Genomic DNA, 53,821 nt, shown 5'->3' with positions numbered 1-53,821 from the left:
CAGCAAACGCTGAGTGAGTATCCTGAAAAACCTCTGCAGTTTCCCTCTGGCTTCACACGCACTCTTTTCCTGTTTAATCTGCCCCATTGATTCATCATCCTGACTTAAGCGATCCGAAACGCCTGTTTCCCGCATCAACGCCTTCTGTTTTGCTGCCCATGCCCGTCCGCCGCCGCTTGTCTGCCAGAAGAATGTTAAAAAAACGCTGGAATTTCGTACGTTTATCGCTGGTCGTGCACGATCACCTTTATCTGAAAACAAAAATTGTTAATGCTTTCAAAGCATTTGCTGTTCATCCCCCCTGGCGACAACCTGTCCACATTAGGCTAAAGTAATGTCTCATTTGATGAATGTCCGGAGTGACAATGTACGATCAATATGACGCCCTGATTTTCGATATGGACGGCACGATTCTTGATACTGAGCCGACACATCGAAAAGCGTGGCGTCAGGTTCTCCAGCGTTATGGATTAACGCTGGATGAAGCACGTATTATCGACTTCAATGGCGCACCAACCTGGCGGCTGTCGCAGTTCATCATTGAATCCAATCAGTCGTCACTCGACCCTCATCTTCTTGCCGCAGAAAAAACCGCTGCCGTGAAAGCGATGCTGCTGGAAAACGTGAAGCCACTGCCTTTAATGGAGGTGGTGAAAGCGTATCACGGGCGTCGTCCGATGGCGGTCGGTACCGGAAGCGAACACAGCATGGCAGAGGCGTTACTGACGCAGCTGGGCGTACGTGAGCTCTTTTCGGCCGTCGTCGGTGCTGACGACGTACAGCGTCATAAACCTGAGCCAGAAACCTTCTTACGCTGCGCTGAGCTGATGGGTGTGACGCCGGCACGTTGTGTGGTGTTTGAGGATGCGGACTTTGGTATTCAGGCAGCGAAGGCGGCAGGTATGGCTGTGGTGGATGTCCGCTTACTGTGAGTGACGTTCTTACCTATGCCTCGATGTTCGGCAGCAGCTTTTTAAGTGCAACGCTCCTGCCGGGAAGTTCTGAAGCACTGCTGATAGCACTATTGATAGCAAAAAAGACATCAGTTTACGGGTTGCTTTTGGCCGCATCACTGGGAAACACCTTGGGCGGCTTAACCAACATTCTTATTGGTCGCTTGCTGCCGTTAAAACGTCAGGGGCGATGGCATGACACAGCAATGACGTGGTTGCACCGACTGGGACCTGCAGCACTGTTATTCAGCTGGCTGCCAGTGATAGGTGATCTGCTCTGCGTTCTGGCAGGCTGGTTACGTTTCGCCTGGCTACCCGCGATGCTGTTTCTCGCTGTCGGCAAAACACTGCGTTATATCGTTATCGCGACTGCCACATTACAGGGTATGCAATGGTGGCATTGATTCGCACAGATTCGAGGCTACGGTTAACATTATGCTGAACAAAAATAAATTATTATCACAGCGGGGGGGTAATGTGATCCCGGACGTATCTAAAGCGCTCTCCTGGCTGGAAGCGCATCCCAATGCCCTTAAAGGTATTGGCCGTGGCATCGAGCGTGAAACGCTGCGTGTACAGGCAAATGGCGAGCTGGCAAAAAGCGGCCACCCGGAATCTCTGGGGTCGGCGCTGAAACATGACTGGATCACCACTGACTTTGCCGAAACGTTGCTGGAATTTATTACGCCAGTGGATCACAGCATTGATCATATGCTGGCATTCCTGCGCGATATCCATCGTCACGTTGCCCGTGAACTGGGTGATGAACGCATGTGGCCATTTAGTATGCCGTGCGTGATTGACGATGCGGACAATATTGAGCTGGCGCAATATGGCACGTCCAATATTGGTCAGATGAAGACGCTCTACCGCGAAGGGCTGAAAAACCGCTACGGCGCGTTGATGCAGACCATCTCCGGCATTCACTATAACTTCTCACTGCCACTCTCATTCTGGCAGGAGTGGGCTGACGTGAAAGATAAGGAAAGCGGAAAAGAGACCATCTCGGCGGGCTATCTGCGGCTGATCCGCAACTATTATCGCTTCGGCTGGGTCATCCCCTATCTGTTTGGCGCATCGCCTGCTATCAGCTCCAGCTTCCTGCAGGGCCGTGAGAGCGCGCTGCCGTTCGAAACCAACGACAAAGACACGATGTGGCTGCCGTACGCCACCTCACTGCGTCTGAGCGATTTAGGCTACACCAATAAATCGCAGAGCTCTCTGGGCATCACGTTTAACTCACTGGAAGGCTATGTCACTGCGCTGAAGAAAGCGATCAAGACACCGTCAGAAGAGTATGCAGCGATGGGCACTAAAGATGCCGACGGTAACTGGCTGCAGCTCAACACCAACGTGCTGCAGATTGAAAACGAGCTCTATGCGCCAATCCGGCCTAAGCGTGTGACACGCTCGGGTGAAGCGCCTTCTGATGCGCTGCTGCGTGGTGGTATTGAGTACATTGAAGTGCGTTCGCTGGATATCAATCCGTTCTCTGCAATCGGCGTAGATGAGAATCAGGTTCGCTTCCTCGACCTGTTCCTGATCTGGTGTACCCTGGCCGATGCGCCGGAAATGAGTGCAGATGAGTTGCAATGCACCCGTATAAACTGGAACCGGGTTGTGCTGGAAGGGCGTAAACCGGACCAGAAAATTGCCGTAGGCTGCGGAGAAGAGGAACATTCGCTGGTTGAAGTGGGCAAAACCCTGTTTGCCGATCTGCGTCGGGTTGCTGAAGTGTTAGACAGTCATAATCAGGACAGCACGGAATATCAGCAGGTTTGCGATCAACTGGTAGCATCGTTCGACGATCCTGAGCTAACCTACTCGGCGCGCATCCTTCAGGCAATGAAGGACAATGGTGTAACCGGAACCGGCGTGGCGCTGGCTGAACAGTATCGCCATCTGCTCTGCGAAGAGCCGCTGGAAGTGCTGACAGAAGAAGATTTCACGCGTCAGGCGCAGGCGTCTGTTGCTGCACAGCAGCAGCTGGAAGCGAATGATAAGCTGGATTTTGAAGCGTATCTGGCGAGCCGGGAAGGGTAGAAAAGAAAAAGGCCACATCAATGTGGCCAAATTAACATCTCTGTTGTCAGGGATGATGATAACAAATGCGCGTCTTTCATATATTCAGACGTTGGGCGAACAGAAAAGTTTCATCGTTTTAAAAAAAATTCTCAGAACAGGAGGTGACGTATGCCACTACTGGACAGTTTTACCGTTGATCACACCATCATGGGCGCACCGGCAGTTCGCGTGGCGAAAACCATGAAGACTCCGCATGGCGATACGATTACCGTTTTTGACCTGCGTTTTTGCCGCCCGAACATTGATATTCTCACTGAGCGTGGCATTCATACGCTGGAGCATCTCTTTGCCGGATTCATGCGTGATCACCTGAATGGTGATGGTGTGGAAATCGTCGATATCTCGCCAATGGGTTGCCGCACCGGCTTCTACATGAGCCTGATTGGTACACCAGACGAGCAGCGCGTTGCCAAAGCGTGGAAAGGGGCGATGGAAGATGTTCTGAAAGTGAAAGATCAGAACCAGATCCCTGAGCTGAATGAATACCAGTGCGGCAGCTACAAGCTGCACTCACTGGATGAAGCGCAGCAGATCGCCCGCAATGTGCTGGCGCATGAGATCGGCGTTAACCGCAACGAAGATCTGAAACTGCCTGCTGAAAAGCTGAAAGAACTGCACATCTAGTCAGGGCTTTGCTGCTAAAAAAAACGCCGCATCATGTCGATTGCGGCGTTTTTTTATCGCTTCAGGAACCTACCGATTTTTTCAGTGGCGTCTTCGGCGTGATGCGCACCTGTTTAATCATGTTGTCCTGCACGTCCAGAATATCGACGTTATAGTGGCCGATCTGAACACGGGTGGCGATGGCAGGGATCTCTTCCAGCGCTTCCAGCAGCATGCCGTTGATGGTGCGCGCTTCCTGCTCTGGCAGCTGCCAGTTAAACGCCTTGTTAATTTCACGCACACTGGCGCTGCCTTCAATCAGCACGGACCCATCATTCTGCGGCATCACTTCTTCTGCCAGTGACGGTGACATGGAGGTGGTGAAGTCACCCACGATCTCCTCCAGAATGTCCTCTATCGTCACCAGCCCTTTGATGTCGCCATACTCATCCACCACCACGCCCGCTTTCTCTTTGTTGCGCTGGAACTTCACCAGTTGGGTGTTCAGCGGTGTCCCTTCCGGGATGTAGTAGATCTCATCGGCGGCGCGCAGCAGCGTCTCTTTGGTGAACTCTTTTTTCTCCGTCATCATGCGCCAGGCTTCGCGCACCCGCAGCATGCCGACGCAGTCATCCAGCGAGTCCCGGAACAGCACAATGCGGCCGTGTGGCGAGTGGCTCAACTGGCGCACCACCGACTTCCAGTCATCGTTGATATTAATGCCGACGATCTCGTTACGCGGAACCATGATGTCATCAACGCTGACTTTCTCCAGGTCGAGCACGGAGAGCAGCATGTCCTGATTACGGCGTGACATCAGGCTACGCGACTCATAGACGATGGTACGCAACTCCTCTTTGCTCAGCGCGGAGTTAATGGCACCGTCAGCGCGGATACCCGCCATCCTCATCAGCAGACGGGTAATGGTGTTCAGTAGCCAGACCAGCGGCAGCATGATGTATTGCAGCGGGACCAGCAGCAGGCTGCTGGGAAAGGCGACGCGTTCGGGATAGAGGGCCGCCACTGTTTTCGGCAGCACTTCAGCAAATACCAGCACCACAAAGGTCAGGATACCGGTTGCGATCGCAACCCCTTCGTCACCGTGAATACGCATGCCAACAATGGTGGCAAGTGCGGAAGCCAGAATATTCACCAGGTTATTGCCGATTAATACCAGGCTCAGCAACCGGTCGGGGCGACGCAGTAACTTCTCCACCCGGCGTGCGGGGCGACTGCCGTTTTTGGCCTGATGGCGCAGCTTATAGCGGTTAAGCGTCATCATTCCGGTTTCCGAGCCGGCAAACCAGGCGGAAACCAGTACCATGACGCAGAGAATAATAATCAGCGTGGTGGTTGAAACATTCTCCAACGCAGAACTTCCTTTTTAACGAGAGGTGGGGACAAGCAGATGCTGCAGGATGCGACTGCCGAAGTAAGCCATGGTTAACAGTACCGCACCGCTGCAGTTAAACCAGACGACGCGGCGACCACGCCAGCCTTCATGATAGTGCCCCCAGAGCAAAACGATATAAACAAACCACGCGATGATGGAGAGCACGGCTTTATCGACGTTTTCTGCGCTGAAGAGATCCTGCATATAAAACAGACCGGTGCAGAGCACCAGCGTCAACAGGACGACGCCCACCTGGGTGATGTGAAACATTTTACGTTCAATGGTCAGCAGCGGCGGCATATCCTGTGTGAACGCCAGGCGCTTGTTTTTTAACTGGTAATCGATCCACGCCAGCTGCAGTGCATAGAGCGCGGCAATAATCAGCGTCGCGTAGGCGAACAGCGACAGGCCGATATGAATCATCATGCCTGGCGTGGTTTCCAGATGGGTGATAAACGCATTGGGCACAAAAGTGGCGAAGGCCAGATTGATCAGCGCGAAGCTGTAAACAATCGGCAGCAGCAGCCAGCCACGGTTGCGTGACGCCACAATGGTCATGATGGCGCAAATCAACAGGCTGACCAGCGAGCCTATGTTGAGCAGGCTTAAATTCTGTCCGCTATCAACAGCAAATATGCGTTGCTGCAAGGCCACCGCGTGTGTCACCAGCGCCACACAGGCAGAGAGCATCGCCATTCGCCGCCAGCCGCCGTTACGTTTCAACAGGCTGGGAATGATCAGGGCAAGACTTAAGGAGTAGGCGAATAGCGCCACTATCGCGAAAACGAACATAGATCCTTTCAGGTTCAGTCAGATAAGGAAAAAGGCAGTATAGCGCCAGCCGAAGCAGGCTCCAAACGATCTGAGGGGCAATTGCAGAGATCGCTGAGGCTTCGTGTTATAATCCGCCGCATTCTGCCGATCAGGCGCCTCGCGATCTTTTTTTTAGTGAGAGACCATGTTTGATAATTTAACCGATCGTTTGTCGCAAACCCTGCGAAACATCAGCGGCCGCGGAAGGCTGACTGAAGAGAACATCAAAGAGACCCTGCGTGAAGTGCGCATGGCACTGCTTGAGGCTGACGTTGCGCTGCCGGTGGTGCGTGACTTCATCAACCGTGTGAAAGAGAGCGCGGTCGGCCATGATGTGAATAAAAGTCTGACTCCAGGTCAGGAGTTTATCAAAATCGTTCGTAACGAGCTGGTTACGGCGATGGGTGCAGAGAACAATGCACTCGACCTGGCTGCTCAGCCGCCAGCCGTGGTGCTGATGGCGGGTCTGCAGGGTGCCGGTAAAACGACCAGCGTCGCTAAGCTGGGTAAGTTCCTGCGTGAGAAGCACAAAAAGAAAGTCTTAGTGGTTTCTGCCGACGTCTATCGTCCGGCGGCAATCAAACAGCTGGAAACGCTGGCACAGCAGGTGGGCGTGGATTTCTGCCCATCCGATCTCAGCCAGAAGCCGGTCGATATCGTTAACAATGCGCTGCGTGAAGCTCGCCTGAAGTTCTACGATGTACTGCTGGTGGATACCGCCGGTCGTCTGCACGTTGACGAAGCGATGATGGACGAAATCAAACAGGTTCATGCTGCGATCAATCCGGTAGAAACGCTGTTTGTGGTCGATGCCATGACCGGTCAGGATGCGGCAAACACGGCTAAAGCTTTTAATGAAGCACTACCGCTGACCGGTGTTATCCTGACCAAAGTCGATGGTGATGCACGAGGCGGTGCGGCGCTGTCGATTCGTCATATCACCGGTAAGCCGATTAAATTTATGGGTGTCGGTGAAAAAACCGATGCACTTGAGCCGTTCTATCCGGAGCGTATTGCTTCGCGTATCCTCGGCATGGGTGACGTGCTGTCACTGATCGAAGATATCGAAAGCAAGGTTGACCGCGATCAGGCTGAGAAACTGGCTAAGAAGCTGAAAACCGGCGACGGTTTTGATCTCAACGATTTCCTTGAGCAGCTGAAGCAGATGCGCAACATGGGCGGCATGGCCAGCCTGATGGGCAAACTGCCCGGTATGGGTCAGCTGCCTGACAATGTGAAGTCACAGATGGATGACAAAGTGCTGGTGCGCATGGAAGCGATCATCAACTCGATGACACGCAAAGAGCGTGAAAAACCAGAGATCATCAAAGGCTCACGCAAGCGCCGCATTGCGACCGGCTCCGGTATGCAGGTGCAGGACGTTAACCGCTTATTGAAGCAGTTTGACGACATGCAGCGTATGATGAAGAAAATGAAGAAGGGCGGTATGGCGAAAATGATGCGCGGCATGAAGGGTATGATGCCGCCAGGTTTTCCTGGCCGCTAAAGCGTTCCACAAAAAAGCCCGAAATGGCACGGTTTAGGTTGCTTTTTTCGCCAAAATGAGTAAAATTTTCGGGCTTTTTATACAGCACCCGGACCCCGTTCCTCGATGGGGGCCGGGTGTTTTATTAACTGAAGAGGATGTTATGGTAACAATTCGTTTGGCACGTCACGGCGCTAAAAAGCGTCCGTTCTATCAGGTCGTCGTCACTGACAGCCGCAATGCACGCAACGGTCGTTTTATCGAGCGCGTTGGTTTCTTCAACCCGATCGCATCTGGTCAGGCTGAAGGTCTGCGTCTTGATCTGGATCGTATCGAGCACTGGGTTGGCCAGGGCGCAACGCTTTCTGATCGCGTTAACGCGCTGGTCAAAGAAGCTAAGAAAGCAGCTTAATCTGTCACGGTGGTGAGCATGAGCAGACAAATTGCCGCACAGCCTCCTGTTAACCCGATTGTATTGGGTAAGATGGGAGCCGCCTACGGTATTCGCGGCTGGCTCAAAGTGTTTTCCTCCACTGAAGACGCTGAAAGCATCTTCAACTACCAACCCTGGTTCATCCAGCGCGCCGGTAAATGGCAGCAGGTCGAACTGGACGGTTGGAAGCACCACAATCAGGACCTGATCATCAAAGTCAAAGGCATTGAAGATCGGGATGCGGCGGCTCAGTTAACCAATTGCGAAATTCAGGTTGACTCGACGCAGTTGCCATCGCTGGAAGAGGGCGACTACTACTGGAAAGACCTTATGGGCTGCCAGGTGGTTAACCTTGAAGGCTACGAGATGGGTAAAGTCATCGATATGATGGAAACCGGCTCGAACGACGTTCTCGTCGTTAAGGCAAACCTGAAGGATGCATTCGGTGCTCAGGAGCGGTTAATTCCGTTTCTTGATGAACAGGTTATCAGGAAAGTCGATCTCTCTACTGGCATCATTGAGGTAGATTGGGATCCTGGTTTTTGATCTCCGAATCGAACGGTAACGTAACGGCGAATACAATGTGGATTGGTGTTATTAGCCTGTTTCCAGAAATGTTTCGCGCTATTACCGATTACGGGGTAACTGGCCGGGCTGTAAAAAACGGTCTGCTCAGCATTCAGAGCTGGAGTCCTCGTGACTTCACGCACGACCGGCACCGTACCGTGGATGATCGTCCTTACGGCGGCGGACCGGGAATGCTGATGATGGTACAACCCTTACGGGATGCCATCTCCGCAGCGAAAGCAGCGGCAGGTGATGGGGCCAGGGTGATATATCTTTCACCTCAGGGTCGCAAACTGGACCAACAGGGCGTTTGCGAACTGGCGGCACGGGACAAGTTAATTCTGGTCTGTGGCCGTTATGAAGGGATTGATGAGCGCGTAATCCAGACCGAAATTGATGAAGAATGGTCAATCGGTGATTACGTTCTCAGCGGCGGGGAACTGCCAGCGATGACGATGATTGACGCAGTCGCCCGGTTTATTCCTGGCGTGCTCGGCAAGCAGGCGTCAGCCGATGAGGATTCGTTCTCGGAAGGTTTGCTGGATTGTCCTCACTATACCCGACCTGAAGTGTTAGACGGCGTGGAGGTCCCGGCAGTATTACTGTCAGGCAACCATGCTGATATTCGCCGCTGGCGTCTGAAGCAGTCGCTAGGCCGTACCTGGCTGAGAAGACCTGAACTTCTGGAAAACCTGGCTCTGACTGAAGAGCAAGCAAGGTTGCTGAATGAGTTCCAGCGGGAATCTCAGCAGCAACAAAACGATGATGTGGAAGAGTAAGCTCTTCCCCGACTATCAGTTTACCCAGGATATGAGATTTAATTATGAGCAACATTATCAAGCAAATTGAACAAGAGCAGATGAAACAGGACGTACCTTCCTTCCGCCCGGGTGATTCCGTGGAAGTGAAAGTATGGGTCGTTGAAGGTTCTAAAAAACGTCTGCAGGCATTCGAGGGCGTGGTTATCGCTATCCGTAACCGCGGTCTGCACTCTGCATTCACTGTTCGCAAAATTTCTAACGGCGAAGGCGTTGAGCGTGTATTCCAGACTCATTCACCTGTAATTGACAGCATCGCTGTTAAACGTCGTGGCGCTGTGCGTAAAGCCAAACTGTACTACCTGCGTGAGCGTACTGGTAAGTCTGCTCGTATTAAAGAGCGTCTTAACTAAGGTATCGCTAACGCGACATCTAAAAGTTAATAGCAAACAAGGGGTTAGCATGATGCTAACCCCTTTTTTTTGGGCCTTGTCCACGGATTGGCTACGCAGAATTATTTTGTAGTCAAATGTAGGCATTAAAAAACCCGCCGAAGCGGGTTAGAGCCAGAGTTGGCCTTGGGACGTTTTGGGGCCTCCACGGGCAGGGTGGGGCGGTACAGGATTTACTCTACCTGGGCACATGATTATATCGGTTACAGTTTCTAAGGATTTGAAGGTGCAGCCGCAGTTGATGTTCTGACACTGGTTGTAACGTTCTTTTGTGTTCTCAGAGAGCACAACACTGCTGCGAGTGTGTGCAGCGTGAGAGCACTTTGGACAATTCATCATTTAGGATTCGCCCTGTTGAATATTTAACTTGATCATACCTATTGGCTATCCAAAAGGATAATTTATTTTACTATTGCAGGGTTGAGTCCTCAATTTTAACTTCAAGTTCGATACTGGTCGTATATCCGCTGTCAGCGCTCAGGCTATGCGTCAGCGTTGTGATGATCCATTCCCCCGCATCAATCTGCTGCTTGAACCCGTTTACCTTCACCGGCATTTCCGTGTAAAGCTCTGCGCGCCCCTTCGCCAGCTGTATTGAGAATGTTGCAACACCACGCTGCAGGCGTTCCCACTGCATTTTTGCTGCCCGTTCGGCGTTGCCCCGGTTCGCGTAAGTGCGGCTCAGTACGAGCACGTTCTCGTCCGTGCCGATAAGGTAATCCCCTTGCTTCGCCTCCGGTTCCTTCTTTTTCTTCACCGGGGTTTTACGTCGCCTGCGCTTCACCTTCGCCACTGGCTTCTTTGCCGGTTCACGGGTGTGCAGCCAGCTGGCAATCACGCCGGTGTAGGCGTCCCGGTCCGCCAGGGTGAAGCGGTGGCCGTCCCCGTCCCTGCGCTGAAGGGTGATAACCGGCAGCGCTCTGCCGCTTGCCGTTTTCCCCTGCCCCTGGCGGATAAACAGCAGATTACCGCCCTTGACGCAGGCCACCGCACCGCACTGTTTAGCCAAGCGCATCAGAAAGCTGGCGTCTGATTCGTTGGTCTGATCAAGATGGTCAATTTCTGTCGCGGCCATATCCTCACCCATCGCCGCCTTCAGTTTGTGCCGCCCGGCGATATCCCTGACAATTTCGCCCGCAGTGGTTTTGTGCCAGGACTTCTCCCGCTTCGTGTTCAGTGTCTGCCGGAAGTCCGCGCTGCGCGCCCGCAGCGTCAGGCGGTCAGGTGTGCCGCTGTGCTCGATCTCGTCAACCGTATAGCTGCCTTTCGGAAACAGTGCCTCACCCTGCCAGCCCAGCGATAGTGACAGCACGACGCCCCGGCGCGGCAGCTGCAGCTGGCCGTCCGCGTCGTCCAGCTCGATGTCCAGCTGATCCGCCTCAAAGCCCCGGTTGTCAGTGAGCGTCAGGCTCAGCAGGCGCTTTTCCAGCTTCTGCGTGATGTCTGCGCCGTCCATCATCAGCCGGAACGCCGGTGAGTTCTGCTGGCCGTTAATCCACGGGCTGGTCATCATGAAAATAATCCTCCCGCTGCGGCGCTCACCTTACCGGCGGCGGTGGCGGCTGCGCCCTGCATGGCAGAAAGCTGATCGCTGAGGCTGCCGAACATCTCGCCCAGCGATTCATCGGTGCGCTTCAGCGTCAGCGTGAATTCAATGCGGCGGCACACGCCGCTGCTGAAGAACTCCGCTTTGGTCTGGCTCAGGCTTTCAATCACGAACATGCCGTAAATCGTCCCGCTGCCCTCGATAAGCGGCCACGCGCGGCCCAGCTCTGCAATCTGCTCCAGCGCGAACAGCGACAGCCTGCCGCCGGTAATCTCCGGCAGCAGCACCCCGGAAAGCGTCAGCGTGTCGTTGTCCGGGCCTAAAAACTGCAGCGACGGCCTCACGCCCACGCGACTGTTTGACGGGAAACGCCAGCTGCGCTGATACTGCAGTTCCTGATAGGGCACCGTCTTCAGCATGAAAACAAATAAGCCCAGCGTCATCATCATTCCTCAAATCCTCCCCTGTCCCGGTAACTGCTGCGGGCGCGGGCCTGCGCCTGCCGCTCTTTTGCCTCCAGCCTGCGCATCACCTCATCAACCAGATCCTGCTGGCTCTGCCCCGGCTGCTGCACAATGGTGAAGGAGGCGTGAATCTGCGGCGCAGCTGCCTGTGCAGCACTGCCACTCATGCGCGGTGCTTCCTGCCGGTACGCCTGAAATGGCAGGCTCAGCGGGTGCAGGGGCTTTGTCTCCGCCGTCGCTGCGCCGCCCAGCGTAAGCGCCGCCAGTGCCGCCAGCCGTGCGGTGCTCCGGCGGCTGGTCACGTTCGCCGGACCGCTGACCAGCTCCGGTCCGTTCTCACCGGCCACACCAAACTGCCCGGACGGGATAAAGCCGCCGCTGTCGTACATGCCCGCAAATCCGGGGAACCCGCCCGGCGGCAGAGATACACCGCCGCCCGTTTTTACTGTTGCCGGTCGCGGCAGCTGCGGCCCGCCAGACTTATCGCCGCCCGGCTTCAGAAAGTCCGGCAGGTAGTCGGTCAGTGACGACAGCTTGTTTTTAATCGCATCCCACTTCTGACTGATGCCCGCCATCAGGCCGTCAATCATCTGTGAACCGGCCTCCTGAAACCGCGCGGGCAGCGCTTTCGCGTCGGCGACAATCTCGCCCCACTTTGTGCTGATGTAGGTGCGGATCGCGGTCCAGACGCTGCTGACCTTTGTGCTGATGCCGTCCCACAGCGCGGCAAGTTTCGGCCCCAGCGTGTCCCAGTTCTGCCAGATAAGCAGCGCCCCGGCGGCAATCAGCCCGATAACGGCCAGAATCGGGTTCGCAAACATCAGCCGCCCCAGCCACAGCACGCCATTCCCCACGATGCCGATGGCGCTTTTAATCAGCCCGAAGGCGCTGAATGCTTTGATACCTAACACGCTGAAGCTCAGCCGCAGCAGCGCAAGCGGCCCCAGAACAGCCGCCAGGCCGATCATAAACGTGCCCAGCACCAGTACCACCGCCGATATGATCGCCGCTGCTTTCATCAGCGTGCCCGCCAGCTCCTTGTTGTTTTCCACCCAGCGGCGGGTTGCACCGGTGACTTTTTTCACCATGTTCATGATGTCCATCAGCGGCGTGCGCAGCGAATCGCCCAGGCCGCTGATGGTGTTGGAAACGCCGGTTTTAGTCAGCATCCACTGTGCCGAAAGCGAGTCCTTATTGATGTCTGACTCTTTCTGCATGGAGCCTTTTGCAGCATCCCCCTGTGTCAGTGCCAGCTGCCTGCGCAGCTCCGGCATGTTATTGACAAGCTTTGCCGCTGCAGGGCCGAACTCCTTGCCAAAGAGCATCGTCAGCGCGGGCACTCTCTTGCTGTCCGGCAGTTTTTTAACCTTTTCCAGCACGCGCATGATGGTGCCCATCGCATCCGTGGTCATCTGCTTTTCAATCTTTGCCGGGTCCAGTTTCAGCAGGTCCATGCCGTCCATAAACCGGTTACTCTGCATCGTGGCTATAGACAGCTCGCGCACCATGGCATTAGCGGAACTGGCCGCAATCTCAGAGGTGGCACCCAGCGTCAGGAATGTTGAACCCAGCGCCGCCACCTGTCGGAAGTTCATCCTGTCGGCCACGCCACCCATACGCTGTAGCACATCAATGATGTCCGCCCCTTTGGACATGGCGTTATCGTCCAGGTAGTTCAGCGCGTCGCCCAGCTGCTCGATGTTGCGCGTGGGGATTTTGTAAAGCTGCGCAATCTTGCCCAGCCCTTCGGCCAGCTCACCGGCGGGCAGCTCAAACGCGGTGGACGCCTTCGCCGCCGTGGTGGCAAAAGCCATCAGGTCGCGTTTCTGGTCCTCATAGGAATCGTTCTGGTTAGTCACGCCCATGCGCGCGCCACCTTCAACTAGCGCGGCGTAGTCAATCGCGCCGTTTTCCATTGGCAGTTGCTCACTGGCGGCCTTGATGGCGGCCTGCATGTCATAGAACTGCTTTGTGCGGTTGCCGCTGTCGTCGCGCAGCCCGTTGACCTGCTTTGCCACACCCTTCATGGCGTCTTCCATTGCCGCTGAAGATTGCACGGAGGCCAGCACCGGCGCGCCCATTGCCAGCCCGGCGGCGGACGTTGCCGCACCGGCACCGGCCACGCGGTCGCGCACCTCAAGCGATCGGGAATATCGCTCACGTACCGCGCGCATTTTTGCCTGCCGTTCTCCCAGCTTTTTAAGCGACTGCTGCTGCCGGTCAATGGCGGCGCGCGCCTCGTCCGACTGACTTTTCAGCTCGCGCTGTGCCTGGCTCAGTTTCTTCGTATCGACACCGGCAGCGCCCAGCGCCTCACGCTGGCGCTGCACCGACAGGCGCAGCCCGTTGTAAGTCTGCTGCAGCTGGCTGGCGCGGTTCTTTGCCTGCTCCAGCACGCGGGCCTGCGCGGCGGTAGGCTTGTTTGTTTCCGTAAACTGCACGGCCAGCCGCGCGGCTTCTTCGCGGGCGGCTTTGAGGTTATGGGCGGTCACGGCAAGCTGTGAGCGGGTTTTACGGAAGCCGTCAATGCGTCCGGCCTGAGCGTCCAGCGCCTTGAGGGTGTTGCGCGTGTCGCGCAGTGTGCCTGCCAGCTCGCGCGTGCTGTCGCGGGCGCTGCGGAAGGGGCGCGTCAGCTTATCGACCGCGCCCAGCACGACCTGTAAACGCAGATTTTTATCACTCATCGCTGGCCCTGTGTCGCAGGATTGCTTTGTGCCGCCACTCCAGAACTTCGATCAGCGTCATGGACTCGGTAACGGAGGGCGGCCAGTGAAAGACGGTGGCGATGTCCGCCACCAGATCGTCTACCGTCAGGCCGTCGCTAAATCCGACAGAACCGACTTCTTCAGCAAAAAAGTGACCACCTCTACCGACAGGCTCACCAGATCGGCAGGGTCCATTTCGTTAATTTCCGCCGTGGTCAGTGCCGGGGTGGTGATACGCGGCAGCACGGTGATCAGTGCGTTCACGTCCATGTCCAGCAGCGCCTGCAGGCGGGTGCCGCGCAGCGCACCGGACTGCGGCTTGCGCACGGTGACGGAGGTGATTTCGGTTTTGCCGCGCAGGATCGGGGTGTCCAGCTCAACGACTTTTTCATTTGGCGTGGTTTTGTCAGTCATGATTTGATTCCGTTAAAAAGAGAGATAAGCGGCAGGCGCAGCGCCTGCCGGGATGATTACAGGCCCAGCGCGTTGCGGTGAGCTTCCATCAGGTCGGTGCCGCCCACGATTTCGATCATGTTCACCAGATCGCACTCATAGAGCACTTCGCCGTTGATGGTCAGCTTTGCGTAACTGTTGGTGCCGGACACTTTGGTGGTGCTGGATTCGCCGGTTTTCCATTCGCCGGAGTCCAGCTCCTTATAGCGTCCGCGCGTGACCAGCTCGACCGCCTGCACTTCGCCGGTGTCGTCGCGCTGAATGGAGCCGGTAAAGCGCAGCTGAATGCCGTCCACGGTGGTGGTGCCCATCTGCTTAATCAGCAGCGCTTCAGTGCCGCCAATGGTGAATTCCGTATCCAGCGCGCCATCGTCCAGGCCCATGTCAATGTCCACAGCACCGGCCATGCCACCGCCGCGATACTTCTCAAACTTGCGGGTGAATTTCGGCAGCGTCACGGACTCAACCAGCCCCTGCCAGTTGTTGCCTGCGTTGAACAGGTTCAGATGCTTGAGTTTGCGGGGTAATGCCATCTTTCCGTCTCCTTATGCGCTGACGCGGCTGCTGAAATCGAGCAGGTACTGGTCTGTGATGCGCTGGCGCAGCAGCAGGTTTTCCAGCGGCGGCACCGGCGTGTAGTCGTAATCGATCAGCAGCTTGCCCGCCTTGAGCGTGTCTTTATCGTTAACGCTCTCATCCAGCCAGCAGTCCGCACCAATCAGATAGCCCTGAGTCACCAGACTGCGCAGCTTCGCGCGAATGCTCTCGATGATGTCGCGGGCCAGCGACGGGTTCAGCGCACCGTCAACGGACCACATCTGCCCTTCAGCCATCGTGTCCATCAGCACCTGCGCGGTGCGGGTGTAACACTCAAACTGAAACAGCGGATCGTCGCTGAGGCAGCGGGAACCCCAGAAGCGGAAGCCGTCTTTACGGATAAGCGTGGTGACGTCGTTCTGGTTCAGCAGGCCCGCATCAGTGGCCGGATCCTGCAGGTCCCAGAAGACGTCTTTTGAAATGCCGGTGACGCCGTTCACGCCAACGTTTGACAGGGACTTGTGCCAGCCGGTCTGCTCGTCAATTTTGGCGCGCAGGCCCAGCGCGCGGGCGGTGGCGTAAGCCGTCGCGTCTGCCTTCAGCACGGTGTCAAAGTTGATGAAGTCAGGCCAGATCAGCATCCCTTCGCGCTGGCTGAAATTGCTGCGGTAGGCAATCGCCTCTTCAACACTCTTGCAGCCGTAGGCGGACAGGTAGGCGAAGCCGCGCAGACTCTGCGCCACGCCCAGCAGCTCGGTGGCGACGGCTTTGGTGTCGTGGCCCGGCACGCCGAGAATGCGGGGTTTTACGCCGCAGACGGACTGCGCGGCCAGCAGCGCCTTCATGCCGGTGCGCTGGCCGTCGGTCACGCCGCCGATGATGTTGGCGGTGGTTTCCGCTTCGGTTTCGCCCTGCGGCACGCGCACGACGACGGTGACGGGTTTGGACTGATCAGCGATGGCGTCCAGTGAGCGCGCCAGCGTGCCGGACTCTCCGGCCTTGCCGCTGGCTGTGAGTACGTCGGTTAACAGCACCGGGCGGTTTAGCGGAAAGGTGGCCGCGTCGGCGTCGTCGCCGGTACAGACCAGTCCGACAATCGCGGTGCTGACGGTGGTGATAGTTCGCGTGCCTTCGTTGATTTCCTCAACGCGCACGCCGTGGTGATAATCCTGTGCCATAGGGCGGTTCTCCTGTAAAGGGGTTCCGCTATGGTGAGAGGTGTCGGGCGCGGGCGCACCCGGCGGGCATTGTGTGGAGAATCACACAAGGTAAGGCCGTAAAAAAGCGCCCCTTCGGGCGCTGTCGCTGTCAGCCTGGCGGCTGTGGCCACTCCTCCGGCGACTGTGTATCTGCATCTGTCCGGTTCAGCAGTACGCGGTATTTTTTCCACGCAGTCAGCTGCGTCTTTTCCTCATCCGTTGCCATATCCAGGTCAACCGCATCCTGCAGCATCTGCACTTTTTGCGTAGCCTCGCGAAGACGGGCGGCAAGGATGGCCTGCTTCGCCTGCGTGCTGAGTTCAGCAACCATTGGCGAGCCTTTCACAATCTCGCCGCTGATAAGCTGACAATCCTGCCCGACAGATTCAAACTGCGCCTGCGTCAGCTCTGCCAGCTCCATGGCAGAATAGTTCTCTGCATCGGCCTGGCTGAAGGCAATCATCATGGCGTCGATATAGTGCCCGGCATTAACCGACACAAAGTAACGATTCTCAAAAGGTTGAACCTGGTCCGCCTCGCTCTGCTCAGCTGCAAAATTTTCCTGTGTGCTCATGTTCATCACCAGATTGCCAGAAGGTTAACGTTAAGGGCCGAATCATTGTTGTTATAGATACCGGCGTTACCTGCACCGACGCCAGTTGACCATACCGCCGGATCGCCGTTGATGCCGGTTATGAATATGGCCGGCGGAGCCGTAAAGCCTGCCGGATATGTCCAGATGACATTAGTTTTTGCCGGGATACTCAGGTTCTGACGGCACCACTGCGCGCCGTTCGGTAGCTTCGTCCAGGCACCGTTTCCGTTAGTGCCAGCCTGAAATTGCCCGTAAGCGACGGCGCTGTTAGCACCTGTACCGCCCGCCACGACAAAGCCCTGGCCAGCATCACCGCCCTTAAAGGCATAACCTCCCAGCACGTAATTCAGGCGAGCATTGCTTACAGCGGCGTTTGTTTCGCCGCTATTGCGTACATAAAAATCCGTCTGGTCATTGCCATTTACGTTGGCTTTTTTACTCAGTCCGTCATTCAGCAGCGAAACCGGCACGGCGGCGCTGCCATCCGTGGGCGCACTCATCACCAGGAACTTCTGGGACGGCGAGCCGCCCAGCAGGGCGCGCAAAGCCAGCGCAGTGTTCATTTGCCCGCGATTAACTGCATGTCCATCTGCGGAGGCGTCTTTGACAGAAAACTGCTGATTAACGTTACCCGCAAGCAGCGCGCGCGCCGCAAGCTGATTGGTCATTGTGGTGGCAAAGTTCGGATCGTTACCCAGCGCCGCCGCCAGTTCGTTCAGCGTGTCCAGCGCCTCCGGGGAAGACGCTACCAGCTGCGCAATAGCGGCCTGCACAAAAGCCGTTGTGGCAAGCAGCGTTGAACTGTTACCCGCTGAAGGCGTCGGGGCTTTTGGCGCTCCGGTGAATAACGGGCTTTCTTTAGGCGCGTACTGCTTATGCGGGTCAGCAGCGGCGATGTGCTTAGCCATCAGGTCATCCGCGTACTGCCTGACCTCAATCACGGCCTGACTCACCTTGCTGTCAACATACTGCCTCGTTGCCAGCACTACGGAAGGGTCAATTTTCAGGGTGATAGCGTCAGTGCTGTTAACGATCAGGATCATGCGCACGGTCTGCGTGCGGCCGCTGCCCTCCTGCAGCGCGGGCTTGTAGGTTTCCGGCGTGTTACACACCGCAATCAGCGTCCCGTCCGCATCAAACAGCCCCATTTCCCGGATCCAGAATCCGCCCTCCGCTTCAGGGATCACCTGCTCAGCAATCACCTGGCTGGCATTGGCCGCATCATTGCTCAGCGAATTGATAGCGGCGCGGCGCACCTCGTTAACCAGCTTTGTCTGGCTGGCGTTCGGCGTCGGCAGCGTGCCGCCGCCGTCGCCCACGGCCATCTGTGTGATGTTCAGTTTTGTGCCGAGCGCGGCGGCGTTGGCAATCTTCGCCGCGCCCAGGTTGGTTACGATCGCATAGTATTTTTGTGTCATGGTCCAACTTCCATCAGGTCAATAACGTGTACCGCCGCGCCGCCATAAGCCGCGCCGCTGACGGAGATAATTTCCGGGGTGTACGGGTAAACGGTCAGGTCATCACCGTCATAGCTGGCTGCTGCCATGCGTGTTTCACCGCTGACCTGCAGGTTGATGGACATTCCAAGCAGGTGACGGCTGCAGGGTTTTGCATCGCTGATCAGCCGCTCAAGCTCCTGATAGGTTTCTTCAGTAATGCCCTGGTCCTGCACGCCAATGTCCAGCCGGAACGTGCCGGGCGGCTCACTGGTTTTCCACCACTCAATAACCCGGATCAGGAAGCCGAACGGCTCCACCACGCGGCGGATGGCGCTGATGGTGCCTTTGTGCTGATGAATATAAAACGCATCGCTCACCACCTGCCGTTTGACGCTCTCAGCCCAGCTTTCGTCCCAGCGGTCAACTGAAAAGGCCCAGGCCAGATAGGGCAGAAAGCTCACCGGGCAGGTGGCCGGGTTCCACAGGTCGCGCAGCGGCACGTTCAGCCCGGAAATCCCGCTGCACGCCTGCGCCAGGCGGCGCTCCAGCGCAGACGAACCGGGCGGCATCAGGCTGCTGTTGCTCATGTCGCCCCCTGATCGCCCGCCACGGAAATGTCCGTGCCGGTGCAGTAGCCCGCCTGCGTGCGGTCCATGATGATGTCCTGCGCCGGTTCGGTGATTTCCACCCAGTCCACACCGGCCACGCGCATCACCGCCCCGTAGGACTCACGCCGCACGCTGCGGCCCAGCTTTTTCTGCTCGGTCAGGTAAGCGGCCAGCTTCGCATTTGCCGCCTCAAGGCAGGGACCGGCGGCCACGCCGTCGAACAGGTGCAGGTTGGCCTTCACGCTGTAGCTGCGGATGGTCGCCCCCTGAACCGTCACGCGGTCGGCCACCGGGCGCACGCTGTCTGCGTTCAGCGCGGCGTCCACTGTAGTCAGCAAATCCGCTGCCGCCGTGCCGTCGCCCTCACGGCTCAGGACGGTGATCAGCACCGTCGCAGGTGACGGACTGATGGCGGATACGTCCTGCACCCGGCCATCGGCGCTTTTAGCGTGAAACTCATACGCGCCCGTCGGTCCGGCCACGCTCAGCCCCTCAAACGCCTCCGGCACGCGCACGCGCAGTGCGTCGTCCGATTCCATCACCGCATCCACCGGCGGCACCGCGTCGGGATTCGCAGGCGTAATGGTCAGGCGCTTCACGTTATTACGGGCGGCCTGTTGGTCCAGATCGCTGCCGATTGCGTAGGCCACCATCACAGCCTGCGCCGCCTCATTGATGCGCTGGCGCAACAGGATTTCGCGGTAGGTGTTTTCCTGCAGACTTTTCACAATCGGGTCAGACTCCAGAGCCAGCACGCGGCGCATGGCAGCCTGTTCATCCGCTGGATAAAGCGCAATCAGCGCCTCTTTACGCTCTGCGAGCAGCGTTTCAAAGTCCGGCACCTCAATAATCTGCGGTGCGGGCAGCTGGGAAAGATCAATTACCGCCACTTTTCACCCCCGTAGAGACAGACATGGCAACCGGTGAGCCGTCGGCGCGCTGGCCGGTCAGATCAACCTGCATAGAGCCGTCAAAGTCGCTGGTAAGGTTTACAGTACTCAGCCTCACGCGAGGTTCCCAGCGGCTGATGGCGACATACACTGCAGCCATTATCTGCAGGTGGAGCACGTCGTTCTGTGGCTGGTCAATCAGCACCGACAGCAGCGAGCCGTAATCACGCCGTGCGATGCGGCTGCCTTCCGGGGTAATCAGGATGTCGCGCATGCTTTGCCGGATGTGATCGATATCGGTAATAGCTTTGCCGTTATCGCGGTTCATGCCGAGGTACATCATTGCGGGCCTCCTGACATATCGGTGCCGGCCTTCACTTTGTTGTGTAAGTGCTTATCAGCAATCACGCCGTTAGAACTCATTGAACCGCCGCCGTGGGTCACATCACCGTTCATCGTGGTGTCACCGTTAATCCGTGTCTGGCTTGCCTCTATCCCCAGCGCATCGGTGATCAGCTGAATGCCGTCTGCCGCTTCAATGCGCACACTTTTGATGTTCTTAATCAGCAACTGGCCCGTTTCCGGCTCGTACTGAAACCAGCCACCGTCCTTAAACACGGTGGTGGTGCCGTCTTCTGAATAGTCGGGCGGCGGGAAGGCTTCGGAATAAATGGCAGGCAGCGCAAAGGCGGTTTCAAGATTGCCGCCCAGGCTCAGCAGCACAACCTGCTCCCCGACGGTGGGTTTCCACCATGTGCGGGTGCTACCGGCGCGCAGGGTGAGCCAGTTAATCCAGTTGGTTTCAAGGTCGCCCGTTTTCACCCGGCACAGCCAGTTCACCGGATCAACCTCGGACACGGTGCCGGTGCGGATCAGGTTGGTGATAAGGCGCATGATTTCGGTGAGTTGTGTATTCATAGCTCTATGATCTATTAGAACTACGAAACATTCCCTTTCTAATGATTGTGTGATAAACAATACAAAAAAGAGAGGGTATAAATGAAAAAACAAGTCCACGAAGTTTTTGGAATATCTCCTACAATACTTGCTGATTCGTATGTAGATAGAGGTAATTTAGATAAAGAGATTGCCAAAAAATTACTCAGGCCGATTCATCTTGCTTTAAGAGGAGAATCAAAGTGTGGTAAGTCTTGGTTGAGACAAAAAAACATTCCTGACGCTATCGTTGTTCAATGTAGATTAAAAACGACAGTTCTCGATATTTACATGGATATTCTTTCTCAACTTGACATTAGCTTGATTTTAGAGCGGACAGAAAAAGACTCAATAAAAGGCAAGATGGAAAGTTCGGGTGAAGGCGGTATCGGTTTAATTGCAAAGCTAAAAGTCAAACTTGGATTTGAAACATCTGAAGAAGAAATAATTAAAAAGGGAAAGGTCGGACAGGATATTAACGACTTGCGGTTTATTGCTGCAATAATAAATGAGTCTGGAAGGAAAGTAGTTGTAGAAGACTTTCATTACTTAAATACAAATGAAAGAGAGATATTCGCTTACGATTTAAAAGCCTTGTGGGACTATAAATGTTTTTTTGTCATTATTGGTGTTTGGACAAAGACGAATTTGTTGATATTTTTAAACCCGGATCTTGCAACTCGCATCGAAGAAATCCCAATTTCGTGGAGCAGATCTGATTTAGATAGGGTCATTGTTAGCGGTTCAAACACATTAAATGTCAAATTATCTGATCACTTAAAAAAATGTATGCTTGACGACTGCTACGGAAATGTAGGCATACTACAACAACTCTCCTTAAATATTCTGGATGAAGCAGACATTGAGGAAGAGTGCTCCTCGCTTACAAAGATAGATGATCATGCTAAGTTCGTAGATGCAGCTATGAAGTATGCCGATCAACTCAACTCAAGATATCAAAAGTTCGCTAAAGATATTTCTTCAGGTATACGTCGAAGAACAGAAACAACTGGTATTTATGCACATGCTATGGCTGTCATAATGGACTCTAGTGACGCTGAGCTAATTAATGGGTTAGAACTTAATTCAATATTCAAAGTCGCATCAAAAAGACAACCTCGGATTTTGAAAGGCAACCTTAGAACTGTCCTTCAGAAAATAGAGGAATTACAGGTTGACAATAATGATAGAGGATTGGTTCTTTCATATAACGATGCAACTGATGAGGTAACTGCTATCGATCGAACAATCCTAATATATAGAAAGTATGTAACAATACAATGGCCTTGGGAGGATTTAATAAATGAAGCCAAAGATTCCTTTGGAACTGAAGGAAGTATAATAGTTTAAAAAATATTTATTTTTTATTTTAAAAAACCTCACAAGCCTAATAGTGGTTATTAATTAGGCTTTTTTTAAAGTTTCTTCAGGTTTTATAAAAAACAAATGTGTTTAAATTTTTAGTAAAGACGTTAGCAAATTTAATACAATAACCTCTACTTCTTGGTTTAAACCTATCAAAGAACGCTGCGCATATTTTACTTCGATGCCCCTGCGACATACCCTATCCCGCAGCCCGTAGTGATGAACTCGAGCAATCTGCTGAGTCCGCCCCGTAAACCCTATTTCAGCCTCATTAGCGCTGGCTTTAGTCCTCAAAAACTTAGATGTTTTAAGCTTGGTGAACATTTTTCGCTTTATGCGTCCCTGTTTTGTGCGGGCACTAACGCGGCGCGGCTCCCATGCGGTGCCGTCCGGGGAACGTTGTGCAGTGATGTTTGCCTGCTGAATGCGGCGCACGTCGCGTGCCACCTCGCGCAGCATCTTTTTCCGGGCTGCCGGTTCCAGCTGTGAGAGAAGCGCAGACAGCCAGGCATCCATTTCATGCAGTTCAGCCATGCTTCACCGTCCAGAATTCCTCCGGTACTTCAGGTTCCGGCACCGCCTCAATGTGCGCCTTCCCGTCCTCCACGGTCGCTATCACGCGCTCGGTCAGCTTCAGGTCCATGCTGATGTCGCAGCGGTCATTAGCAAGAATATCGACCTCAAACGAAAACACGTTTTCGCGCGCGTCGCTGTTCTGCAGCGCATCGGGCTGGTTTTCCCGCAGCCACAACAGCACCGGGGCCATCAGTAGATTCTGGTCGCCGGTGAAGTCGGTGATCACCACGTTCAGCGTATAGCGATACTCCCACGACAGGGACGCGGCGGACGTGGCGACCAGCTGGCCGCTGTCCACGAACAGGTGCAGGCGGTCCGGGTTTTCGGCAACGTAGGGGACCGACTTATTCAGTGCGCTGCGTAAGGACTGCGGCTTGTTCATCGTCTTTTTCCTGACAGCTGATGATGGTATCCACCTTACCGGCACATGCCGCCCAGGCGGCCTCGGTTTCGTCCAGCAGGGCCAGAAGATCGCCGTTAGTGCGCGGCGCTGCCGGGTCCAGCTGGCAGCGGGTGATTTTCGGACAGCCACTCACGGTAAGATTCACCTCCTGAGAGGGCCGGTCGCTGGCGCAGCCGGACAACAGGATCAGGCAGAGTGGTATCACTCCAGCGGCGCAGGTCTTCATTTTCACGTTTCAGCTCCTCAATCTTTCGCTGCCGGTCGCGCAGCAGCTGGCCGTTGCGTTCGGCGGCGGCGTAAAGCTGCGTCTGTGCCTGGCTGCTGGTCTGCGTCAGAATGTTCAGGGCAATCAGCTGGCTGTTTTTCTGGCTCAGCTTTCTGGCCTGGTCCGCAATCGCGGTCTGCTGCGCGTTAATTCTGGCTATGGCGCTGCTCAGCCGGTAACACTGCGCGCCTGCATAAACCATCAGGCTCAACACGATGGCCGCCAGTGCGCGAATCATGCTGCCACCCGCTCAAGCTCGAGCCTGATCATCAGGCAATAAAATGCCGCAAGCAGCCCGATAAACGCCGTCAGCTTCCAGCCCGCCGCGCACATTACTCCCGCAATAAATATGCGGTGATACCACCTGATCGGAATGCGGTCAGACAGCTGCGCAAACTTCAGCAGCCAGACAAACACCCGCTTACGATCTCCGCCGGTAAGGCTGCAGGCGTACAGGCCGGTAAAGCCTGCAACAACCCACGCGAAGAAGTCAGCCCACAGCAGGGCCGCCAGCGGATAGCCCGCAAAGCTGCCGTGACTGATGCTGACCAGCGTCAGCAGGACGGTGAGTAACGCCGTAAACCACCATTTTTTAACCATCTGCATTTCAGACTCCTTTTAGGCACCAGGCCATCTCTCGCCCGCGCCGGTTATCCAGCCCCTGATTGAATACGCCTTTCACGTACACCCAGCGCGGCAGCTGATAACACGCCTCGCGCCACTGGCCCTTTTTCAGCAGCGCCACCATCGTAGAGCCGCAGACGTTGCCGGTGCCGACGTTGAACGCCAGCGACACCAGCGCGTCATAAACCTGCTGCGGCATGGAGACCGCCACGCAGCGCGCCAGTGCCGCCTCGGTGCGTAACACGTTGGTGATGAAATTCCCCGCCGCCTGCCGTTCCGTAATGGACCTGCCCGGCACCACGCCGGAGGTGTTGCCGATCCCGTCGGTCCACTTCCCCGCGCTGCACTGGTACGGCTGCAGGCGGCAGCCCTCATAATCGGCAATGAGCCGCAGCCCCTCCACGGAGGTGTGCAGCTGCTGAAAACCGGGCAGCGTGGCGGCCAGTGCCAGCACCACGCCCACGGCGCAGCGCTTAACGATCTGCAGATTCATAATCACCCCGCGTGATGCGCCCGCTCAGCAGCAGCTGATAGGTTTTGTGTTTGTAGTACCAGCTGATAAGCGCCATCAGCAGGCCGATGAATACCCCGGCCACGGTGGACATGTCCTTCAGGTCCATGCCGCCCAGCCACGCCATCACTACCGCCATGCACCAGGTGATAAAGGTGCTGATTTTTTCCCACATGATTCAGTCCCAAAGCTGGACGGCCTGCACGGTGGCCGTCGTTGTCACGTCCGGCAACTCCACCTCCAGCCCGTGCGGTAAGAGGGGGCCGTGCTCCGCCAGCCCCGGATTTGCCTGCAGTACCTGTTCCGTCATCCCCTGCGTGCGCCCGTAGTGACGCCAGCAGAGTGCGTCCACCGTGTCATACTGCTGCGCACGCACTTTCATCAGATAAGCTCCACGGTGCAGTGCGGCATGTCCTGCACGCGGCTGATGGCCCAGCGCGCATCGCGCCACAGGTCGCCGCTGGCATCATTCAGTTCTTCGCCGCGCTTAACTGCTGTTGCGGTGGCGTCAAAGTCCTGATAGCGCTCGTTCAGTACCGCACGCGTCCAGCACCACACCGCATTCATGTAGTGATGCAGGCGCACGCTCTCACCGGCCAGCTTCTCAGCCGGAACGTCGGCCAGGCCGTTATGACCGGCCAGCTCCTGCCGCTCACGCCACGGGTAAAGCTCCGCGTTAACCTCCGCCATCGCGGTCAGCACCACCTGACGCAGACGCTCCGGCGTCACGGTGCCGTCAACGCGCATGACGCTGCGGAACTTCGCCAGATCAACGTCCGGCCAGAATGAGTTATTGGGGATGATGTCCGGCGCTGCCGTCGCCTTCTGTGGCGCGATAAATTCCATTGCTCTGTTACTCCTGAATAGGTGGGCGGTGGACGGGGTTTTGATGCGGCGCTGCCTGTCGCCACCCCGTGCCGCCCCGCGCGTGGGCACGTCCGGTTATCAGCTGGCGTTACGGATTTTCCGCTCCAACTGCTCAATGTCTTTTTTAACGCCGCATTTCTCGTCCAGCTGCAGGGCGCGCTTCAGATGGTTCAGCGCTGACGCCGGGCTGCTTTCCGTCAGCACCCAGCCGATGGACTTGTGCAGACGGGCGCGCGACTGATCGGGCATGTCGTGTGCGTCCACCACCTCCAGCGCCTCCAGCAGCAGGGCCGGATCAAAAGGCGTCTTTGCCAGGATGGCGGCCTTTGCCGCGTCGGCAATTTCTTCGGCCAGCACCGTCGCCGTGGTGCGGCTTCCCAGCGGCATCACCCAGCCGTGTTTCAGCGCGTGGCGGCCAATTGCGAGCGCACCGGTATAGTCACCGGCGTCAATGCGCCACAGCATCACGTACATCAGCACGTCGTCCTGCTGCGCGCCGTCCGCGCTCAGCACGCCTTCAGCCCAGGCGGCGTACTTCGGCAGCACCTCCACCTTGATTTCGGCCTTTCGGACGTTGGACTGAATACCCTTGAGGCGGCGGCGGTCTTCGTTCAGCTGCAGCAGCATCAGGTCATAGCCCTTTGTGCTGCGGCCACTGCCGCCCGACCGGGCGGCCTCCTGTGCCTGAATAAAGCGCGTATGCGCGCGGAAAGGATTGCTCACGGGTTACGCTCCGGCGTTCTGGTCAGCGCCAGCGCTGCCGGTTGAGTCACCCGCGCCGCTCATGGACTTCACCACGCTGGCCGCCACGGCGGCGATGCGTGCGATTTCCGCTTCGCTCATTTCGCCCGGCTCTTTCTCCGGCTCCGGCTCCAGCAGCTCGATGTTTTCCACCAGGCAGGTGCAGTCGTAGTCCTCAACCACGTAAGCCTCGTTAACCGACTCAAGGTTTTCGATGCGGTCACGTTTCGGGTTGTCGATGATCGAGCGGCGGCGGGTTTCTTCCTGCCAGTAGATGGACAGGTTATCCAGGCGGGTGATCAGCAGCGCATTCGCCGGGAAGTACGGAGCGCGGACCGCCTGCAGGCCGCCGATGCGCTTCTGGCTGATGATCAGATCAGCGGCCAGTGCTTCGGTGTTGGGCTGGCTCTGGTTGACCAGCGGGAAATACTTATCAGCCAGCAACTGGCGTCCGCAGATCACCACCAGTTCGGTGTCGTCCTGATACTGCACGCCGATTTTTTCCGACACCGCGCCCATCACAACCGCGTCCAGGTTACGGAACAGGCCGTTTTTACCCACGGTGATTTTGTCCGACACCACCTTGCCGTCGTCACCGATGTGCTGACCCAGCACCTGCGCCGGTTTTTCCTGGCGGATTTTTTCCAGCCAGCCAATATTCACGTCCTGCAGCAGCGGGTTCTGCACGCGGTTGGAGGTCTTCTCACGCTTCAGGCCGTTGAAGCCGATCATGATGCGGTCCAGCGCCTGACGCTTCACGATGGCGTCACGGATGCGCACCTGGAAATCGCTGAACTTCGCCCACATGTCCAGCTTTGAATAAGGCAGCGCCGTGTCAAAGTTGGTCTGCGTGCATTTGTAGCCATCGCCGTCAATGTAGGTCGGATCGGTCGGCTCGCGCTCTTTCTGGGTGGTATCGGTGGTGCCTGCAATGGTGGTGCCGATCCCCAGCCCCAGCCGTTCGCCGCTCTGCTCACTGACCGGCATGATGTTGATGGCCTGCAGGAACGCGGACGACTCCTGAATTTTGCTTTCCAGCGTCTGCGACACGGACGGCTCGATGGTGAATTTGCTGTTCAGCGCGGACAGATCAATCTTGTTGATTTCTGCCAGCACCGACATGTAAGCATTCAGCTTAAAACGGGTAGTATTTTTCATCGCTTCGCTTTCTCTGTTCGTTAAAAAGGTTTGCCGCCGCTGTATCAGCAGTCGGTGCGCACTTCGCCGCCGCTGCCGTTACCCTGCGTGCGCGGGCGGACCTGCTGGCGGCCATCTTCCCGGCTCAGCTGCTGCTGCAGTTCGGTAAAGTCCGCCTGCAGCTTTTCGCGCTTCAGCACTTCCTCACCCAGCGCACTGCTGAAATGCGATTTCAGGCTGTCGGCCTGTTCGCTCAGCGCCGTTTCAATGCGCGCGCTCAGGTCCTGCTGCTCGGTGGCAATCAGCTCAACGGCCTGATGCACGTCGCTGAAGCGCGCCGCGTCGGTCTGCTGCTGTCTGCTGAACATCGCTTTGATGCGGGTAAACAGGGCGGGCTTTTCGTCGGCCACGTTCTCAAACTCGATCAGGGTTTCTTCAGCGGCAGAGAAAACGTTGTCAGGATGCTGCTTGCGGTTTGCCAGCGGGTTCGCCCCGGCGCTGGCGCTGAACTGCAGCATTTCCGTGCCGAGGCTGGCCGGATCGTCGGTAACGGCCAGGCCAATCAGATAGGCCGCGCCGGTGTCCGCGAATTCCGGGCGGATTTCCATAGAGGTAAAGATTTTCTGCATGGTGCCAGTCAGCGTGACCAGCTCGTCAGTCGGGTTGATCAGGGCATACAGCCCCAGCTTGCCCTTCAGCGGGCCGTCGCTGATTTCTTCAGCGTCCAGCGCTTCCACTACGCCGAAGCGACGAAACGGACTGTCTGGTGTGTAGCCCTTGATGTGCTCCATGTTGATCACGGCGGTATACAGCTCAGGGCTGTAATTTGCCGCCATCTGCTCAAGCCAGCTGCGCTCGATAGTGCGCCCGTCCGTGGTGGCACCTTCCACCCCGATACGAAAACGCTTTGCTTTCTTTGCCATTGTCCAGGCTCCGGTCAGTAAAACTCTGTGAGGCTCTATGGTTGTGGCGGCAGGGGTATCGAAACAACGCGCGGACGTTGTGCGGGAAACCACACAATGAGGGATGGCGGAAAAGGAAGCGGCGGGGCCGTATTTTGGCTGCATGAACATGACACCCGCCCCCGACGACCTCGATCCCCGCAGGCAGGCTTTACTGCTGTACTTTCAGGGATACCGTATCGCCCGCATTGCTGAAATGCTGGGAGAGAAACCCGCAACCGTTCACAGCTGGAAAAAGCGCGATAAGTGGGGCGACTATGGCCCGCTGGATCGGATGCAGCTGACCACAGCCGCACGCTACTGCCAGCTCATCATGAAGGAGCAGAAGGAAGGGAAGGATTTTAAGGAAATCGACCTGCTGGCGCGCCAGTCAGAGCGCCACGCCCGGATCGGTAAATTCAGCAACGGCGGCAATGAAGCGGACCTCAACCCGAACGTTGAGAACCGGAACAAAGGCCCGCGTAAGCCCCCGGAAAAGAACCTGTTCAGCGACGAACAGATTGAGAAGCTGCAGGAGGTTTTCCACAGCTCGATGTTCGGCTATCAGCGCCAGTGGTGGGAAGCCGGAAATAAATATTCGGTACGCAATCTGCTGAAGTCGCGCCAGATTGGTGCGACCTTCTTTTTTGCCCGCGAGGCGCTGATCGATGCGCTGACCACCGGGCGCAATCAGATATTCCTGTCAGCCAGTAAGGCGCAGGCGCACGTCTTTAAGCAGTACATTATCGAGTTTGCCCGCGAGGTGGACGTAGACCTGAAGGGCGACCCGATGACGCTCAGTAACGGCGCGTGCCTGTACTTTTTAGGCACCAACGCCCGTACCGCGCAGAGCTATCACGGCAACCTGTACCTGGATGAATATTTCTGGATCCCGAAGTTTCAGGAACTGCAGAAAGTGGCGTCCGGCATGGCGCTGCACAAGAAGTGGCGCGAAACCTACTTTTCCACCCCGTCCAGCCTGACGCACAGCGCCTATCCGTTCTGGTCTGGTTCGCAGTTCAACAAGGGCCGGGCCAAAGCGGACAGGGTTGATATCGATCTCAGCCATCAGTCACTGGCCGCCGGTCGCCTCTGCGAAGACGGACAGTTTCGCCAGATCGTCACGGTTGAAGATGCAGTGCGCGGCGGCTGTGACCTGTTTGACCTGGAGCAGTTGCGCACGCGCTACAGCCCGGAGGACTACCAGAACCTGCTGATGTGCGTCTTCATGGACGATCTGGCGTCGGTGTTCCAGCTGGCCATGCTGCAGAAGTGCATGGTAGACAGCTGGGAAGTCTGGAGCGACTTTGAGGCGCTGGCGCTGCGCCCGTTCGGCTGGAAAGAAGTGTGGATCGGCTATGACCCGGCGAAGGGAACGCAGAACGGCGACAGCGCCGGATGCGTGGTCATGGCACCGCCCGCCGTGCCGGGCGGTAAGTTCCGTATCCTTGAGCGCCACCAGTGGCGCGGGATGGACTTCCGTGCGCAGGCTGACGCCATCAGAACGCTGACGCAGCAGTATAACGTGACCTATATCGGAATCGACTCCACCGGCGTCGGGCTGGGCGTGTATGAGAACGTCAAAGCCTTCTTCCCGCAGGTGAAAGAATTTGTCTATAACCCGAACGTGAAAAACGCCCTGGTGCTGAAGGCTTACGACACCATCGCCAGCGGGCGGCTGGAGTTTGACGCCAGCCACCTCGACATCGCGCAGTCATTCATGTCTATCCGCAAGGCCACCACGGCCAGCGGCAACCGTCCGACCTATGAAACCAGCCGCAGCGAAGAAGTCAGCCACGGCGATTTAGCCTGGGCGACCATGCACGCGCTGGCAAACGAGCCGCTGCAGGGACAGGCGGCACACACGCAGAACATTGTGGAGATTTACTGATGAGCAAACGCAGGAACCGCACCCGCACGCAGCCCGTGCCGCAGCCAGATAACATGACCAGCAGGGCAGCGTCGGAGGCGTTTACCTTTGGCGACCCGATCCCGGTGCTGGACCGCCGCGAACTGCTGGACTACGTGGAGTGCGTTATCAATGATCGCTGGTATGAACCACCCGTGAGCGTTGACGGGCTGGCGCGCACCTTCCGCGCCGCCGTGCATCACAGCTCACCTATCAGCGTAAAGTGCAATATTCTGGCGAGTACCTTTATCCCGCATCGCCTGCTGAGTCAGCAGGCGTTCAGCCGCTTTGCGCTGGATTACCTGATTTTCGGTAATGCCTACCTGGAGAAGCGGACCAGCCGCCTCGGTAACGCGCTGAAGCTGGAGCCATCGCTGGCGAAGTTCACCCGGCGCGGCCTTGACCTGGATACGTATTGGTATGCGCACTATGGCATTAACACGGAGCCGTATGAGTTTGCGAAGGGTAGTGTGTTTCACCTGATGGAGCCGGACATCAATCAGGAGATTTACGGCCTGCCGGGCTACCTGTCGGCTATCCCGTCGGCGCTGCTGAATGAGTCGGCTACGCTGTTCCGTCGCAAGTATTACCTTAACGGCAGTCATGCGGGTTTCATCATGTACATGACCGACCCGGCGCAGAGCCAGCAGGACGTGGACAATATCCGCGGTGCCATGAAAAGCGCAAAGGGCCCTGGCAACTTCCGCAACCTGTTTATGTACAGCCCGAACGGGAAAAAGGACGGCATCCAGATCATCCCGCTGTCAGAGGTGGCGGCAAAGGATGAGTTTCTGAACATCAAGAACGTGAGCCGCGACGACATGCTGGCCGTTCACCGCGTGCCGCCCCAGCTAATGGGGATCATCCCGAACAACACCGGCGGATTTGGTGATATTGAAAAGGCCAGCAAGGTGTTTGTGCGCAATGAACTCATGCCATTGCAAAAGCGTTTTGAAGAACTTAACGTTTGGCTTGGAGAAGAGGTAGTAAAATTTAGTCGTTATGAATTAGAGTCTGAATAATATAAGGATTGGAGCATAATTTATATGCTCCAATACATTTACCAACTAAACAATGATTTTGCGCGGATTGCAGGAACATCTACAGAGTTTCTTTTAGCTGCAGGTTCCATGGCTTTTCTTTTGTCAAAAGCCTGATCTATGTAAAATTCTGGGTTTTTTATAAAATCAGAGTATTTTACTAGTGAGCAAAAAACATCCGTATCGTTGTAATGCGGGACCGTTGTTTGGTAAACATGATTTTCTTTTATTAAATAAGGCAAGTAATAGTCATATCCCCACCCGACCTTTCTAAGGTTGAGCCCACACCCACAACCTCCATCTGCACATGTTGCTGGAGTAAAAACATAATCATAAATTTCGTCTCTAATGACACCAATCAATCCATTATAGTTGTCACCCCAAAGCGAAGCTTGTATTTCAGAATTAACAAACGGCCTATTTTTCGTTTCACTCCCAATTAACACTATAGTGACCGTCGTATCAGCTAGATAGTCTTCGCGAATCTTTCTCATAATGGACTCTTCGCTTATTGTCGTACTTATATCCCCATCACTAACGGATTTATCTATGAAATTAGCACCCCCAAACTTTTCTATTAGTTCATCTTTTAAATCTTGTTCATTTGCGTGATGGTAGCTCAAAAAAGTTTTATGCATTACTAACTCCATTTCTTTAAGTTAACATTAAATTTAGTAGCAAATTCACCACTAAAAAATTTATTCACATCAGAGAATCCATCTAATATTTTATTAAAATGATAATAATGGATTTGCACTGTGCCTATAGGTGTTAAGTGGTAGGGCAATGAAATGAAATCCCCATTATTATTTTTATCCTGAGTAAGAACACTATCCTTCTCTGACACATATTTATGCCAGCGCCTGTAGTTATTTTGATGTTCAGTCAGAAAAATATTCAGCACCTTCAAAGCTTCATTTGCAATATTGTATAGCTCTCTATCTCGTTGCCTTTTCAAATTTAGGATTCTTATTTCTGTCCTAATGAAATTATAGCATTCAAAATATGAGTTAAGCACTTCATCAAATGCATCATGATGAGCATCTAACTTGAATAAGCTCCTCTTGGTATCAAGGTAATTCTTAATTGTTTTTTTGAACAGAATGTCAGAGTTATCAAAAAGAACATTTACTCCTCCAAAATTTAATTGCTCAATTCTGAATGAGTAACGTTTATAAGCAGCACCAATGATTAACAAGTAAGCAACCAAGCATAAAATTAGAACCGATAAAAATGCCTTTATGATTCCGACATTGGACATAAAGTTCGCAGTAAACCACCATTTTTCAAATGGTGAAAAGGGTATAGACCCCATGAAAACCATGAGTAGTGCAAACAAACTCCCCCAGGCAAGCCAGTATTTTAACATAGGATTAATCCGTAAAATTTTCTTACGAATTTACAACAAAATTTTGTGTTTTAAAAGCTCTTGCGCGCGCTCGTAGCCCCGCCACGCCTGCCCACTTTATGCAGTGGTTTTCATGCAGGTGCATGACATAAACAAAAGCCCGCCAGTACTGGCGGGCCGAAGGGTAAACGATCCTTTTGGGATCTTGCGGATTCATGCAGCATAGACATGCACTCACGCGCACAGTGTCAGAACAGAGATAGATTGTTATCTGGCGGGGTAGATTTCGTTTCAACCAGGATAGAATTTTTAATCGCCTGCAGATAAAAAAGACCCTGCGAAAGAGAGACAGGGGCAGAAATCTCAAGCCAGAAAACATAATCATAAGTCCGGCCTAACCAGAAGCCGCCGCCGTTCTCTTTTGGCCGCTGAAAGAAAACCAATCCGCCAGGCGCATAATCAGTCAGGTTTTCGCCCCGGTAAATTACCTGGTAATTCGAATCGCTTCCGGCCATCGCCTAACGCCTCGTGGTACTCGTTGTTCAACCTTGCCAGTGCCAAAAATAAATTTTGTCACCAGCAACGTTATCAATATGCCTGGCTGCGAACTCACGCTACTCCGCAGCGTAAAAAATCTCATCGTCGGAGACTTTTTCGCAGCTCGAATGCGCTAACTCAGCGATGATACTCATCGCCAGTTTCATGTCAGATTGCTTGCAATTTGCTATGAGCGACACCTCAGCAATGAACTGAACGCAAGCCATCTTACGGTTTATCGGTGCCAAATCTTGAGTGTCCATCTAACCCTCCCTTTACTCTAAAGACTGTATAACCATACAGTATTAGATGCGTTACGAAATGTGAAATGTTTTTTCATTCAATCGGACCTAATCTGAAAATGAAATGTAAGTCTTTCAGTGGTTACAACCTGTTATTTTGATTAGATAAAGCCTTGCTTTCTCCTGACTAACGGCTTCGCTTATGGCAGCTGTGTTAGTTCAGATCCATTGACGCCATTTATCATCTTCCTGCAACCGCCCGTTCTTATAGAAAATGCGCATCCCAGCGCCTGAATTGAGACTGCCACCGCATAAAAGCAGATTTATTTCATTTTCTTCACCTGTAAAGCCCCTCGTTTTCAGCTCTGCAACAAGAGCAGCCCGCTGGACATCGTCAATTACCTGCTTATAACTCTGCTTCTGGCGCGGCTTCACCACCCGAAGACGCGCCAGCAGATCCCGGCGCTGTTTTCTGGTCATATTGTCAAAGCCTGCCGGGCCATACAGAGGCGTTTCACCTGGTTCAATAGGTTCAACAGATACCGGATTGCCCCCTGAAATGTTCAGTTTTTCATCAGGGGGACAGTTATTGCCACGAGTCCAAGGGGCGCTAGCGCCCTGGTCGGCTGTCGCCTCCTGAACGTCAACGGCCTTACGGACCATCTTCCACTTTGTTGCGTGCGTGCAGATACGGCCCGCCACTAACGGGGACCAGATGCCATAAATGCGGGTGCCGTGATCGCCGTAAGGGGTTGGCTCGTCGTTAAGCTCGTAAGCAGTTCTGACGATGTGATGTTTACGTGGAACCAGCACGCCGCCCTGCTTCATGATGTAGGTGGCAAAGCAGCCCACATCTGCAGCGGCCAGCACGGCGTCCAGCTGAGCGTTTTCAAGCACCGGCGCACCGGCTTTTTTATCGCTCTGATTTCTCAACGCCTGACCGGCAAGCAGCCGCAGCTCCCGGTAAGCCTGACGGCCCGGAATGCCAAAGAAGCGGAACTGCTGAACGCGATGAAGTGACGCCCACGCCCCGACGTTCTCCGCGCTGTCACGCAGTGATTTACCTGTTTCTGCACTGATTTCATCAGACAGGCCACGGCCATCAATATTTTTACTGACGTATTTAGCGATATAACTGGTCGGTGAACCTTTGCGCGGGTTAATCAGCTCAGCTTTAAAGCGTGGCCCGGTATTGCTGCCAAGCTCTTCGCGATCTTCGCGAATGGCGAATTTGCGCAGCAGTGCGGTGACTGAACGGCGCTCTTTTTTGCGCATGAAGCACAGCAGGTGCCAGTGTACGGTGCCGTCGTGATGCGGCTCTGCAACCCGCACGCCATACCAGCGCATACCGGTTTTGTGCATAGCCTTACGGAAGGCGGCAAAGGTATCCACCAGATAATCACTGCTCTGGCGTACCGTGGCCGTGGTCCACTTCGGATTGGGCCTGCCGTTGTTAAGGGTGGCGTGGAAGCGCGACGGGCAAGTGATGGTGTAAAACATGGCGCAGTCGCCGCGCATTTCCGCGATAAGCTCCAGCCCTTTAACGCAGGCCATCATTTCATTGCGGCGGTGTGCCGGATTGCTGTTGCTGGCATTTACCACATCTTCCATATCCAGCGTATCACCTTGATCGCTGACCATCTCATGTGAACGGAAGAACTCCAGAGACTTACGGCGCTGCTCACGCTTATGGATCACCGCTTCAAAGCTGACGTATGGAGACGCTTTTTTGTTGACCAGGCAGACAGCGCGCAGCTGCTCTTCACGCCATTCACAGCGCAGCTGCCACAGCTTACGATACCACCAGTCCGCGCAAAGCATACGGGCCAGCGAGGGTGGGATCAGATCATAGGGCACGGGCTTGCGGCGGCGCTTTTTGCCGCGCAGCTGCTCAAAAGCCGGGGGGGTTACGTCCAGGCGCATCGCTTCTGCTGCAACAATCTCCCATGCCTGGCGGACCTGCTCCGGCGTCACGTCATCACTGACAAACAGATGGCCGCTGGCCTTATCAAGACACATGCTCATGTGCGCAGCGACCAGCGTAGATAAACGCTTGACCTGATTCTGATTCATTTCAGGCAACGCCAGCAGGCCGTCAAGCCCGTCATGACCGGCCATAAAACGGAATGAGACTGAAATCTGGCTTTCGCGCACGCGGGCTAGTCTTTCAAGGCAGGGGCGGATGGTTTCGCGCAGGTAACGGGAATAAGCCTGTGGCCTGCCGAGATTGTGGAAAAACTTAATGCGCTCCATGAGAGGCTTACTGATGTGCGAAGGCTGGGCGCTTACATCGGCCACGATAACCAGATCGGGATTGTGTTGCTGCTGTTCGCGGGCCATCTTTGCCCGGCTGACAATTCTGTCCTGCACAATTTCGCGCTGGACAGGATCTCGGGACTCGTTGAAAAAGTAGCGGTCCCAAACCTCATCACTCATTGCCTCACGGCGCAGCTGCTCCTGCTCGTTATCTGCAGCATAAAGACTGATCAGGTTTGAAAGCGCGGACACCGGCGCAACTTCCGCCGGGTCCAGCTGTGGATTGATTGCCTTTTTAGGTGCATTCCAGGGATATGCGAAGACCTGAGTCATTACACCACCAAACTCATGTGACGCACTGCGATGATTTCGGATGCGCGCTTACTTTCACCGGCGGCCACGCCAACAGAGCGAGCAGCAGTGACTTTTGTCAGGTCAAATTCGCGGAAGATACTGCGGGTAAACATTGTGTCGCTGTTTGAAACGATGACCGGGTTACGTTCAGAGATACCCAGCAGGATGCAGGCCAGCGAGTGCTGATCATCTTCGCTGAACCCTTCTGTGTGATAAGCGGTAAACGTGCCGTGATATGGCGGATCGCAGTAAACGACATCACCGGCACGGACCATGTTCAGGGTTTCGCTGTACCCCAGACATTCAAACGTCGCGCGCTGAGCCTTCGCGGCAAACGCTTCGATTTCGACCAGCGGGAAATATGGCTCTTTATAATTGCCGTAGGGATTATTGAATTCACCGCGTTTGTTATAACGGCAAAGGCCACGGTAGCCGTGGCGGTTCAGGTAGAGGAATTGCGCAGCGCGTTCCAGCAGTGGCAGTGCCGCGTTGAAGTTAAAGTCTTCGCGGACCTGATAATAACTCTCTTCCGTTTTGTTCTGATTAAAGAGCGATAACGCCACGACAATAAACGGGCGCGTATGCTCTTTAACCTGACGATAGAGGTTGATGAGATCGGGATTAACATCCGCCACCAGATAGGCCGGGTAATCCGTATTCATCATGACCGCACATGAACCGGCAAACGGCTCAACCAGACGATCACCGGAGGGCAGGTGCTTAATCAGTTCAGACATCAGGCCGGACTTGCTGCCAGCCCATTTAAGGATGGTTTTCATAATGCCGCACCTTTGTAATGCGCACTTTTAAGCTCACTGACTTCTTTGCAGGTTACGCAGAGGGAAACGCCCGGCAGTGCGCGGCGGCGCTTCTCCGGGATTTCTTCGCCGCACGACAGGCAGAAAAACTCACTCGCCCCTGCCGGGCGGTGAGTAGCGTTAGCCAGATTGCGCGCCAGCTCTTCCTGCACGCGCTGCTGTACCAGATCCATTGAGTCAGCCATCAGTGCAGCTCCTGCGCCTGGTTCTCAAAGCGTTCCGCCTCTTTGTCCAGCAACTCGATGATTTCCGCTGCGGACATTTCATTTTTACGGGCATGAATTGCCAGTGCGGCCAGGCGGATAGAAACGGACAGCGCATCATCACTACGCTGTTCGGTTTTGGCCTTACTCAGCAGGACGGCCAGCGCGTCCTCATCAGCTTTAAAATTACGGGTCTGGATATTTCGCATTTCTCTTTCTCCTAAATTCGGGCAAAAGATTGCCCGGCGGGTTTACGCCATTTAATTTCGTTGGGTTAATTAATTAGGTAACGTCAGATTCTTTGGAAATAAACTCACGACTGCACGAAAGTGGTTCATTGCACTAATCAGCGCCGTTACTTCGTCACTCGTCAGTTCACTGAAATCAACGTTGTGACGTTCTTTGCTGATATTCGCCAAAAAGAAAATAGCGCTCAGTGCGCGGCCATTCTGCTCAGCCTTTTCATCACACTTATTACGCATATCTGCGATAAAGCGTTTGAGTTCGTGGCTGCAATCGCCGTACATCATGGTACGAAGCGCAGAGATATGATTAAGCGCACTTGCACGCTGCCCCGCGTTCATCTGAACAGTGATACTCTCAGCTTTGTAACCCATATTTCTTTCCTCTTAGCGGTTAATCCTGCCAGCAGTTCGGCCTGTGAAATTGCCGGATGCCAGCGCCTGCCCTTATCTGCCGCAATCCAGCCGTGGCCGTATGCGTGGGACGGGCTTTGCCGCTTCAGAAGCGGAGCTACTGAAAAGGCCATATTTCACACCATCCCGATAGATGCACCGATACCACTTAACACATCAGCAGTACCCGACAGCGCAGGGTTAGAGTGGACGCGATTCTGGACAGCGAGCGCCGCCAGCATCATGCAGCGAATGCCGGTATTAGCAGCTTCAACAATCCCGCGACGGCATGAGGTGGTAATGCTGGCGTGATTAGCAGCACTGGCAGCAAGCGTCCCGACCTGGGCGGAAGCATTGAGCACGTAAGCCGGAAATTTTTCAGCGGCATGTTCATTGACAGGAACACATGGCAGACAGTGCAGCTGCGCCAGCATCCCATCCATCAGCGTTGCGTCTTCGGTCAGATCAGTAAGCAACAGCACTTCTGGAACGGTCAGCTGATGCACCTGATCAGGATTCAGTTTGTTACGAAGAGTCTGCACTTTCATGTCAGCTTGCTGGGCCAGCTTCACCATATTGTGGGACAGCGCAAACTTGCGGCAGGCGTCGTCATAGTGGCTATGGGTGGAAGTTTTAAAATCAAACATGGTCATTCCTTTGCTCAACTTAAATAATTAAGTTGTTACGCAGCGACGTAGCGGCAATTGACACCTTGAGCGAGCAAACGCGCGCGGAAGGCAACCATGTTGATGCGTGCGGCACCACCAACTTTTTTACGTGGCATAACAAGCAGATCACCGTCTTCAACCATCTGCTTCACGGTGCGAAGGCTGTAGCCATAAGCCTGTGCGAACTGTTCATAGGTCATCAGATCGGGGCCGCTAGGTATTGTAATTTGATTGGTCATCGGGGATTATCTCCAGTTGGTAGCTTTTGTAGTGCATTGGCGTGCATTTTGGCTTGCGGGGTGGATGATATGATCCAATTGAGTGATTGTAAAGTAACCCCTATGGAATATTTGAGGGAATCATGTCTAACGCTTTAGGTGATGCAAAAGAGATTTTAGAAAGAATCCTTAGTTCTTATGGTGTTAGATCAAGACCTGAGCTTGCTGATCTTTTGCAGATCCCCTTACCAACTATCAATAATTGGGTTGCAAGAAGCAGCTTGCCCGGTGACTACATTATCCAGTGCGCTATAGATACTGGTGCGGACTTGAAGTGGCTAATTTCAGGCGAACTTGAAAATGTAAGATTAAAGGCAGCTCCGCATGATTTTACTAAAGGGAAAGAATTGTACGAGCAGCTTTTAGCTAATGGCGGAAAGCAAGTGGTTCAGAGGATTCTGCATGCTTACGGGTTTACCATGCAGAAAGAACTTGGAGACTTGTTAGGGATTCCCTCCGGCACAATGAGTGCGTGGGTTCGTCGCGACTATTTCCCAGGCGACGTTGTCATAACCTGTGCGTTGGATACTGGCGTTTCTCTAAGATGGCTTGCTACTGGCATTGGTGAAATGATTGCGCGGAACAATTGTGAACAAATGTCATCCAGTGAAATTGTAACGATTGAAAAATATTCCCTCTTTAACGGTGAGCTAAACAAGACAGGCTTATGGGTATGCGACCCTAGTCTGATTGCAGAAACGGTGAATAACCCAGCGTTAGTGGAAAAGGGGAGTAATAAATGGATTGTAGATCTAGAAGTGAAAGCTATAGGTAATGGATTATGGTTAATAAATATTGATGGAGTGAATGATGTTTATACAGTATCCCGAATTCCAGGAAACAAGATAAATATTAAAAATTCATCATCTAATTTTGATTGTAAGATAGAAGATGTTGAATGCGTCGGAATGGTTTATCTCACACTGATGGAAAATAACTAGGTCATTATGAAAATTAAAATAGCTCTCACAATTTGCTGTTTTGCTGCCTTTGCTCACTCTGCTTGGGCTGCTCCTGAGATGTTCAAAGATTCGAAAGCCATGATGGAAGATCACAATGACTATCCACCAGAGAACGGCTCTTATAAGGTTCTGAGTAAAAAACCTTTGCATGTACAAATTTTACCTACCATTTTCAAAGGTGACGTTGAAAGAAATATTAAGTATGAGGCTAATAAAGCAGCTGTCTACGCTGCTTACCGAGTGTTGTTTCAGACTCCAGCTAATACGATCAAAGTAACTGTGCTACCTAGAGAATTAGATGTTCAAACCCATAAATATACACCTGCTCCTAAATACGCATTCACTTTTTCTCTTAGCAGAGAAAAAGCTTTAAAACTTTCAAGCCAATATGCTGGCATTGACAATTCAGATGATTTATTCCAGAACGATGGTTATCAGTGGGCTGAGTCATTCCGCGCTTGTTGCTATTCCGACAGAGGAAATCCAGGTTTAGCCGCATTTGTTCAAGAATTGAAAAACAGCAGGTGATTTGGTGGCAATAAAGAAACTTGTTTCTGGTGAATGGATAGCTGATTTTTATTTAGATGGGCGCGGCAGTCGACGTGTCAGGAAAAGCTTTGCGACAAAAGGTGAAGCGGTAGCTTTTGAAGATTACACGCGCGCTGAGGCCGGAAACAAACCGTGGATAAAAGAGAAGGAGGATCGCCGCAAGCTTAGTGAGCTGATAAATCTCTGGGATTCTCTGCATGGGCAGTCACTCAAGGCCGTCAAATCTCGTAAGGCTAAATTAGATATTGTGTGTGCCGGACTAGGTGATCCGATAGCTTCTCAATTGACGGCAAAAGATTGGGCGCATTATCGTGACCAGCGCTTGAAGGGTAAAATTTCTAATGGCTATCACGACGATGAAACAAAGTGGAAAGTAAAGCCTATTACTGTCAACAGAGAACAAAACTATCTTGCCGCTGTTTTCAATGAACTGAAGCGATTAGGGGAATGGTCTTTACCTAACCCACTGGAAGGTGTCAGGACATTCCGGGAAGACGAAAAGGAAATGTCCTGGCTTACCTTAAGGCAGATCACAGAACTTCTGAATGGCTGCGAGCTTTACGGAAAGCCAGATTTAAAGATGATATGCAAAGTTTGCCTGGCTACTGGTGCGCGCTGGACTGAAGCGGAAACCTTGACCCGTTCACAGCTATCACCTAATAAACTTTCATTCTTTAAAACTAAAGGCGGTAAAAACAGAACGGTTCCTATCCAGGCATGGCTTTATGACGAGCTAAAGGAAAGGCAGGGCAGGATGTTTAAGCCATGCTATCAGGACTTCAAGAAGATGCTGGCTACTACTACGATCCAGCTTATAGAAGGTCAGAAGACCCATGTGCTACGGCACACTTTTGCCAGCCATTTTATGATGAACGGTGGCAACATTCTGGTGCTTCAAAGAATACTCGGTCACGCTAACATCCGTGAAACCATGAAGTATGCTCATTTTGCTCCAGACCATTTAGAAGAAGCGGCGGCGCTTAATCCTCTGACAAGTTTGATGTCCACAAATTGACTACCCAGCTTGTACGTGTTCGCATTTGGTTGCACCAGACATAGAGTTAACCAACTGTTTTATAAATAAAAAGCTTATTTAACAATGGTGTCTTGAAAAAGCGTCTTAACTAAGGTATCGCTAACGCGACATCTAAAAGTTAATAGCAAACAAGGGGTTGGCATCTGCCAGCCCCTTTTTTATGTCACAGTCAACCTTACTGCCTGCAGTTAACCGTCGTCCGGCCGCTGAAAATGATAAATCGCGGTATTAACCGGCCCTTCCTCTAATACGATCAGGCCATAGCGACAGCCAATGAACTGACCACCGCACTTCTCAGCCACGCCCCGACTGGCCAGGTTATCCTCTGCTGCCAGAATCTCAATCACCCGGGTCTCTGGGCGTGAAAACCCCAGCGGCAGCAACGCGGCCACCGCGCGGCTGGCGATGCCCTGACGCTGTGCATCACTGCGAACCCAGTAGCCAATTGCGCTGGTGTCACCCGGATGACGGGCAAAGCGTATTCCTGCGCCCCCCAGCAGCTGGTCATGCTGATCAACGATGGCAAACTCTTCCGCTTCCTCTTTCATCCGTTGCCAGTGGGTAAAGCGGATCCAGCTTTCTGCTTCATGAGGCTGATAATCGTGATGCGCCCAGACCATCCATGGGATAAGGCTATCCAGCGAGGCATTAACCGCAGTGGTAAACGCAGATACGTCGCTGAGCTCAAAAGGTCGCAGATAAATATTTTGTGGTGATGGGTACATAACTCTCTCAGCGCGAACAGAATGATTCTTTTATTCTGCCTGTGGGTAGAAGAAAGGCAATAACCTTAACTGTAAACTTATTTGTACAATTGTCTTTGGTTTTTTGTGATTGAGGTTTTTATTATATGTATGATTTTATTTTTTATTTTAAGTATATTTCGCACCCTTCTTCATCCGTGGTAATAAAACTGTACATATAATATTGCGCTATGTATTGCCTGTGATACAGTATTTGCATTCCTCAGTGAGGAGTCCATGACTGCCAATACGAGCCAAAGGATCGCCATCATGCAAAAAGACGCGCTGAACAATGTGCATATCGCCGGTGAACAGGTATTAATCACGCCTGAAGAGCTGAAAGCGAAGTTTCCACTGACCACTGAACAGCAGGATCAGGTCGCGGCGTCGCGCCAGACCATCTCTGACATTATTGCCGGCCGCGATCCGCGTCTGCTGGTAGTGTGCGGACCCTGCTCAATTCACGATACCGAAGTGGCACTGGACTATGCTCGTCGTCTGCAAACCCTTTCTGAACAGCTGAAAGATCAGCTCTTTATCGTGATGCGCGTCTATTTTGAAAAACCTCGTACCACCGTCGGCTGGAAAGGGCTGATCAACGATCCTTTCATGGATAACTCGTTTGATATGGAAGCGGGTCTGCACATTGCGCGCCAGCTGCTGGTGAACCTGGTTGAAATGGGTTTGCCTCTGGCCACTGAAGCGCTGGATCCCAATAGTCCGCAATATCTGGGCGACCTGTTCAGCTGGTCTGCCATTGGCGCACGTACCACTGAATCTCAGACGCACCGTGAAATGGCATCGGGCCTGTCGATGCCGGTAGGCTTTAAAAATGGCACCGATGGCAGCCTGGGAACGGCAATCAACGCCATGCGTGCTGCCGCAATGCCACACCGTTTTGTCGGGATTAATCAGGCCGGTCAGGTCTGCCTGCTGCAGACTCAGGGCAATCCGGATGGTCACGTGATCCTGCGTGGCGGCAAAGCGCCGAACTACGGTCCTGAAGATGTCGCGCAGTGTGAAAAAGAGATGCTCAAGGCGGGACTGCGTCCGGCCTTAATGATAGATTGCAGCCATGGTAATTCGAATAAAGACTACAGCCGTCAGCCTGGCGTAGCGGAATCCGCTATTGCGCAGATCAAAGACGGGAACCGTTCAATCATTGGTTTGATGCTGGAAAGCCATATCAATGAAGGTAACCAGTCTTCTGAGCAGCCACGCAGCGAAATGAAGTATGGTGTTTCCGTAACCGATGCATGCATCAACTGGGAAGTGACCGAAACGTTGCTGCGTGAAATGCATCAGGATCTGCAGGGAGTGCTGTCGGCGCGTCTGTCACAAGAGGTGTAAGAGCAATGGTGGCTGAACTGACCGCGTTACGCGATCAAATTGACAGTGTTGATAAAGCGCTGCTGGATCTGCTGGCTAAGCGACTGGAACTGGTGGCCGAGGTAGGTGAGGTGAAGAGCCGTTACGGCCTGCCTATCTATGTGCCTGAGCGTGAAGCGACGATGCTGGCTTCCCGTCGTAAAGAGGCCGAAGCGCTCGGCGTCCCACCGGATCTGATTGAGGATGTGCTGCGTCGCGTGATGCGGGAATCTTATACCAGCGAGAATGATAAAGGCTTTAAAACCCTCTGTCCTGAACTGCGCCCGGTGGTGATTGTCGGTGGTAAGGGCCAGATGGGCCGGCTGTTTGAAAAAATGCTCGGGCTATCAGGCTACACGGTTAAAACGCTGGATAAAGAGGACTGGCCTCAGGCTGAGACTCTGCTCAGCGATGCCGGAATGGTGATCATTAGCGTGCCGATTCACCTGACCGAGCAGGTGATTGCCCAACTGCCACCACTGCCGGAAGATTGTATTCTGGTCGATCTGGCGTCGGTCAAAAACCGGCCTCTGCAGGCAATGCTGGCTGCCCATAACGGGCCTGTGCTGGGTCTGCATCCGATGTTTGGCCCGGACAGCGGCAGCCTGGCAAAACAGGTGGTGGTCTGGTGTGATGGAAGACAACCGGAAGCGTATCAGTGGTTCCTGGAGCAGATTCAGGTCTGGGGTGCGCGTCTGCATCGTATCAGCGCTGTTGAGCATGACCAGAACATGGCATTCATTCAGGCGCTGCGTCACTTTGCTACCTTCGCTTATGGTCTGCATTTAGCCGAAGAGAACGTCAATCTGGATCAGCTGCTGGCGCTCTCGTCGCCCATTTACCGGCTTGAACTGGCGATGGTGGGGCGGTTGTTCGCTCAGGATCCGCAACTCTATGCGGATATCATCATGTCTTCAGAGAGTAATCTGGCGCTGATAAAACGCTATTACCAGCGGTTTGGTGAAGCGATTGCGCTGCTGGAGCAGGGCGACAAGCAGGCGTTTATCGGCAGCTTTAACCGGGTTGAACAGTGGTTTGGCGATCACGCAAAACGCTTCCTGGTCGAAAGCCGAAGCCTGTTGCGATCGGCCAATGACAGCCGCCCATAAATGACAGCCATCCATCAATGAAAAAGGCATCCAGTTGGATGCCTTTTTTCTTCTTTTTATTCGCCAGGTTCAGCGGGCACCACATTTTCGCTGGGGTAACAGCCCAGTACCTTCAGAGAGCGGGTCATGGTCTGTAATTCCTGCAGCGCCTGCTGCATCCGCTCTGATTGCAGGTTGCCCTGCACATCTATGTAAAACATCTCTTCCCACGGATTACCATTAATCGGGCGGGACTCCAGCTTGCTCATAATCAGGTTGTGCTGACGCAGCACCAGCAGCGCGTCGACCAGCGCACCCGCCTGCTGGCCGGTTGCCATAATCAGCGTGGTTTTCGCTGGCACCTGGTCGGAAACCTCGATTGCTTTGCGGGCCAGCACGATAAAGCGGGTGTGATTCTGCTGCTGATTCGCCAGATTACGTTCCAGCACCTGCAGCTGATACAGTTCGCCGCCGGCCTCACTGCCCAGCGCCGCCACCTTAGGTGAGTTGAGCGCAGCCACTTTCTCCATCGCTGCCGCGGTACTCTCGGTGTATTCGATTTTCCAGTGCGGGAAACGATTAATAAACTGGCTGCACTGCTGGAACGGTTGAGGATGGCTGTAAACCGTCTCAATCTGCTGAAGATCGGTGGGGCCATTCACCAGCACGCAGTGGTCGATAGGCAATGTCAGCTCGCCCACGATTGAGAGGCTGGTCTGTTGCAGCAGATCGTAGACATCGTTGATCGAGCCTGAACTGGTATTCTCAATCGGCATCACGGCGTAATCAGCTACGCCATTTTCGACCTGTTTGATGATGTCGTGAAACTTCAGGCAGCCACATTCCACCATGCTATCGAAATGGCGCGACGCGTAGTTGCGTGCTGCAAGATGCGAGTAAGAGCCTTTCGGGCCCAGGAAGGCGATACGGGCGGCATGCGCATGGGGATGGTTGAGGTTTTTTTGCAGCAGCGCTTGCTGAGTCAGCACGGAATCTTCAATTACCAGCTGGAACAGACGGGTGATGTAGTGCGCATCCAGGTTGTGTGCCTTACCCAGTACGATGAGATTCTCCAGTAGCGCGCGTTCGCGCTCCACATCCCGAATCGGGCGATGCGTCGCCAGTTTCGCTTGTGCAACTTCCACTGCCAGCAAACGACGCTCGGCCAGCAGCGTCAGAAGTTTTTTATCCACGGCGCTGATTTTATCGCGTAGCGCCAGCAATGGATTATCGGGATTCATAGGGCTCACCTGTATGCTATCCAAAAAAAAAGCCTCCCGGTTGGGAGGCTTCTGTGTTCGTCTTCGCTTTCATTTTCACACGACGAATGGCCTCCCGTTCAGGGGAAGGTAAAAAAGAAAGCGAAGAAAAACAGATCAGGTTTCATTGTTATGTCCGAAAAGAGAGTGACCTGAGAGTAACCGTACTGCTTAAAAGCTGTCAATAAAAAACGCGCCCGCAGGCGCGTTAAGAAACAGCGTTAAGAAAATCAGGACTCTTCGTCGGCGGGAATGATGTCTTTCACGCTGGCACTGGCGCGGCGTGCTTCAGACTTGTGCTGAACTTTATTCAGCTGACGCTCGAGCTTGGCAATCAAATCGTTGATAGCGGTATACATATCATCGTGCTTGGCGCTGGCCACCAGAGTCCCGTTAGGTGTGTTAATAGTGGCGTCAGCCACGAATTCTTTGGGCTCTTTGGAAAGGACAATATGTGGATTAATCAGGTCGGTTTGCCATTTTTCGAGCTTGGCGAGACGGTCTTCAACATGGCTTCGGATTGCCGGAGTGATGTCCATTTGTTTACTGGTAATGTTCAGAATCATCGTTCTTACCTCTCTGTCATTTCCGTCTTGGTCTTCTCAGCATAGCGCGAAAAAGCGTTCAATGTGGGATTTCGATCACGAAAAAATGTCACTTTTTGTCAGTCACAACATTCTGTGAGAAAGGCAGAGAAACTGGCCGAAATGGCTTGAAGCGAAACGATTAACACGGCATGCTTGATGAGTTAGCTCGCTGAGAACAGATCCAAATCTGACTGTTCTGTGAGCAAAAAAAAGCAGCCCTGAGAGGCTGCTTTTTTTATGGCTGAAAATCCTTCGAACGATCAGCTTTTGTTAGCTGCAATGATTTTCGCCACTTTATCGGCTTCAGCGTTCAGCTGCAGATTGCGGTAAGCATTCTCCATCAGCGGCAGGGCATCGTGTGTTGCCTGCGTATCCGGATAATCGCGCATCATACCTTCGACACGGTTAACAACCGCGACATAAGCCTCACGCTTAGTATAGAATTGCGCCACTGACAGCTCATATTTAGCCAGACGGTCTTTCAGATAGACCAGGCGTTTCTGAGCATCAGCCGCATACTGGCTGTTCGGGTAACTCCGCAGCAGCTGGGAAAAGTCGCGGAAAGCATCACGAGCGTGCGTCGGATCGCGGTCAGAACGATCAATACCAAAGAAGCCCTGCAGCGCGGAGTCATCCAGCGCCATGTCCGTCAGACCTTTCATATAGATGACATAATCAATGTTCGGATGCGTGGGGTTCAGACGCATAAAGCGAGCAATGGCAGCCTGCGCCAGGGGCAGATCGGCATTTTTATAGTACGCGTAGATTAAATCCAGCTGCACCTGCTGCGAATAAGGACCGAACGGATAACGATTATCCAGCGCTTCCAGTTGCTTAATCGCAGCTTTAAAGTTACCGTCCTGCAGCTTTTGCTGCGCTGTAGCATAGATTTCAGAAGGCGGGCTGTCCGGTACCGCGTCATTTGAGCCGGAACAACCAACAAGTGCCAGGCTCAGTGTGGCAGCAGCCACCAGATGTTTCATACGCGTCATGACGAAGTGATTATCCTCAAATGTTATGGCGGAAGCTGTCCGTATAGCTCCCGGTAATGACCAGGTACGATAGCACATTATATTAAACGGCATCGCCGTGAAAACCCAACGTTAACGAAGAAGCTGTATATGGCACAACAAGTTCAACTCACCGCAACGGTATCCGAATCACAACTCGGACAACGCTTAGATCAGACTTTGGCGGAATTGTTCCCTGATTATTCACGTTCTCGCATAAAAGAGTGGATCCTCGATCGTCGCGTTACTGTAAACGGCGTCATGGTCGATACACCCAAAGAAAAAGTGCTGGGCGGCGAGCTGGTCGCGATTGACGCTGAGATCGAGGAGGCGCAGCGCTGGGAACCGCAGAATCTGTCACTCGACATCGTTTATGAAGATGAAGACATTATTGTCATCAACAAACCACGCGACTTCGTGGTTCACCCTGGCGCCGGTAATCCGGATGGCACGGTGTTAAACGCCTTACTTCATCACTATCCGGCGATTATGGATGTGCCGCGCGCGGGCATCGTACACCGGCTGGATAAAGACACCACCGGCTTAATGGTGGTCGCGAAAACCGTTCCGGCTCAGACGCATCTGGTGGACTCGCTGCAGCGTCGCGAAATCACCCGTGAATATGAAGCGGTTGCGATTGGCAATATGACTGCGGGCGGCACCGTTGAGCAGCCTATCAGCCGTCACTCAACCAAACGCACCCACATGGCGGTACACCCAATGGGTAAACCGGCGGTCACTCATTACCGCATCATGGAGCACTTCCGGGCCCATACCCGTCTGCGCCTGCGTCTGGAAACCGGTCGTACTCACCAGATCCGTGTGCATATGTCTCACATCAGCCATCCGCTGGTGGGCGATCCACTTTACGGTGGCCGTCCGCGTCCGCCAAAAGGCGCGTCAGAGGCATTTATTACTACGCTGCGCGGTTTCGATCGTCAGGCACTGCACGCCACTATGTTGCGCCTCTATCACCCCATCAGTGGTATTGAAATGGAATTCCATGCTGCGCTTCCGCAGGACATGGTTGATCTCATCGCGGCGTTAAAAGCAGACACTGAAGAATTTAAAGACCAGTTGAATTGGTGATGAATCTGATTACTCCTCAATGGCCCGCTCCGTCACGCGTTCGGGCCTGCTCGACGCAGCGACAGGGCGGCATCAGCACATCGCCCTGGGATGCACTGAATCTCGGCGGGCATGTGGGGGATAATCCGGATGCGGTGGCGCGTAACCGGCAGTTGCTGTTGGAAGAGGCAGGTTTACCTGCCATGCCGCAGTGGCTGGATCAGGTTCATGGCACTGAGGTTGTGCGTCTGACTGCAGGGGGAAGTACGCCATTACGTGCTGATGCCTGTATTACCGATCAGCCCGGTGTCGTCTGTGCCATCATGACCGCTGACTGTCTGCCGGTCCTGTTCTGTTCGCAGGATGGCACGGAAGTGGCGGCGGCACATGCAGGCTGGCGCGGACTTTGTGCGGGTGTACTGGAAAATACGCTGGCGCAGTTTCGTTCGCCGCCTGATCAGATTCATGCCTGGCTTGGACCGGCAATCGGACCTGATGCGTTTGAGGTCGGCGAAGAAGTCCGTCAGGCCTTTATGGCTCAGGATCCCCGGGCTGTGCAGGCTTTCCGTCCATCAGGTGACCGCTTTTACGCCGACATCGGCCTGCTGGCGCAGATGCGACTACAGGCAGCGGGCGTGAATTCAGTCAGCGCCAGCAGCCTTTGTACCTTTACGCAGCGCGACGATTTCTTCTCTTTCCGCCGCGATGGGATCACCGGGCGTATGGCAACTTTGATCTGGCTGTTATAACCTTACGCCATAAGACGGTCCAGTTAGCGTATTTTTTACTCAAATCTCAGGTCATTAACCTTGAAATTTTGAGGGATGACCTCATTTAATCTCCAGTAGCATTTTGACCTGTAATGGGAGGAATTATGCGTCTGGATCGTCTTACTAATAAATTTCAGCTGGCTCTCGCCGACGCGCAGTCCCTCGCTCTGGGACACGACAATCAATTCATCGAACCTCTGCATCTGATGAGCGCATTGCTCAAACAGGAAGGCGGATCGGTTTCACCTTTACTGACTTCGGCCGGTGTCGACGTTACGCCATTTCGCGCTCAGGTTGAGCAGGCTATTGATCGCCTGCCACAAGTTGAAGGCAGCGAAGGCGATGTACAACCCTCATCTGACCTCGTCCGGGTATTAAACCTGTGCGACAAGCTGGCACAGAAGCGCAACGATAACTTTATTTCATCCGAATTATTTGTTCTGGCCGCCCTGGAATCGCGGGGCTCACTGGCCGATCTGCTCAAAGCAGCGGGCGCAACGCGTGAAAAAATCACCAGTGCGATTGAACAGATGCGGGGAGGAGACAACGTGAACGATCAGGGGGCTGAAGATCAGCGCCAGGCTTTAAAAAAATACACTATCGACCTGACCGAGCGGGCAGAGAAGGGCAAACTCGACCCGGTCATCGGTCGTGACGAAGAGATTCGCCGCACCATCCAGGTTCTGCAGCGCCGTACCAAAAACAACCCGGTACTGATTGGTGAACCTGGCGTGGGTAAAACCGCGATTGTCGAAGGGCTGGCGCAGCGCATCATCAATGGTGAAGTGCCTGAGGGTCTGAAAGGACGTCGGGTACTGGCACTGGATATGGGTGCGCTGGTGGCCGGGGCGAAATATCGCGGTGAATTCGAAGAGCGTCTGAAAGGCGTACTGAGTGACCTGTCGAAACAGGAAGGCAACGTCATTCTGTTTATCGACGAGCTGCACACCATGGTGGGAGCCGGTAAAGCGGACGGTGCGATGGACGCCGGCAATATGCTTAAACCTGCGCTGGCGCGTGGTGAACTGCACTGTGTGGGTGCCACTACGCTTGATGAGTATCGCCAGTACATTGAAAAAGATGCCGCGCTGGAGCGTCGTTTCCAGAAAGTCTTTGTGGCTGAGCCGAGTGTGGAAGATACCATCGCCATTCTGCGTGGTCTGAAAGAGCGTTATGAACTGCATCACCATGTGCAAATCACTGACCCGGCGATTGTCGCGGCGGCGACCCTGTCTCATCGTTATATTGCTGACCGGCAGCTGCCGGATAAAGCGATTGACCTGATCGATGAGGCAGCTTCCAGCATTCGTATGCAGATGGACTCGAAGCCGGAATCACTGGATCGCCTGGAGCGCCGTATCATTCAGCTGAAGCTGGAGCAGCAGGCGCTGAAGAAAGAGGCGGACGATGCCAGCATCAAGCGTCTTGAAATGCTGGAAACCGAGCTCAACCAGAAAGAGCGCGAATACGCCGAGCTGGAAGATGAGTGGAAGACAGAGAAAGCCTCGCTGTCCGGCACGCAGAACATTAAAGCTGAACTTGAGCAGGCGCGTCTGAATTTAGAGCAGGCACGTCGCCAGGGTGACCTCGCTCAGATGTCAGAGCTGCAGTACGGTAAAATTCCGGCACTGGAAAAACAGCTAGCCGCAGCGACTCAGGCGGAAGGCAAGACCATGAAGTTACTGCGTAACCGGGTAACCGATGTGGAGATTGCCGATGTGCTGGCACGCTGGACCGGTATTCCGGTCGCACGAATGATGGAAGGTGAGCGCGATAAGTTACTGCGCATGGAGCAGGACTTACATGGCCGGGTCATCGGACAGGATGAAGCGGTTGAGGCGGTATCAAATGCTATTCGCCGTAGTCGCGCAGGCCTTTCTGATCCAAACCGGCCTATCGGTTCCTTCCTGTTCCTGGGGCCAACCGGGGTCGGTAAGACGGAGTTGTGTAAAGCGCTGGCTAACTTCCTGTTCGACAGTGACGATGCGATGGTTCGTATCGACATGTCTGAATTTATGGAAAAACACTCAGTATCACGGCTGGTGGGTGCACCTCCGGGTTATGTCGGCTATGAAGAGGGCGGTTATCTGACCGAAGCTGTGCGCCGTCGGCCTTATTCGGTCATCCTGCTGGATGAAGTAGAGAAAGCGCATCCTGATGTCTTTAACATTCTGCTGCAGGTGCTGGATGATGGGCGTCTGACGGATGGGCAGGGCCGGACGGTCGATTTCCGTAACAGCGTGGTGATTATGACCTCTAACCTGGGATCAGATTTAATCCAGGAGCGGTTCGGCAATCTCAGTTACCCGGAAATGAAAGATATCGTGATGGGTGTGGTCGGACAGCATTTCCGTCCTGAGTTCGTCAACCGTATTGATGAGGTGGTGGTGTTCCATCCGCTGGCTGAGAAACATATTGCGTCCATTGCGCAGATTCAGCTGCAGCGGCTGTACAAACGTCTGGATGAACGGGGTTATCAGCTGCACATCTCTGATGATGCGATCAAACTGCTGGCGGAGAACGGGTATGATCCGGTCTACGGTGCACGTCCGCTGAAACGTGCGATACAGCAGCAGATCGAGAACCCGCTGGCTCAGCAGATCCTTGCCGGTTCGCTGGTGCCAGGCAAAACCATCGAAATGGATGTGGAGAACAACATCATTACTGCACATCAGTAAGGGTGTGGAATGAAAAACGGGCCTCTGGCCCGTTTTTTTTGCCCTTTTGAGGGGTTTTTGCTTATTTAATACTCCTTTTGAGTGCAAAATGAACGGTCAGTAAAAAAGTCTCAATTTGCACTTGCGCTATCTGAGCCGTTCCCTATAATGCGCCTCCACTGACACGGCAAACCGGAAACGGAAAACGGGTCAGAAGGCACAGGAGACTGCGCCGCCGGAGAAAAACTTCTGAAATAGAGGTTGACTCTGCAGGAGGAAAGCGTAATATACGCCACCTCGCGACAGGACGCTAACGCACTGTTCGCACTGCTCTTTAACAATTTATCAGACAATCTGTGTGGGCACTCGCAGGATTGATATCAGCGTCTCCGGACGTAAAAAAATATCAAGTCTCACGAGTGAACACATAATGAAATTCATTATGACGTTTTACAGATGAGCACCGCTTAACTTGTTTAAGCAAATCAAACTTAAATTGAAGAGTTTGATCATGGCTCAGATTGAACGCTGGCGGCAGGCCTAACACATGCAAGTCGGACGGTAGCACAGAGAGCTTGCTCTCGGGTGACGAGTGGCGGACGGGTGAGTAATGTCTGGGGATCTGCCCGATAGAGGGGGATAACCACTGGAAACGGTGGCTAATACCGCATAACGTCGCAAGACCAAAGAGGGGGACCTTCGGGCCTCTCACTATCGGATGAACCCAGATGGGATTAGCTAGTAGGCGGGGTAATGGCCCACCTAGGCGACGATCCCTAGCTGGTCTGAGAGGATGACCAGCCACACTGGAACTGAGACACGGTCCAGACTCCTACGGGAGGCAGCAGTGGGGAATATTGCACAATGGGCGCAAGCCTGATGCAGCCATGCCGCGTGTATGAAGAAGGCCTTCGGGTTGTAAAGTACTTTCAGCGGGGAGGAAGGCGATGGGGTTAATAACCCTGTCGATTGACGTTACCCGCAGAAGAAGCACCGGCTAACTCCGTGCCAGCAGCCGCGGTAATACGGAGGGTGCAAGCGTTAATCGGAATTACTGGGCGTAAAGCGCACGCAGGCGGTCTGTTAAGTCAGATGTGAAATCCCCGGGCTTAACCTGGGAACTGCATTTGAAACTGGCAGGCTTGAGTCTTGTAGAGGGGGGTAGAATTCCAGGTGTAGCGGTGAAATGCGTAGAGATCTGGAGGAATACCGGTGGCGAAGGCGGCCCCCTGGACAAAGACTGACGCTCAGGTGCGAAAGCGTGGGGAGCAAACAGGATTAGATACCCTGGTAGTCCACGCCGTAAACGATGTCGACTTGGAGGTTGTTCCCTTGAGGAGTGGCTTCCGGAGCTAACGCGTTAAGTCGACCGCCTGGGGAGTACGGCCGCAAGGTTAAAACTCAAATGAATTGACGGGGGCCCGCACAAGCGGTGGAGCATGTGGTTTAATTCGATGCAACGCGAAGAACCTTACCTACTCTTGACATCCAGCGAACTTAGCAGAGATGCTTTGGTGCCTTCGGGAACGCTGAGACAGGTGCTGCATGGCTGTCGTCAGCTCGTGTTGTGAAATGTTGGGTTAAGTCCCGCAACGAGCGCAACCCTTATCCTTTGTTGCCAGCGATTCGGTCGGGAACTCAAAGGAGACTGCCGGTGATAAACCGGAGGAAGGTGGGGATGACGTCAAGTCATCATGGCCCTTACGAGTAGGGCTACACACGTGCTACAATGGCGCATACAAAGAGAAGCGACCTCGCGAGAGCAAGCGGACCTCACAAAGTGCGTCGTAGTCCGGATCGGAGTCTGCAACTCGACTCCGTGAAGTCGGAATCGCTAGTAATCGTGGATCAGAATGCCACGGTGAATACGTTCCCGGGCCTTGTACACACCGCCCGTCACACCATGGGAGTGGGTTGCAAAAGAAGTAGGTAGCTTAACCTTCGGGAGGGCGCTTACCACTTTGTGATTCATGACTGGGGTGAAGTCGTAACAAGGTAACCGTAGGGGAACCTGCGGTTGGATCACCTCCTTACCTGAAGATACCTTCCCGCGCAGTGTCCACACAGATTGTCTGATAAAAAAGTAACGAG

At 54.0% G+C, this 53,821-nt stretch carries 65 protein-coding genes, 1 rRNA gene and 1 other annotated feature; of the genes, 21 read left to right on the top strand and 45 right to left on the bottom strand.

Annotated features, from left to right (window positions below):
• Positions 1–365: 365 nt before the first annotated feature.
• The 4 genes from yqaB to luxS all read left to right on the top strand — a co-directional run bounded on the left by yqaB (position 366) and on the right by luxS (position 3,662).
• Positions 366–932: a fructose-1-phosphate/6-phosphogluconate phosphatase gene (gene yqaB, locus ACMGGP_RS13800; protein ID WP_022623783.1), complete on the top strand. Its 567-nt coding sequence runs from the start codon at positions 366–368 to the stop codon at positions 930–932.
• On the top strand, positions 929–1,357 hold the full coding sequence (locus ACMGGP_RS13795; protein ID WP_010248498.1) for a YqaA family protein: 429 nt from the start codon (positions 929–931) through the stop codon (positions 1,355–1,357). Before yqaB ends, ACMGGP_RS13795 begins: the two co-directional genes overlap by 4 nt.
• Before the next feature lie 73 nt (positions 1,358–1,430).
• Complete coding sequence (gene gshA, locus ACMGGP_RS13790; RefSeq protein WP_010672118.1) at positions 1,431–2,996, top strand: glutamate--cysteine ligase; 1,566 nt, start codon at positions 1,431–1,433, stop codon at positions 2,994–2,996.
• Positions 2,997–3,146: 150 nt separating this feature from the next.
• A complete protein-coding gene (luxS, locus tag ACMGGP_RS13785) occupies positions 3,147–3,662 on the top strand; it encodes an S-ribosylhomocysteine lyase (RefSeq protein WP_009086888.1) in 516 nt (171 codons plus the stop codon).
• Positions 3,663–3,723: 61 nt separating this feature from the next.
• Here luxS and ACMGGP_RS13780 read toward each other — a convergent pair whose 3' ends face one another.
• Both ACMGGP_RS13780 and ACMGGP_RS13775 read right to left on the bottom strand, forming a co-directional pair.
• Complete coding sequence (locus tag ACMGGP_RS13780) at positions 3,724–5,010, bottom strand: HlyC/CorC family transporter (protein WP_022623780.1); 1,287 nt, start codon at positions 5,008–5,010, stop codon at positions 3,724–3,726.
• 15 nt (positions 5,011–5,025) lie between these two features.
• Positions 5,026–5,826 carry a cytochrome C assembly family protein gene (locus ACMGGP_RS13775; protein WP_010248489.1) on the bottom strand — a complete coding sequence of 267 codons (801 nt, stop codon included), beginning with the start codon at positions 5,824–5,826 and terminating at the stop codon, positions 5,026–5,028.
• A gap of 166 nt (positions 5,827–5,992) precedes the next feature.
• On the opposite strand from ACMGGP_RS13775, the gene ffh reads away from it, so the two are divergent.
• The 5 genes from ffh (at position 5,993) to rplS (ending at position 9,504) form a co-directional block, all read left to right on the top strand.
• The gene (ffh, locus tag ACMGGP_RS13770; RefSeq protein ID WP_010248486.1) at positions 5,993–7,354 is read left to right on the top strand and encodes a signal recognition particle protein; all 1,362 of its coding nucleotides are present in this window, start codon (positions 5,993–5,995) and stop codon (positions 7,352–7,354) included.
• A 142-nt stretch (positions 7,355–7,496) separates the two neighbouring features.
• A complete protein-coding gene (gene rpsP / locus ACMGGP_RS13765; RefSeq protein WP_003849041.1) occupies positions 7,497–7,745 on the top strand; it encodes a 30S ribosomal protein S16 in 249 nt (82 codons plus the stop codon).
• 18 nt (positions 7,746–7,763) lie between these two features.
• On the top strand, positions 7,764–8,312 hold the full coding sequence (gene rimM / locus ACMGGP_RS13760) for a ribosome maturation factor RimM (RefSeq protein ID WP_010248480.1): 549 nt from the start codon (positions 7,764–7,766) through the stop codon (positions 8,310–8,312).
• A 35-nt stretch (positions 8,313–8,347) separates the two neighbouring features.
• Complete coding sequence (trmD, locus tag ACMGGP_RS13755) at positions 8,348–9,112, top strand: tRNA (guanosine(37)-N1)-methyltransferase TrmD (protein ID WP_010248477.1); 765 nt, start codon at positions 8,348–8,350, stop codon at positions 9,110–9,112.
• A gap of 44 nt (positions 9,113–9,156) precedes the next feature.
• Positions 9,157–9,504: a 50S ribosomal protein L19 gene (gene rplS / locus ACMGGP_RS13750; protein ID WP_003849035.1), complete on the top strand. Its 348-nt coding sequence runs from the start codon at positions 9,157–9,159 to the stop codon at positions 9,502–9,504.
• Between the two features lie 147 nt (positions 9,505–9,651).
• Here rplS and ACMGGP_RS13745 read toward each other — a convergent pair whose 3' ends face one another.
• The 14 genes from ACMGGP_RS13745 to ACMGGP_RS13680 form a co-directional block, all read right to left on the bottom strand.
• On the bottom strand, positions 9,652–9,879 hold the full coding sequence (locus ACMGGP_RS13745) for an ogr/Delta-like zinc finger family protein (RefSeq protein ID WP_250488896.1): 228 nt from the start codon (positions 9,877–9,879) through the stop codon (positions 9,652–9,654).
• 73 nt (positions 9,880–9,952) lie between these two features.
• Positions 9,953–11,056, bottom strand: coding sequence for a phage late control D family protein (locus tag ACMGGP_RS13740; protein ID WP_498798561.1), 1,104 nt, complete (start codon positions 11,054–11,056; stop codon positions 9,953–9,955).
• Positions 11,053–11,538, bottom strand: coding sequence for a phage tail protein (locus ACMGGP_RS13735; RefSeq protein ID WP_010248695.1), 486 nt, complete (start codon positions 11,536–11,538; stop codon positions 11,053–11,055). Before ACMGGP_RS13735 ends, ACMGGP_RS13740 begins: the two co-directional genes overlap by 4 nt.
• Positions 11,535–14,237 carry a phage tail tape measure protein gene (locus tag ACMGGP_RS13730; protein ID WP_498798560.1) on the bottom strand — a complete coding sequence of 901 codons (2,703 nt, stop codon included), beginning with the start codon at positions 14,235–14,237 and terminating at the stop codon, positions 11,535–11,537. The genes ACMGGP_RS13735 and ACMGGP_RS13730 overlap by 4 nt, the downstream gene beginning before the upstream one ends.
• Entirely contained in the window at positions 14,230–14,349 is a 120-nt protein-coding gene (locus ACMGGP_RS13725; protein ID WP_498798559.1) for a GpE family phage tail protein, read from the bottom strand. Before ACMGGP_RS13725 ends, ACMGGP_RS13730 begins: the two co-directional genes overlap by 8 nt.
• Positions 14,350–14,363: 14 nt before the next feature.
• Positions 14,364–14,672 (bottom strand): phage tail assembly protein, encoded by a 309-nt coding sequence (locus ACMGGP_RS13720; RefSeq protein WP_060680948.1) that lies wholly within the window; start codon positions 14,670–14,672, stop codon positions 14,364–14,366.
• Positions 14,673–14,728: 56 nt separating this feature from the next.
• Positions 14,729–15,244 carry a phage major tail tube protein gene (locus tag ACMGGP_RS13715; protein WP_060680951.1) on the bottom strand — a complete coding sequence of 172 codons (516 nt, stop codon included), beginning with the start codon at positions 15,242–15,244 and terminating at the stop codon, positions 14,729–14,731.
• A 12-nt stretch (positions 15,245–15,256) separates the two neighbouring features.
• On the bottom strand, positions 15,257–16,426 hold the full coding sequence (locus ACMGGP_RS13710; RefSeq protein WP_060680953.1) for a phage tail sheath protein: 1,170 nt from the start codon (positions 16,424–16,426) through the stop codon (positions 15,257–15,259).
• 130 nt (positions 16,427–16,556) lie between these two features.
• Positions 16,557–17,021 (bottom strand): tail fiber assembly protein, encoded by a 465-nt coding sequence (locus ACMGGP_RS13705; protein WP_498798558.1) that lies wholly within the window; start codon positions 17,019–17,021, stop codon positions 16,557–16,559.
• A 5-nt stretch (positions 17,022–17,026) separates the two neighbouring features.
• Positions 17,027–18,460 (bottom strand): phage tail protein, encoded by a 1,434-nt coding sequence (locus ACMGGP_RS13700; protein WP_498798557.1) that lies wholly within the window; start codon positions 18,458–18,460, stop codon positions 17,027–17,029.
• Positions 18,457–19,068, bottom strand: coding sequence for a phage tail protein I (locus tag ACMGGP_RS13695; RefSeq protein ID WP_064690385.1), 612 nt, complete (start codon positions 19,066–19,068; stop codon positions 18,457–18,459). The genes ACMGGP_RS13700 and ACMGGP_RS13695 overlap by 4 nt, the downstream gene beginning before the upstream one ends.
• Complete coding sequence (locus tag ACMGGP_RS13690) at positions 19,065–19,979, bottom strand: baseplate J/gp47 family protein (RefSeq protein ID WP_498798556.1); 915 nt, start codon at positions 19,977–19,979, stop codon at positions 19,065–19,067. Before ACMGGP_RS13690 ends, ACMGGP_RS13695 begins: the two co-directional genes overlap by 4 nt.
• Complete coding sequence (locus ACMGGP_RS13685) at positions 19,966–20,322, bottom strand: GPW/gp25 family protein (RefSeq protein ID WP_498798555.1); 357 nt, start codon at positions 20,320–20,322, stop codon at positions 19,966–19,968. The genes ACMGGP_RS13690 and ACMGGP_RS13685 overlap by 14 nt, the downstream gene beginning before the upstream one ends.
• Positions 20,319–20,897: a phage baseplate assembly protein V gene (locus ACMGGP_RS13680; protein ID WP_498798554.1), complete on the bottom strand. Its 579-nt coding sequence runs from the start codon at positions 20,895–20,897 to the stop codon at positions 20,319–20,321. The genes ACMGGP_RS13685 and ACMGGP_RS13680 overlap by 4 nt, the downstream gene beginning before the upstream one ends.
• A gap of 81 nt (positions 20,898–20,978) precedes the next feature.
• Between ACMGGP_RS13680 and ACMGGP_RS13675 the strand changes: the two genes are divergently transcribed.
• A complete protein-coding gene (locus ACMGGP_RS13675; protein WP_498798553.1) occupies positions 20,979–22,265 on the top strand; it encodes a hypothetical protein in 1,287 nt (428 codons plus the stop codon).
• 102 nt (positions 22,266–22,367) lie between these two features.
• Here ACMGGP_RS13675 and ACMGGP_RS13670 read toward each other — a convergent pair whose 3' ends face one another.
• From ACMGGP_RS13670 to ACMGGP_RS13615, 12 genes are all read right to left on the bottom strand, one after another.
• Positions 22,368–22,814 carry a phage virion morphogenesis protein gene (locus ACMGGP_RS13670; RefSeq protein ID WP_498798552.1) on the bottom strand — a complete coding sequence of 149 codons (447 nt, stop codon included), beginning with the start codon at positions 22,812–22,814 and terminating at the stop codon, positions 22,368–22,370.
• Entirely contained in the window at positions 22,807–23,238 is a 432-nt protein-coding gene (locus ACMGGP_RS13665; protein ID WP_498798551.1) for a phage tail protein, read from the bottom strand. The genes ACMGGP_RS13670 and ACMGGP_RS13665 overlap by 8 nt, the downstream gene beginning before the upstream one ends.
• On the bottom strand, positions 23,201–23,440 hold the full coding sequence (gene lysC, locus ACMGGP_RS13660) for an Rz1-like lysis system protein LysC (protein WP_229518726.1): 240 nt from the start codon (positions 23,438–23,440) through the stop codon (positions 23,201–23,203). The genes ACMGGP_RS13665 and lysC overlap by 38 nt, the downstream gene beginning before the upstream one ends.
• The gene (gene lysB, locus ACMGGP_RS13655) at positions 23,334–23,762 is read right to left on the bottom strand and encodes an Rz-like lysis system protein LysB (RefSeq protein ID WP_498798550.1); all 429 of its coding nucleotides are present in this window, start codon (positions 23,760–23,762) and stop codon (positions 23,334–23,336) included. Before lysB ends, lysC begins: the two co-directional genes overlap by 107 nt.
• Entirely contained in the window at positions 23,759–24,130 is a 372-nt protein-coding gene (locus ACMGGP_RS13650; protein ID WP_498798549.1) for a DNZ54_00345 family protein, read from the bottom strand. Before ACMGGP_RS13650 ends, lysB begins: the two co-directional genes overlap by 4 nt.
• A 1-nt stretch (position 24,131) precedes the next feature.
• The gene (locus ACMGGP_RS13645; RefSeq protein WP_498798721.1) at positions 24,132–24,641 is read right to left on the bottom strand and encodes a lysozyme; all 510 of its coding nucleotides are present in this window, start codon (positions 24,639–24,641) and stop codon (positions 24,132–24,134) included.
• The gene (locus tag ACMGGP_RS13640; protein WP_010248730.1) at positions 24,622–24,834 is read right to left on the bottom strand and encodes a phage holin family protein; all 213 of its coding nucleotides are present in this window, start codon (positions 24,832–24,834) and stop codon (positions 24,622–24,624) included. Before ACMGGP_RS13640 ends, ACMGGP_RS13645 begins: the two co-directional genes overlap by 20 nt.
• Positions 24,835–24,837: 3 nt before the next feature.
• On the bottom strand, positions 24,838–25,041 hold the full coding sequence (locus ACMGGP_RS13635; RefSeq protein WP_010248731.1) for a tail protein X: 204 nt from the start codon (positions 25,039–25,041) through the stop codon (positions 24,838–24,840).
• Complete coding sequence (locus ACMGGP_RS13630) at positions 25,041–25,505, bottom strand: head completion/stabilization protein (RefSeq protein WP_064690396.1); 465 nt, start codon at positions 25,503–25,505, stop codon at positions 25,041–25,043. Before ACMGGP_RS13630 ends, ACMGGP_RS13635 begins: the two co-directional genes overlap by 1 nt.
• Positions 25,506–25,604: 99 nt before the next feature.
• A complete protein-coding gene (gene gpM / locus ACMGGP_RS13625) occupies positions 25,605–26,249 on the bottom strand; it encodes a phage terminase small subunit (RefSeq protein ID WP_498798548.1) in 645 nt (214 codons plus the stop codon).
• A gap of 3 nt (positions 26,250–26,252) precedes the next feature.
• Positions 26,253–27,425, bottom strand: a complete 1,173-nt coding sequence (locus ACMGGP_RS13620) for a phage major capsid protein, P2 family (RefSeq protein WP_425017170.1) — start codon at positions 27,423–27,425, stop codon at positions 26,253–26,255.
• A 44-nt stretch (positions 27,426–27,469) separates the two neighbouring features.
• Positions 27,470–28,327, bottom strand: coding sequence for a GPO family capsid scaffolding protein (locus tag ACMGGP_RS13615; protein WP_498798547.1), 858 nt, complete (start codon positions 28,325–28,327; stop codon positions 27,470–27,472).
• A gap of 103 nt (positions 28,328–28,430) precedes the next feature.
• Between ACMGGP_RS13615 and ACMGGP_RS13610 the strand changes: the two genes are divergently transcribed.
• Complete coding sequence (locus ACMGGP_RS13610) at positions 28,431–30,236, top strand: terminase ATPase subunit family protein (protein WP_498798546.1); 1,806 nt, start codon at positions 28,431–28,433, stop codon at positions 30,234–30,236.
• Positions 30,236–31,276 (top strand): phage portal protein, encoded by a 1,041-nt coding sequence (locus ACMGGP_RS13605; protein WP_498798545.1) that lies wholly within the window; start codon positions 30,236–30,238, stop codon positions 31,274–31,276. The genes ACMGGP_RS13610 and ACMGGP_RS13605 overlap by 1 nt, the downstream gene beginning before the upstream one ends.
• A gap of 38 nt (positions 31,277–31,314) precedes the next feature.
• Here the strand turns inward: ACMGGP_RS13605 and ACMGGP_RS13600 are convergent, their stop codons facing one another.
• The 12 genes from ACMGGP_RS13600 to ACMGGP_RS13545 form a co-directional block, all read right to left on the bottom strand.
• The gene (locus tag ACMGGP_RS13600; protein WP_498798544.1) at positions 31,315–31,932 is read right to left on the bottom strand and encodes a TIR domain-containing protein; all 618 of its coding nucleotides are present in this window, start codon (positions 31,930–31,932) and stop codon (positions 31,315–31,317) included.
• Positions 31,933–31,934: 2 nt separating this feature from the next.
• Positions 31,935–32,663, bottom strand: coding sequence for a hypothetical protein (locus ACMGGP_RS13595; RefSeq protein WP_498798543.1), 729 nt, complete (start codon positions 32,661–32,663; stop codon positions 31,935–31,937).
• Positions 32,664–32,890: 227 nt separating this feature from the next.
• Positions 32,891–33,157, bottom strand: coding sequence for a hypothetical protein (locus ACMGGP_RS13590; RefSeq protein ID WP_498798542.1), 267 nt, complete (start codon positions 33,155–33,157; stop codon positions 32,891–32,893).
• A 99-nt stretch (positions 33,158–33,256) separates the two neighbouring features.
• Positions 33,257–33,442 carry a hypothetical protein gene (locus tag ACMGGP_RS13585; protein WP_154210520.1) on the bottom strand — a complete coding sequence of 62 codons (186 nt, stop codon included), beginning with the start codon at positions 33,440–33,442 and terminating at the stop codon, positions 33,257–33,259.
• A 198-nt stretch (positions 33,443–33,640) separates the two neighbouring features.
• A complete protein-coding gene (locus tag ACMGGP_RS13580; protein WP_498798541.1) occupies positions 33,641–36,010 on the bottom strand; it encodes a replication endonuclease in 2,370 nt (789 codons plus the stop codon).
• Positions 36,010–36,810, bottom strand: coding sequence for a DNA adenine methylase (locus ACMGGP_RS13575; RefSeq protein WP_498798540.1), 801 nt, complete (start codon positions 36,808–36,810; stop codon positions 36,010–36,012). Before ACMGGP_RS13575 ends, ACMGGP_RS13580 begins: the two co-directional genes overlap by 1 nt.
• The gene (locus ACMGGP_RS13570) at positions 36,807–37,034 is read right to left on the bottom strand and encodes a TraR/DksA family transcriptional regulator (protein ID WP_202940020.1); all 228 of its coding nucleotides are present in this window, start codon (positions 37,032–37,034) and stop codon (positions 36,807–36,809) included. Before ACMGGP_RS13570 ends, ACMGGP_RS13575 begins: the two co-directional genes overlap by 4 nt.
• Positions 37,034–37,261 carry a DUF2732 family protein gene (locus tag ACMGGP_RS13565; RefSeq protein ID WP_449300141.1) on the bottom strand — a complete coding sequence of 76 codons (228 nt, stop codon included), beginning with the start codon at positions 37,259–37,261 and terminating at the stop codon, positions 37,034–37,036. Before ACMGGP_RS13565 ends, ACMGGP_RS13570 begins: the two co-directional genes overlap by 1 nt.
• A gap of 69 nt (positions 37,262–37,330) precedes the next feature.
• Positions 37,331–37,669 (bottom strand): DUF5347 family protein, encoded by a 339-nt coding sequence (locus tag ACMGGP_RS13560; protein WP_498798539.1) that lies wholly within the window; start codon positions 37,667–37,669, stop codon positions 37,331–37,333.
• Positions 37,633–37,821, bottom strand: coding sequence for a phage filamentation protein Fil family protein (locus ACMGGP_RS13555; protein ID WP_498798538.1), 189 nt, complete (start codon positions 37,819–37,821; stop codon positions 37,633–37,635). The genes ACMGGP_RS13560 and ACMGGP_RS13555 overlap by 37 nt, the downstream gene beginning before the upstream one ends.
• A gap of 3 nt (positions 37,822–37,824) precedes the next feature.
• Positions 37,825–38,334, bottom strand: a complete 510-nt coding sequence (locus ACMGGP_RS13550; protein WP_498798537.1) for a phage regulatory CII family protein — start codon at positions 38,332–38,334, stop codon at positions 37,825–37,827.
• 35 nt (positions 38,335–38,369) lie between these two features.
• Complete coding sequence (locus ACMGGP_RS13545; protein ID WP_064690411.1) at positions 38,370–38,594, bottom strand: QIAIP family phage-derived DNA-binding protein; 225 nt, start codon at positions 38,592–38,594, stop codon at positions 38,370–38,372.
• Positions 38,595–38,716: 122 nt separating this feature from the next.
• Here ACMGGP_RS13545 and ACMGGP_RS13540 point away from each other — a divergent pair, with 122 nt between their 5' ends.
• From ACMGGP_RS13540 to ACMGGP_RS13530, 3 genes are read left to right on the top strand one after another with little or no spacing between them, the layout of a single operon-like run.
• Entirely contained in the window at positions 38,717–39,574 is an 858-nt protein-coding gene (locus tag ACMGGP_RS13540) for a helix-turn-helix domain-containing protein (protein ID WP_495919330.1), read from the top strand.
• A 6-nt stretch (positions 39,575–39,580) separates the two neighbouring features.
• Positions 39,581–40,123, top strand: a complete 543-nt coding sequence (locus tag ACMGGP_RS13535) for a hypothetical protein (RefSeq protein WP_143991549.1) — start codon at positions 39,581–39,583, stop codon at positions 40,121–40,123.
• A gap of 4 nt (positions 40,124–40,127) precedes the next feature.
• A complete protein-coding gene (locus ACMGGP_RS13530; protein ID WP_498798536.1) occupies positions 40,128–41,159 on the top strand; it encodes a phage integrase in 1,032 nt (343 codons plus the stop codon).
• 209 nt (positions 41,160–41,368) lie between these two features.
• Here the strand turns inward: ACMGGP_RS13530 and ACMGGP_RS13525 are convergent, their stop codons facing one another.
• Positions 41,369–41,905, bottom strand: coding sequence for a GNAT family N-acetyltransferase (locus tag ACMGGP_RS13525; RefSeq protein WP_010248470.1), 537 nt, complete (start codon positions 41,903–41,905; stop codon positions 41,369–41,371).
• A gap of 288 nt (positions 41,906–42,193) precedes the next feature.
• On the opposite strand from ACMGGP_RS13525, the gene ACMGGP_RS13520 reads away from it, so the two are divergent.
• Together ACMGGP_RS13520 and tyrA are read left to right on the top strand one after the other, a co-directional pair.
• Positions 42,194–43,273 (top strand): 3-deoxy-7-phosphoheptulonate synthase, encoded by a 1,080-nt coding sequence (locus ACMGGP_RS13520; protein ID WP_010672116.1) that lies wholly within the window; start codon positions 42,194–42,196, stop codon positions 43,271–43,273.
• A 5-nt stretch (positions 43,274–43,278) separates the two neighbouring features.
• The gene (gene tyrA, locus ACMGGP_RS13515) at positions 43,279–44,400 is read left to right on the top strand and encodes a bifunctional chorismate mutase/prephenate dehydrogenase (protein ID WP_132499446.1); all 1,122 of its coding nucleotides are present in this window, start codon (positions 43,279–43,281) and stop codon (positions 44,398–44,400) included.
• 56 nt (positions 44,401–44,456) lie between these two features.
• Here the strand turns inward: tyrA and pheA are convergent, their stop codons facing one another.
• The 4 genes from pheA to bamD all read right to left on the bottom strand — a co-directional run bounded on the left by pheA (position 44,457) and on the right by bamD (position 47,217).
• A complete protein-coding gene (gene pheA, locus ACMGGP_RS13510; RefSeq protein WP_010248448.1) occupies positions 44,457–45,620 on the bottom strand; it encodes a bifunctional chorismate mutase/prephenate dehydratase in 1,164 nt (387 codons plus the stop codon).
• Between the two features lie 22 nt (positions 45,621–45,642).
• Positions 45,643–45,767: a sequence feature (Phe leader region), on the bottom strand.
• Complete coding sequence (gene pheL / locus ACMGGP_RS13505; RefSeq protein ID WP_193555295.1) at positions 45,719–45,766, bottom strand: pheA operon leader peptide PheL; 48 nt, start codon at positions 45,764–45,766, stop codon at positions 45,719–45,721. Its footprint overlaps the feature before it by 48 nt.
• 101 nt (positions 45,768–45,868) lie before the next feature.
• Positions 45,869–46,204 carry a ribosome-associated translation inhibitor RaiA gene (raiA, locus tag ACMGGP_RS13500; RefSeq protein WP_003849030.1) on the bottom strand — a complete coding sequence of 112 codons (336 nt, stop codon included), beginning with the start codon at positions 46,202–46,204 and terminating at the stop codon, positions 45,869–45,871.
• A gap of 281 nt (positions 46,205–46,485) precedes the next feature.
• Positions 46,486–47,217, bottom strand: a complete 732-nt coding sequence (gene bamD, locus ACMGGP_RS13495) for an outer membrane protein assembly factor BamD (RefSeq protein ID WP_010248444.1) — start codon at positions 47,215–47,217, stop codon at positions 46,486–46,488.
• Positions 47,218–47,346: 129 nt separating this feature from the next.
• On the opposite strand from bamD, the gene rluD reads away from it, so the two are divergent.
• The 4 genes from rluD to ACMGGP_RS13475 all read left to right on the top strand — a co-directional run bounded on the left by rluD (position 47,347) and on the right by ACMGGP_RS13475 (position 53,763).
• Positions 47,347–48,324 carry a 23S rRNA pseudouridine(1911/1915/1917) synthase RluD gene (gene rluD, locus ACMGGP_RS13490; protein ID WP_498798535.1) on the top strand — a complete coding sequence of 326 codons (978 nt, stop codon included), beginning with the start codon at positions 47,347–47,349 and terminating at the stop codon, positions 48,322–48,324.
• On the top strand, positions 48,324–49,052 hold the full coding sequence (yfiH, locus tag ACMGGP_RS13485; protein WP_033758682.1) for a purine nucleoside phosphorylase YfiH: 729 nt from the start codon (positions 48,324–48,326) through the stop codon (positions 49,050–49,052). The genes rluD and yfiH overlap by 1 nt, the downstream gene beginning before the upstream one ends.
• A gap of 125 nt (positions 49,053–49,177) precedes the next feature.
• Complete coding sequence (gene clpB, locus ACMGGP_RS13480; protein WP_010248436.1) at positions 49,178–51,751, top strand: ATP-dependent chaperone ClpB; 2,574 nt, start codon at positions 49,178–49,180, stop codon at positions 51,749–51,751.
• Between the two features lie 472 nt (positions 51,752–52,223).
• Positions 52,224–53,763, top strand: a 16S ribosomal RNA gene (locus ACMGGP_RS13475).
• Positions 53,764–53,821 lie beyond the last annotated feature (58 nt).

The sequence above is a fragment of the Curtobacterium sp. BNK-1 genome (assembly GCF_048685235.1).
GTDB lineage: Bacteria > Pseudomonadota > Gammaproteobacteria > Enterobacterales > Enterobacteriaceae > Pantoea > Pantoea agglomerans.
This window is presented reverse-complemented; position numbering and strand designations above follow the sequence as displayed.

What these genes read in the sequence shown, in the direction of transcription:
- yqaB (WP_022623783.1), top strand. Translation starts at nt 366, where the DNA reads ATGTACGATCAATATGACGCCCTGATTTTCGATATGGACGGCACGATT.
- luxS (WP_009086888.1), top strand. Translation starts at nt 3,147, where the DNA reads ATGCCACTACTGGACAGTTTTACCGTTGATCACACCATCATGGGCGCA.
- ACMGGP_RS13775 (WP_010248489.1), bottom strand. Translation starts at nt 5,826, where the DNA reads ATGTTCGTTTTCGCGATAGTGGCGCTATTCGCCTACTCCTTAAGTCTT.
- ffh (WP_010248486.1), top strand. Translation starts at nt 5,993, where the DNA reads ATGTTTGATAATTTAACCGATCGTTTGTCGCAAACCCTGCGAAACATC.
- rpsP (WP_003849041.1), top strand. Translation starts at nt 7,497, where the DNA reads ATGGTAACAATTCGTTTGGCACGTCACGGCGCTAAAAAGCGTCCGTTC.
- rimM (WP_010248480.1), top strand. Translation starts at nt 7,764, where the DNA reads ATGAGCAGACAAATTGCCGCACAGCCTCCTGTTAACCCGATTGTATTG.
- trmD (WP_010248477.1), top strand. Translation starts at nt 8,348, where the DNA reads ATGTGGATTGGTGTTATTAGCCTGTTTCCAGAAATGTTTCGCGCTATT.
- rplS (WP_003849035.1), top strand. Translation starts at nt 9,157, where the DNA reads ATGAGCAACATTATCAAGCAAATTGAACAAGAGCAGATGAAACAGGAC.
- ACMGGP_RS13745 (WP_250488896.1), bottom strand. Translation starts at nt 9,879, where the DNA reads ATGAATTGTCCAAAGTGCTCTCACGCTGCACACACTCGCAGCAGTGTT.
- ACMGGP_RS13740 (WP_498798561.1), bottom strand. Translation starts at nt 11,056, where the DNA reads ATGATGACCAGCCCGTGGATTAACGGCCAGCAGAACTCACCGGCGTTC.
- ACMGGP_RS13735 (WP_010248695.1), bottom strand. Translation starts at nt 11,538, where the DNA reads ATGATGATGACGCTGGGCTTATTTGTTTTCATGCTGAAGACGGTGCCC.
- ACMGGP_RS13730 (WP_498798560.1), bottom strand. Translation starts at nt 14,237, where the DNA reads ATGAGTGATAAAAATCTGCGTTTACAGGTCGTGCTGGGCGCGGTCGAT.
- ACMGGP_RS13720 (WP_060680948.1), bottom strand. Translation starts at nt 14,672, where the DNA reads ATGACTGACAAAACCACGCCAAATGAAAAAGTCGTTGAGCTGGACACC.
- ACMGGP_RS13715 (WP_060680951.1), bottom strand. Translation starts at nt 15,244, where the DNA reads ATGGCATTACCCCGCAAACTCAAGCATCTGAACCTGTTCAACGCAGGC.
- ACMGGP_RS13710 (WP_060680953.1), bottom strand. Translation starts at nt 16,426, where the DNA reads ATGGCACAGGATTATCACCACGGCGTGCGCGTTGAGGAAATCAACGAA.
- ACMGGP_RS13705 (WP_498798558.1), bottom strand. Translation starts at nt 17,021, where the DNA reads ATGAGCACACAGGAAAATTTTGCAGCTGAGCAGAGCGAGGCGGACCAG.
- ACMGGP_RS13700 (WP_498798557.1), bottom strand. Translation starts at nt 18,460, where the DNA reads ATGACACAAAAATACTATGCGATCGTAACCAACCTGGGCGCGGCGAAG.
- ACMGGP_RS13695 (WP_064690385.1), bottom strand. Translation starts at nt 19,068, where the DNA reads ATGAGCAACAGCAGCCTGATGCCGCCCGGTTCGTCTGCGCTGGAGCGC.
- ACMGGP_RS13685 (WP_498798555.1), bottom strand. Translation starts at nt 20,322, where the DNA reads ATGATGTACCTCGGCATGAACCGCGATAACGGCAAAGCTATTACCGAT.
- ACMGGP_RS13680 (WP_498798554.1), bottom strand. Translation starts at nt 20,897, where the DNA reads ATGAATACACAACTCACCGAAATCATGCGCCTTATCACCAACCTGATC.
- ACMGGP_RS13675 (WP_498798553.1), top strand. Translation starts at nt 20,979, where the DNA reads ATGAAAAAACAAGTCCACGAAGTTTTTGGAATATCTCCTACAATACTT.
- ACMGGP_RS13670 (WP_498798552.1), bottom strand. Translation starts at nt 22,814, where the DNA reads ATGGCTGAACTGCATGAAATGGATGCCTGGCTGTCTGCGCTTCTCTCA.
- ACMGGP_RS13665 (WP_498798551.1), bottom strand. Translation starts at nt 23,238, where the DNA reads ATGAACAAGCCGCAGTCCTTACGCAGCGCACTGAATAAGTCGGTCCCC.
- lysB (WP_498798550.1), bottom strand. Translation starts at nt 23,762, where the DNA reads ATGATTCGCGCACTGGCGGCCATCGTGTTGAGCCTGATGGTTTATGCA.
- ACMGGP_RS13650 (WP_498798549.1), bottom strand. Translation starts at nt 24,130, where the DNA reads ATGCAGATGGTTAAAAAATGGTGGTTTACGGCGTTACTCACCGTCCTG.
- ACMGGP_RS13645 (WP_498798721.1), bottom strand. Translation starts at nt 24,641, where the DNA reads ATGAATCTGCAGATCGTTAAGCGCTGCGCCGTGGGCGTGGTGCTGGCA.
- ACMGGP_RS13640 (WP_010248730.1), bottom strand. Translation starts at nt 24,834, where the DNA reads ATGTGGGAAAAAATCAGCACCTTTATCACCTGGTGCATGGCGGTAGTG.
- ACMGGP_RS13635 (WP_010248731.1), bottom strand. Translation starts at nt 25,041, where the DNA reads ATGAAAGTGCGTGCGCAGCAGTATGACACGGTGGACGCACTCTGCTGG.
- ACMGGP_RS13630 (WP_064690396.1), bottom strand. Translation starts at nt 25,505, where the DNA reads ATGGAATTTATCGCGCCACAGAAGGCGACGGCAGCGCCGGACATCATC.
- ACMGGP_RS13620 (WP_425017170.1), bottom strand. Translation starts at nt 27,425, where the DNA reads ATGAAAAATACTACCCGTTTTAAGCTGAATGCTTACATGTCGGTGCTG.
- ACMGGP_RS13615 (WP_498798547.1), bottom strand. Translation starts at nt 28,327, where the DNA reads ATGGCAAAGAAAGCAAAGCGTTTTCGTATCGGGGTGGAAGGTGCCACC.
- ACMGGP_RS13610 (WP_498798546.1), top strand. Translation starts at nt 28,431, where the DNA reads ATGGCGGAAAAGGAAGCGGCGGGGCCGTATTTTGGCTGCATGAACATG.
- ACMGGP_RS13605 (WP_498798545.1), top strand. Translation starts at nt 30,236, where the DNA reads ATGAGCAAACGCAGGAACCGCACCCGCACGCAGCCCGTGCCGCAGCCA.
- ACMGGP_RS13600 (WP_498798544.1), bottom strand. Translation starts at nt 31,932, where the DNA reads ATGCATAAAACTTTTTTGAGCTACCATCACGCAAATGAACAAGATTTA.
- ACMGGP_RS13595 (WP_498798543.1), bottom strand. Translation starts at nt 32,663, where the DNA reads ATGTTAAAATACTGGCTTGCCTGGGGGAGTTTGTTTGCACTACTCATG.
- ACMGGP_RS13590 (WP_498798542.1), bottom strand. Translation starts at nt 33,157, where the DNA reads ATGGCCGGAAGCGATTCGAATTACCAGGTAATTTACCGGGGCGAAAAC.
- ACMGGP_RS13585 (WP_154210520.1), bottom strand. Translation starts at nt 33,442, where the DNA reads ATGGACACTCAAGATTTGGCACCGATAAACCGTAAGATGGCTTGCGTT.
- ACMGGP_RS13580 (WP_498798541.1), bottom strand. Translation starts at nt 36,010, where the DNA reads ATGACTCAGGTCTTCGCATATCCCTGGAATGCACCTAAAAAGGCAATC.
- ACMGGP_RS13575 (WP_498798540.1), bottom strand. Translation starts at nt 36,810, where the DNA reads ATGAAAACCATCCTTAAATGGGCTGGCAGCAAGTCCGGCCTGATGTCT.
- ACMGGP_RS13570 (WP_202940020.1), bottom strand. Translation starts at nt 37,034, where the DNA reads ATGGCTGACTCAATGGATCTGGTACAGCAGCGCGTGCAGGAAGAGCTG.
- ACMGGP_RS13565 (WP_449300141.1), bottom strand. Translation starts at nt 37,261, where the DNA reads ATGCGAAATATCCAGACCCGTAATTTTAAAGCTGATGAGGACGCGCTG.
- ACMGGP_RS13560 (WP_498798539.1), bottom strand. Translation starts at nt 37,669, where the DNA reads ATGGGTTACAAAGCTGAGAGTATCACTGTTCAGATGAACGCGGGGCAG.
- ACMGGP_RS13555 (WP_498798538.1), bottom strand. Translation starts at nt 37,821, where the DNA reads ATGGCCTTTTCAGTAGCTCCGCTTCTGAAGCGGCAAAGCCCGTCCCAC.
- ACMGGP_RS13550 (WP_498798537.1), bottom strand. Translation starts at nt 38,334, where the DNA reads ATGTTTGATTTTAAAACTTCCACCCATAGCCACTATGACGACGCCTGC.
- ACMGGP_RS13545 (WP_064690411.1), bottom strand. Translation starts at nt 38,594, where the DNA reads ATGACCAATCAAATTACAATACCTAGCGGCCCCGATCTGATGACCTAT.
- ACMGGP_RS13540 (WP_495919330.1), top strand. Translation starts at nt 38,717, where the DNA reads ATGTCTAACGCTTTAGGTGATGCAAAAGAGATTTTAGAAAGAATCCTT.
- ACMGGP_RS13535 (WP_143991549.1), top strand. Translation starts at nt 39,581, where the DNA reads ATGAAAATTAAAATAGCTCTCACAATTTGCTGTTTTGCTGCCTTTGCT.
- ACMGGP_RS13525 (WP_010248470.1), bottom strand. Translation starts at nt 41,905, where the DNA reads ATGTACCCATCACCACAAAATATTTATCTGCGACCTTTTGAGCTCAGC.
- ACMGGP_RS13520 (WP_010672116.1), top strand. Translation starts at nt 42,194, where the DNA reads ATGCAAAAAGACGCGCTGAACAATGTGCATATCGCCGGTGAACAGGTA.
- tyrA (WP_132499446.1), top strand. Translation starts at nt 43,279, where the DNA reads ATGGTGGCTGAACTGACCGCGTTACGCGATCAAATTGACAGTGTTGAT.
- pheA (WP_010248448.1), bottom strand. Translation starts at nt 45,620, where the DNA reads ATGAATCCCGATAATCCATTGCTGGCGCTACGCGATAAAATCAGCGCC.
- raiA (WP_003849030.1), bottom strand. Translation starts at nt 46,204, where the DNA reads ATGATTCTGAACATTACCAGTAAACAAATGGACATCACTCCGGCAATC.
- bamD (WP_010248444.1), bottom strand. Translation starts at nt 47,217, where the DNA reads ATGACGCGTATGAAACATCTGGTGGCTGCTGCCACACTGAGCCTGGCA.
- rluD (WP_498798535.1), top strand. Translation starts at nt 47,347, where the DNA reads ATGGCACAACAAGTTCAACTCACCGCAACGGTATCCGAATCACAACTC.
- yfiH (WP_033758682.1), top strand. Translation starts at nt 48,324, where the DNA reads ATGAATCTGATTACTCCTCAATGGCCCGCTCCGTCACGCGTTCGGGCC.
- clpB (WP_010248436.1), top strand. Translation starts at nt 49,178, where the DNA reads ATGCGTCTGGATCGTCTTACTAATAAATTTCAGCTGGCTCTCGCCGAC.